The 57671-nt window shown below is 65.2% G+C and carries 48 protein-coding genes (1 of these 48 cut by a window edge); 21 read left to right on the forward strand and 27 right to left on the reverse strand.

Annotated features, from left to right (window positions below; translation table 11 throughout):
- The 4 genes in view from NX780_RS14005 to crtB are tightly spaced (each overlapping or abutting the next) and all read left to right on the forward strand, a layout consistent with a single transcriptional unit that may run on beyond the window.
- A protein-coding gene (locus NX780_RS14005; RefSeq protein WP_258828486.1) for a glycosyltransferase crosses the window boundary here: on the forward strand, nt 1-703 show its 3' portion. Its footprint begins 599 nt before the window's first position; the window shows 703 of its 1302 coding nt (coding positions 600-1302); its start codon lies beyond the left edge, outside the window; it ends in the stop codon at nt 701-703.
- A complete protein-coding gene (gene crtY, locus NX780_RS14010; protein ID WP_258828487.1) occupies nt 696-1874 on the forward strand; it encodes a lycopene beta-cyclase CrtY in 1179 nt (392 codons plus the stop codon). The genes NX780_RS14005 and crtY overlap by 8 nt, the downstream gene beginning before the upstream one ends.
- Nucleotides 1871-3385: a phytoene desaturase gene (locus tag NX780_RS14015; protein WP_258828488.1), complete on the forward strand. Its 1515-nt coding sequence runs from the start codon at nt 1871-1873 to the stop codon at nt 3383-3385. Before crtY ends, NX780_RS14015 begins: the two co-directional genes overlap by 4 nt.
- Nucleotides 3382-4353 carry a 15-cis-phytoene synthase CrtB gene (gene crtB / locus NX780_RS14020; protein WP_258828489.1) on the forward strand — a complete coding sequence of 324 codons (972 nt, stop codon included), beginning with the start codon at nt 3382-3384 and terminating at the stop codon, nt 4351-4353. The genes NX780_RS14015 and crtB overlap by 4 nt, the downstream gene beginning before the upstream one ends.
- Here crtB and NX780_RS14025 read toward each other — a convergent pair.
- The gene (locus NX780_RS14025) at nt 4244-4783 is read right to left on the reverse strand and encodes a sterol desaturase family protein (protein ID WP_258828490.1); all 540 of its coding nucleotides are present in this window, start codon (nt 4781-4783) and stop codon (nt 4244-4246) included. The two genes, crtB and NX780_RS14025, sit on opposite strands and share 110 nt — an antisense overlap.
- A 106-nt stretch (nt 4784-4889) precedes the next feature.
- Between NX780_RS14025 and NX780_RS14030 the strand changes: the two genes are divergently transcribed.
- From NX780_RS14030 to nhaA, 3 genes are all read left to right on the forward strand, one after another.
- Nucleotides 4890-5306, forward strand: coding sequence for a DUF2141 domain-containing protein (locus tag NX780_RS14030; protein WP_258828491.1), 417 nt, complete (start codon nt 4890-4892; stop codon nt 5304-5306).
- Between the two features lie 204 nt (nt 5307-5510).
- Nucleotides 5511-7001 (forward strand): alanine/glycine:cation symporter family protein, encoded by a 1491-nt coding sequence (locus NX780_RS14035; RefSeq protein ID WP_258828492.1) that lies wholly within the window; start codon nt 5511-5513, stop codon nt 6999-7001.
- An 87-nt stretch (nt 7002-7088) separates the two neighbouring features.
- Nucleotides 7089-8336: a Na+/H+ antiporter NhaA gene (gene nhaA / locus NX780_RS14040; protein ID WP_258828493.1), complete on the forward strand. Its 1248-nt coding sequence runs from the start codon at nt 7089-7091 to the stop codon at nt 8334-8336.
- Nucleotide 8337: 1 nt separating this feature from the next.
- On the opposite strand, the gene NX780_RS14045 is transcribed toward nhaA, so the two are convergent.
- The gene (locus tag NX780_RS14045) at nt 8338-9549 is read right to left on the reverse strand and encodes a hypothetical protein (protein WP_258828494.1); all 1212 of its coding nucleotides are present in this window, start codon (nt 9547-9549) and stop codon (nt 8338-8340) included.
- Nucleotides 9550-9773: 224 nt separating this feature from the next.
- On the opposite strand from NX780_RS14045, the gene NX780_RS14050 reads away from it, so the two are divergent.
- On the forward strand, nt 9774-10355 hold the full coding sequence (locus NX780_RS14050) for a hypothetical protein (protein ID WP_258828495.1): 582 nt from the start codon (nt 9774-9776) through the stop codon (nt 10353-10355).
- 102 nt (nt 10356-10457) lie between these two features.
- Here the strand turns inward: NX780_RS14050 and NX780_RS14055 are convergent, their stop codons facing one another.
- Together NX780_RS14055 and NX780_RS14060 are read right to left on the reverse strand one after the other, a co-directional pair.
- Complete coding sequence (locus tag NX780_RS14055; protein WP_258828496.1) at nt 10458-11129, reverse strand: class I SAM-dependent methyltransferase; 672 nt, start codon at nt 11127-11129, stop codon at nt 10458-10460.
- Nucleotides 11130-11141: 12 nt separating this feature from the next.
- Nucleotides 11142-12080 carry a CysB family HTH-type transcriptional regulator gene (locus NX780_RS14060; RefSeq protein WP_258828497.1) on the reverse strand — a complete coding sequence of 313 codons (939 nt, stop codon included), beginning with the start codon at nt 12078-12080 and terminating at the stop codon, nt 11142-11144.
- 192 nt (nt 12081-12272) lie between these two features.
- Here NX780_RS14060 and NX780_RS14065 point away from each other — a divergent pair, with 192 nt between their 5' ends.
- From NX780_RS14065 to cobA, 6 genes are read left to right on the forward strand one after another with little or no spacing between them, the layout of a single operon-like run.
- On the forward strand, nt 12273-13961 hold the full coding sequence (locus NX780_RS14065; RefSeq protein WP_258828634.1) for a nitrite/sulfite reductase: 1689 nt from the start codon (nt 12273-12275) through the stop codon (nt 13959-13961).
- Nucleotides 13954-14517 carry a DUF934 domain-containing protein gene (locus NX780_RS14070; protein WP_258828498.1) on the forward strand — a complete coding sequence of 188 codons (564 nt, stop codon included), beginning with the start codon at nt 13954-13956 and terminating at the stop codon, nt 14515-14517. The genes NX780_RS14065 and NX780_RS14070 overlap by 8 nt, the downstream gene beginning before the upstream one ends.
- Before the next feature lie 10 nt (nt 14518-14527).
- A complete protein-coding gene (locus tag NX780_RS14075) occupies nt 14528-15244 on the forward strand; it encodes a phosphoadenylyl-sulfate reductase (RefSeq protein ID WP_258828499.1) in 717 nt (238 codons plus the stop codon).
- Between the two features lie 24 nt (nt 15245-15268).
- Nucleotides 15269-16207, forward strand: coding sequence for a sulfate adenylyltransferase subunit CysD (gene cysD, locus NX780_RS14080; protein WP_258828500.1), 939 nt, complete (start codon nt 15269-15271; stop codon nt 16205-16207).
- The gene (locus NX780_RS14085; protein WP_258828501.1) at nt 16207-17529 is read left to right on the forward strand and encodes a sulfate adenylyltransferase subunit 1; all 1323 of its coding nucleotides are present in this window, start codon (nt 16207-16209) and stop codon (nt 17527-17529) included. Before cysD ends, NX780_RS14085 begins: the two co-directional genes overlap by 1 nt.
- Nucleotides 17530-17542: 13 nt before the next feature.
- Complete coding sequence (cobA, locus tag NX780_RS14090) at nt 17543-18259, forward strand: uroporphyrinogen-III C-methyltransferase (RefSeq protein WP_258828502.1); 717 nt, start codon at nt 17543-17545, stop codon at nt 18257-18259.
- A 14-nt stretch (nt 18260-18273) separates the two neighbouring features.
- Here the strand turns inward: cobA and NX780_RS14095 are convergent, their stop codons facing one another.
- The 4 genes from NX780_RS14095 to lptF all read right to left on the reverse strand — a co-directional run bounded on the left by NX780_RS14095 (nt 18274) and on the right by lptF (nt 23436).
- Complete coding sequence (locus NX780_RS14095) at nt 18274-20508, reverse strand: DUF4214 domain-containing protein (protein WP_258828503.1); 2235 nt, start codon at nt 20506-20508, stop codon at nt 18274-18276.
- A gap of 218 nt (nt 20509-20726) precedes the next feature.
- Entirely contained in the window at nt 20727-21101 is a 375-nt protein-coding gene (locus tag NX780_RS14100; protein WP_258828504.1) for a sirohydrochlorin chelatase, read from the reverse strand.
- Nucleotides 21101-22285, reverse strand: coding sequence for an LPS export ABC transporter permease LptG (lptG, locus tag NX780_RS14105; RefSeq protein WP_258828505.1), 1185 nt, complete (start codon nt 22283-22285; stop codon nt 21101-21103). The genes NX780_RS14100 and lptG overlap by 1 nt, the downstream gene beginning before the upstream one ends.
- A complete protein-coding gene (gene lptF / locus NX780_RS14110) occupies nt 22282-23436 on the reverse strand; it encodes an LPS export ABC transporter permease LptF (RefSeq protein WP_258828506.1) in 1155 nt (384 codons plus the stop codon). The genes lptG and lptF overlap by 4 nt, the downstream gene beginning before the upstream one ends.
- A gap of 84 nt (nt 23437-23520) precedes the next feature.
- On the opposite strand from lptF, the gene NX780_RS14115 reads away from it, so the two are divergent.
- Nucleotides 23521-25023 (forward strand): leucyl aminopeptidase, encoded by a 1503-nt coding sequence (locus NX780_RS14115; RefSeq protein WP_258828507.1) that lies wholly within the window; start codon nt 23521-23523, stop codon nt 25021-25023.
- Nucleotides 25024-25114: 91 nt separating this feature from the next.
- Here the strand turns inward: NX780_RS14115 and NX780_RS14120 are convergent, their stop codons facing one another.
- The 3 genes from NX780_RS14120 to NX780_RS14130 form a co-directional block, all read right to left on the reverse strand.
- Nucleotides 25115-25561: a hypothetical protein gene (locus NX780_RS14120; protein ID WP_258828508.1), complete on the reverse strand. Its 447-nt coding sequence runs from the start codon at nt 25559-25561 to the stop codon at nt 25115-25117.
- Between the two features lie 61 nt (nt 25562-25622).
- The gene (locus NX780_RS14125) at nt 25623-25829 is read right to left on the reverse strand and encodes a DUF1653 domain-containing protein (protein ID WP_258828509.1); all 207 of its coding nucleotides are present in this window, start codon (nt 25827-25829) and stop codon (nt 25623-25625) included.
- Between the two features lies 1 nt (nt 25830).
- A complete protein-coding gene (locus NX780_RS14130) occupies nt 25831-26178 on the reverse strand; it encodes a phiTE_015 family protein (protein ID WP_258828510.1) in 348 nt (115 codons plus the stop codon).
- Between the two features lie 507 nt (nt 26179-26685).
- Here NX780_RS14130 and xth point away from each other — a divergent pair.
- Nucleotides 26686-27453, forward strand: a complete 768-nt coding sequence (gene xth, locus NX780_RS14135) for an exodeoxyribonuclease III (protein WP_258828511.1) — start codon at nt 26686-26688, stop codon at nt 27451-27453.
- Nucleotides 27454-27482: 29 nt separating this feature from the next.
- On the opposite strand, the gene NX780_RS14140 is transcribed toward xth, so the two are convergent.
- From NX780_RS14140 to NX780_RS14170, 7 genes are all read right to left on the reverse strand, one after another.
- Nucleotides 27483-30101 carry a sensor domain-containing protein gene (locus tag NX780_RS14140; protein ID WP_258828512.1) on the reverse strand — a complete coding sequence of 873 codons (2619 nt, stop codon included), beginning with the start codon at nt 30099-30101 and terminating at the stop codon, nt 27483-27485.
- 116 nt (nt 30102-30217) lie between these two features.
- Nucleotides 30218-31417 (reverse strand): 2-methylaconitate cis-trans isomerase PrpF, encoded by a 1200-nt coding sequence (prpF, locus tag NX780_RS14145; protein ID WP_258828513.1) that lies wholly within the window; start codon nt 31415-31417, stop codon nt 30218-30220.
- Nucleotides 31418-31541: 124 nt separating this feature from the next.
- Nucleotides 31542-34148 (reverse strand): Fe/S-dependent 2-methylisocitrate dehydratase AcnD, encoded by a 2607-nt coding sequence (gene acnD, locus NX780_RS14150; protein WP_258828514.1) that lies wholly within the window; start codon nt 34146-34148, stop codon nt 31542-31544.
- A 63-nt stretch (nt 34149-34211) separates the two neighbouring features.
- Nucleotides 34212-35372, reverse strand: a complete 1161-nt coding sequence (prpC, locus tag NX780_RS14155; RefSeq protein WP_258828515.1) for a bifunctional 2-methylcitrate synthase/citrate synthase — start codon at nt 35370-35372, stop codon at nt 34212-34214.
- Between the two features lie 12 nt (nt 35373-35384).
- On the reverse strand, nt 35385-36275 hold the full coding sequence (gene prpB, locus NX780_RS14160; protein ID WP_258828516.1) for a methylisocitrate lyase: 891 nt from the start codon (nt 36273-36275) through the stop codon (nt 35385-35387).
- A 204-nt stretch (nt 36276-36479) separates the two neighbouring features.
- Entirely contained in the window at nt 36480-38135 is a 1656-nt protein-coding gene (locus tag NX780_RS14165) for a cation acetate symporter (RefSeq protein ID WP_258828517.1), read from the reverse strand.
- Nucleotides 38132-38458 carry a DUF485 domain-containing protein gene (locus NX780_RS14170; RefSeq protein WP_258828518.1) on the reverse strand — a complete coding sequence of 109 codons (327 nt, stop codon included), beginning with the start codon at nt 38456-38458 and terminating at the stop codon, nt 38132-38134. The genes NX780_RS14165 and NX780_RS14170 overlap by 4 nt, the downstream gene beginning before the upstream one ends.
- Nucleotides 38459-38624: 166 nt before the next feature.
- On the opposite strand from NX780_RS14170, the gene prpR reads away from it, so the two are divergent.
- From prpR to NX780_RS14195, 5 genes are all read left to right on the forward strand, one after another.
- Nucleotides 38625-40247: a propionate catabolism operon regulatory protein PrpR gene (gene prpR / locus NX780_RS14175; RefSeq protein ID WP_258828519.1), complete on the forward strand. Its 1623-nt coding sequence runs from the start codon at nt 38625-38627 to the stop codon at nt 40245-40247.
- Between the two features lie 141 nt (nt 40248-40388).
- Nucleotides 40389-41768, forward strand: a complete 1380-nt coding sequence (locus tag NX780_RS14180) for a pyridoxal-phosphate dependent enzyme (RefSeq protein ID WP_258828520.1) — start codon at nt 40389-40391, stop codon at nt 41766-41768.
- A complete protein-coding gene (locus NX780_RS14185; RefSeq protein WP_258828521.1) occupies nt 41765-42937 on the forward strand; it encodes a trans-sulfuration enzyme family protein in 1173 nt (390 codons plus the stop codon). Before NX780_RS14180 ends, NX780_RS14185 begins: the two co-directional genes overlap by 4 nt.
- 13 nt (nt 42938-42950) lie before the next feature.
- Entirely contained in the window at nt 42951-43349 is a 399-nt protein-coding gene (locus NX780_RS14190) for a GFA family protein (protein WP_258828522.1), read from the forward strand.
- A 64-nt stretch (nt 43350-43413) separates the two neighbouring features.
- Complete coding sequence (locus tag NX780_RS14195; RefSeq protein ID WP_258828523.1) at nt 43414-43767, forward strand: nuclear transport factor 2 family protein; 354 nt, start codon at nt 43414-43416, stop codon at nt 43765-43767.
- On the opposite strand, the gene NX780_RS14200 is transcribed toward NX780_RS14195, so the two are convergent.
- From NX780_RS14200 to clpS, 9 genes are all read right to left on the reverse strand, one after another.
- The gene (locus NX780_RS14200; protein WP_258828524.1) at nt 43760-45334 is read right to left on the reverse strand and encodes a methyl-accepting chemotaxis protein; all 1575 of its coding nucleotides are present in this window, start codon (nt 45332-45334) and stop codon (nt 43760-43762) included. The two genes, NX780_RS14195 and NX780_RS14200, sit on opposite strands and share 8 nt — an antisense overlap.
- Before the next feature lie 115 nt (nt 45335-45449).
- Nucleotides 45450-48830, reverse strand: a complete 3381-nt coding sequence (locus NX780_RS14205) for a S41 family peptidase (RefSeq protein ID WP_258828525.1) — start codon at nt 48828-48830, stop codon at nt 45450-45452.
- Nucleotides 48831-49054: 224 nt separating this feature from the next.
- Nucleotides 49055-49318, reverse strand: coding sequence for a PAAR domain-containing protein (locus NX780_RS14210; protein ID WP_258828526.1), 264 nt, complete (start codon nt 49316-49318; stop codon nt 49055-49057).
- A 95-nt stretch (nt 49319-49413) separates the two neighbouring features.
- Nucleotides 49414-50379: a hypothetical protein gene (locus NX780_RS14215; RefSeq protein WP_258828527.1), complete on the reverse strand. Its 966-nt coding sequence runs from the start codon at nt 50377-50379 to the stop codon at nt 49414-49416.
- Between the two features lie 31 nt (nt 50380-50410).
- Entirely contained in the window at nt 50411-51619 is a 1209-nt protein-coding gene (locus NX780_RS14220; protein ID WP_258828528.1) for a hypothetical protein, read from the reverse strand.
- 5 nt (nt 51620-51624) lie between these two features.
- Nucleotides 51625-51930, reverse strand: a complete 306-nt coding sequence (locus NX780_RS14225; RefSeq protein WP_258828529.1) for a hypothetical protein — start codon at nt 51928-51930, stop codon at nt 51625-51627.
- The gene (locus NX780_RS14230) at nt 51930-54785 is read right to left on the reverse strand and encodes a type VI secretion system Vgr family protein (protein ID WP_258828530.1); all 2856 of its coding nucleotides are present in this window, start codon (nt 54783-54785) and stop codon (nt 51930-51932) included. Before NX780_RS14230 ends, NX780_RS14225 begins: the two co-directional genes overlap by 1 nt.
- A gap of 158 nt (nt 54786-54943) precedes the next feature.
- A complete protein-coding gene (clpA, locus tag NX780_RS14235) occupies nt 54944-57244 on the reverse strand; it encodes an ATP-dependent Clp protease ATP-binding subunit ClpA (RefSeq protein ID WP_258828531.1) in 2301 nt (766 codons plus the stop codon).
- Entirely contained in the window at nt 57241-57543 is a 303-nt protein-coding gene (gene clpS, locus NX780_RS14240; RefSeq protein ID WP_027864722.1) for an ATP-dependent Clp protease adapter ClpS, read from the reverse strand. The genes clpA and clpS overlap by 4 nt, the downstream gene beginning before the upstream one ends.
- Between the last annotated feature and the right edge of the window lie 128 nt (nt 57544-57671).

Consider the following 57671-nt stretch of genomic DNA (forward strand, 5'->3'; position numbering starts at 1 on the left):
CCTGTCGCCGCTCGCGCAAGTCAGCCAGACAGTCGAAGATTTCGACTTCCCGCGCCGCGCGCTGCCGGCGCACTTCCACCACGTGGGGCCCCTGCGACCGCCCGGCATCCAGCACCTGCCCGAACAGTCGCGCATGCCGGCGATCGCGGCCGGCCGGCCCTTCGTATTCGCCTCGCTCGGCACCCTGCAGGGCCAGCGCTTCGGCCTCTTCCGCCGCATCGCCCACGCCTGCCGCGAACTCGACGTGCAGCTCCTGGTCGCCCATTGCGGCGGCCTGGACGCCGCCCAGGAACGCGCGCTGGAACAGGCCGGCGCCACCTGGGTGTGCGCCTTCGCGCCGCAGCAGGCGGTGCTGGCGCGCGCCGATGCGGTGGTCTCGCACGCGGGCTCGAACACCGTGATGGACGCGATCGCCGCGCGCACGCCGATCCTGGCGCTGCCGATCGCCTTCGACCAGCCGGGCACGGCCAGCCGCGTCGTCCACGCGGGCATCGGCCTGAAGGCGTCGCCGCAATTCGCGTCGAGCGGGCACATGGCGAAGCTGTTGAAGCGCCTGCTGGAGGAATCGACGTTCGCCGACAAGCTGGAAGGCCTGTCCGCCAGCGTGGCCGCAAGCGGCGGCGCGCCGCGGGCGGCCGACATCATCGAAGCGGCGCTGCAACTGCGCGGCGTCCCGCGGGAAGAAGTGGCCAGCCTTGACTAAACCCTACGACCTGATCCTGGCCGGAGGCGGGCTTGCCAACGGCCTGATCGCCTGGCGCCTGCGCCAGCGGCGACCAGGCCTGCGCATCCTGCTGCTGGACGGCGGGCAGCGCATCGGCGGCAACCACACCTGGTCCTTCCACGACAGCGACCTGACGGCGCAAGAGTGGGCGTGGGTTGCGCCGCTCGTGGCGCAGCGCTGGCCGCGCTACCAGGTCCGCTTCCCGCAACTGGAGCGCACCCTGGACGGCGGCTACGCCAGCATCGCCTCGGAGGACTTCGCCCGCATCGTCTCGGCGGACCTCGGCGCCTGCCTGCGAACCGGCACGCGCATCACCGGCCTGAGCCCGACCAGCGTCACGCTGGCCAGCGGCGAGGTGCTCGCGGCGCGCGCCGTGATCGACGGACGCGGCATGCGCGCGACCAGGCAGATGTCGCTCGGCTACCAGACCTTCCTCGGCCAGGAACTGCTTCTGGCCGCCCCGCACGGCCTGCGGGCGCCCGTCATCATGGACGCCGGCGTCGAACAGCAGGGCGGCTACCGCTTCGTCTACCTGCTGCCCTTCGGGCCGGACCGCATCCTCGTCGAGGACACCCATTACGTCGACAGCGCCGCCTGGGAGCCGGAGCGCCTGCGCGCCAACATCGCCGCCTACGTCGCCGCGCGCGGCTGGCAGGTGGCAGGCATGCTGCGCGAGGAACACGGTTCGCTTCCCATCGTCCTCGCCGGCGACTTCGACGCCTATTGGGACGAGATGAAGGGCCAGCCCTGCTCGGGCCTGCGCGCCGCCCTCTTCCACCCGACCACCGGCTATTCGCTGCCGCATGCGGTACGCCTGGCCGACCACATCGCCGGCCTGCCGGCCGAGGCACTGGACGCGCCGCGTCTGTTCGCCGCCATCCGCGAGGAGGCGCGGCGCGCCTGGGAAAGCCAGCGCTTCTTCCGCCTGCTCAACCGCATGCTCTTCCTTGCGGGCCGGCCGGATGCGCGCTGGCGCGTGATGCAGCGCTTCTACCGCCTGCCCGCTCCCCTGATCGCGCGCTTCTACGCCGGTCGCCTGCACTTGGGCGACAAGGCGCGCCTGCTTTCCGGCAAGCCGCCGGTGCCCGTGGGCGAAGCCTTTGCCGCAGCCATCAAGATCCATCCCGACCAGATCAGGAAACCAGCATGATCGATCAGAAAAAAGCAGTCGTCATCGGCGCCGGCTTCGGCGGACTGGCGCTCGCCATCCGCCTGCAGGCCGCCGGCATGCAGGTCACGCTGCTGGAAAAGCGCGACAAACCGGGCGGCCGCGCCTACGTCTACGAGGACCAGGGCTTCGTCTTCGACGCCGGCCCGACCGTGATCACCGACCCGTCCTGCATCGAGGAGCTGTTCACGGCTGCCGGCAGGCGGCTAGCCGACTACGTCGAGCTGCTGCCGGTGACGCCCTTCTACCGCCTGTGCTGGGAAGACGGCAGCCACTTCGACTACGCCAACGACCAGGAGGCGCTGGACCGCCAGATCCACGCGCTCAACCCGCGCGACGTCGACGGCTACCAGCGCTTCCTGGCGTACTCAAAAGCCGTGTTCGAGGAGGGCTACCTGAAGCTGGGCGCCGTGCCTTTCCTGTCCTTCCGCGACATGATCTCGGCCGGCCCGCAGCTGGCGCGCCTGCAGGCCTGGCGCAGCGTCTACAGCCTGGTCTCGAAATTCATCGAGGACGAGCACCTGCGCCAGGCCTTCTCCTTCCACTCCTTGCTGGTGGGCGGCAATCCCTTCGCGACCAGCTCGATCTACACCCTGATCCACGCGCTCGAGCGCCAGTGGGGCGTGTGGTTCCCGCGCGGCGGCACCGGCGCCCTGGTGCGCGGCATGGTGAAGCTGTTCGAGGACATCGGCGGTCGCATCGAAGTCAATGCGCCGGTGGCGGAGATCGAGGCGAGCGGAAAACGCGTCACGGGCGTGCGGCTGGAGGACGGCCGCCGCTTTGCGGCCGACGCCGTGGCCTCGAACGCCGACGTGGTCCACACCTACGACAAGCTGCTCGGCAAGCACCCGCGCGGCCGGGCCGAGTCCGAGGCGCTGCGCAAGAAGCGCTTCAGCAACTCGCTGTTCGTGCTCTACTTCGGCCTGGACCACCACCACGAGCAGCTCCAGCACCACACGGTCTGCTTCGGCCCGCGCTACCAGGGCCTGATCAAGGACATCTTCGGCGGCAGCGAGCTGGCCGAGGACTTCTCGCTCTACCTGCACGCGCCCTGCGTCACCGATCCTTCGCTCGCTCCGCCCGGCTGCGGCAGCCACTACGTGCTGGCCCCGGTGCCGCACCTGGGCAATGCGCCGATCGACTGGGAGGTCGAGGGCCCGCGCTACCGCGACCGCATCTTCGACTACCTGGAAGCGCGCTACATGCCGGGACTGCGCAGCCAGCTCGTCACAAGCCGCATCTTCACGCCTTTCGACTTCCGCGACCAGCTCAATGCCCACCACGGCTCGGCCTTCTCGCTCGAACCCATCCTGACCCAGAGCGCCTGGTTCCGCCCGCACAACCGCGACAGCGAGCTGGCGAACCTCTACCTGGTCGGCGCCGGCACCCATCCGGGCGCGGGCGTGCCCGGCGTGATCGGCTCCGCCAAGGCCACGGCCGGCCTGATGCTGGAAGAAGTGCGTGCAGCGCGCCGCGAGGAGGTGACGGCATGAGCGAAGCCCTGATGGAGCACGCGACGCGCACCATCGAAGTCGGCTCGAAGAGCTTCGCGGCCGCCGCGAAACTGTTCGACCCGGCGACGCGGCGCAGCGTGCTGATGCTCTATGCCTGGTGCCGCCACTGCGATGACGTGGTCGACGGCCAGGAACTGGGTTTCAATGTCGCGAATGCCGACCACGACGCGGCCGGCGCGCTGGCGCAGCTGGAAGACCAGACCCGCCGCGCCTATGCGGGCGAGCCGATGCGCGACCCCGCCTTCGCCGCCTTCCAGGAAGTGGCCCTGCGCCACCGCATCGCGCCGCGCTACGCCTTCGACCACCTGGCCGGCTTCGGCATGGACGTCGCCGACGCGCGCTACGAGACCTTCGACGACACGCTGCGTTACTGCTACCACGTGGCCGGCGTGGTCGGCCTGATGATGGCCTCGATCATGGGCGCGGTGGACGAGGATATATTGGACCGCGCCTGCGACCTGGGCCTGGCGTTCCAGCTCACGAACATCGCGCGCGACATCGTCGAGGATGCACGCATGGGCCGCTGCTACCTGCCGGCCCAGTGGCTAAGGGAGGCCGGCATCGCGCGCGAGGAACTGGCCGAGCCGCGCCACCGCGCCGCCCTGGCGGTGCTGGCTGCGCGCCTGGTCGACCATGCCGAGCCCTATTACGATTCGGCGGCCGAGGGCGTGAAAGCCCTGCCCCTGCGCTCGGCCTGGGCGATCGCCAGCGCACGCAATGTCTACCGCCAGATCGGCATCGAAGTGAAGCGCCGCGGCGCCCACGCCTGGGACGAGCGCGCAGGAACCAGCAAGGCGGCGAAGCTATGGCTGCTGATAAAAGGCGGCGCGAGTGCGCTCAGTTCGCGTGGTCGGGGCTTGCGGCCACGTCCTGCGGCCCTGTGGCGTCGTCCGGGCGCGGCTGACGCTGCAAGCGTCCCCCATGCAGCGCATGCAAGTCCCGCTTGAGCCTGGCCACCGGCGGGGCGTACAGGAAGCCGAAGGAGACCGCGCCCTCGCGTCCCTCGACCGCGTGGTGCATGCGGTGGGCCTGGTAGAGGCGCTTCAGGTAGCCGCTCTTCGGCGTGTAAGTGAACGGCCAGCGGCGGTGCACCAGGCCGTCGTGGGCGACGAAATAGAGCGCGCCGTAGGCCGTCATGCCGGCGCCGATCCACTGCAGCGGGTAGAAGCCGCGCGTGCCGAACCAGATCAGGGCGATGGCCACGCCGGCGAACACGACGGCGTAGAGGTCGTTCTTCTCGAACCAGCCGGTACGGGGCTCGTGGTGCGACTTGTGCCAGCCCCAGCCGAAACCATGCATCACGTACTTGTGCGCGACGATGGAAAACACTTCCATCAGCACGATGGTGACGATGACGATGAGGGCGTTGATCAGCATGGCGCAAGCCTACCACAGCGCCCGCGCCGCACCATTGCCGAAGACACCAGCCGGCGGTTCATCGACGGTACAGATTTCGCTTTGACACTATCTAGAAAGGATCACCATGCGCAGCGTTTCCACCGTCCTCCTCGCCTTCGGCCTTGTTCTCTCTAGCTGCCAGGCATTGGCAGCCATCACGGTCGAAGTCCGTGTCTCCGGCGTGACGGCCAAGGGCACGGTCAACGTCGCCGTCTGCGACCGCGAACGCTTCCTCAAGCAATGCGCCTACAGCGCCACGGCGCCGGCCCAGGCGGGCGAGACCGTCGTCACCCTGAAGGACATCCCCGCAGGCACCTGGGCCGTGCTGGCCTACCAGGACGAGAACGGGAACAAGGAACTGGACCGCAACTTCATCGGCATCCCGAAGGAGAACTACGGCTTCAGCCGCAACCCGGTCAGCCGATTCGGTCCGCCCTCCTTCGAGGATGCCGCGATCGCGCTGCGCGAGGGCGCCAACGCGGTCGCGATCAAGCTCCATTGACGCTACCGCGCACCGAAACCGTGCCGCCGTGCGCTAATTGATGGCGCGCGCCGCAGCCATCCGCATCGCCTTGGCGCACGCGGCAGTGCAGCAAAAAATAACAATAGGAATTAGATAATTCTTCGGGTATCGTTGCTCTCCATAACAGGCCGGGCAGCGTTTCCGGCCGTCTATCGATGACATTTGTTGCTATGGGGAAGATGTATGAATGAGTTGGTGAACCTCATTAACGGCTGGGTCTGGAGCCCCGCCCTGATCGCGCTGTGCCTGGGCGCGGGCCTGTATTTCTCGATCCGCTCGCGCTTCCTGCAGCTGCGCCACGTGCGCGAAATGACCCGTCTCATGATGGACGGCAAGAGCTCCGACCAGGGCGTGTCCTCCTTCCAGGCCCTGACCATGACCCTGGCCGGCCGCGTCGGCACCGGCAACATCGCCGGCGTCGCCACCGCCATCACCTTCGGCGGTCCGGGCGCCGTGTTCTGGATGTGGGCCGTCGCCTTCCTCGGCGCCAGCTCGGCCTTCGTCGAGTCGACCCTCGGCCAGGTGTACAAGGAATCCATCGACAAGCAGTTCCGCGGCGGCCCGGCCTTCTATATCGAGAAGGGCCTGGGCATCAAGTGGTATGCGGTGCTGTTCGCCCTGGTCACCATCCTCGCCACCGGCGTGCTGCTGCCGGGCGTGCAGGCCAACTCGATCGCCGAAAGCCTCAAGACCGCGGCGGGCGTCGACACCACCGTCACCGGCGCCGTCCTCGCGATCGCACTGGCCTTCATCATCTTCGGCGGCGTCAAGCGCATCGCCACCTTCGCGGAATACGTGGTGCCCTTCATGGCGCTGGGCTATATCGTCGTGGCCTGCATCATCGTCGCCATGCACATCGACCAGCTGCCGGCCGTACTCTCGCTGATCTTCACCTCGGCCTTCGGCGCCGACGCCGCCTTCGGCGCGATCATCGGCATGGCGATCCAGTGGGGCGTCAAGCGCGGCGTCTACTCGAACGAAGCCGGCCAGGGCACCGGCCCGCACGCTTCCTCGGCGGCGGAAGTGAGCCACCCGGCCAAGCAGGGCCTGGTGCAGGGCTTTTCGGTCTACGTCGACACCCTGTTCGTGTGCTCGGCCACCGCCTTCATGCTGCTCATCACCGGCCAGTACAATGTGCAGGCGCCGGACGGCACGCCGATGTTCACCGGCGTGCAGGGCGTTGCCGCCGGCCCGGGCTATGTGCAGACGGCACTGGAAAACATCATGCCCGGCTTCGGATCGCTGTTCGTCGCCATCGCCCTGCTGTTCTTCGCCTTCACGACGATCGTGGCCTACTACTACATCGCCGAAACCAATATCGCCTACCTGAACCGCACGACCGGCCGTCCCTGGATGGCATTCCTGCTGAAAGTGGCCATCATCGGCGCCACCTTCTACGGCACCATCAAGACCGCCGATGCCGCCTGGGCGCTGGGCGACCTGGGCGTGGGCCTGATGGCCTGGCTGAACATCGCCGCCATCCTCCTGCTGCGCAACGTCGCCTTCAAGTGCCTGCGCGACTACGAGGCGCAGAAGGCGCAAGGCAAGGATCCGGTCTTCGATCCGGTGGCGCTCGGCATCGAGAACGCCGACTACTGGGTCAAGCGCGCAGGGAGCGCCCAGCCCGATCCGCTGGCCGGCAGCACCGCGCCGGCGCCGACCACCGGACGCTGAGGCTCCACACTATTTCCGGCCCGAAAGGGCCGGATTTCATTTATACTAACGATGGGTGTTCGTACCGCCGGTACGACAGGATGCGCGATGGTCGGGCCGCCACGCGGCTTTATTGCGACCATCATGCCCTTCTTCACCTCCGTTCGCCTCTCCTCCACCTTCAAGTCCTTCTTCGCGTCGAGCAAATCCGGCGGCATCGTGCTGATCCTCTGCACCCTGCTCTCGCTGGCCCTCGCCAATTCACCCTTTGGTCCGTCCTGGCTCGGTTTCTGGCAGCAGTACGTCGCCGGCCTGAGCATCGAACACTGGGTCAACGATGCGCTGATGGCGATCTTCTTCCTGATGATCGGCCTCGAGCTGGAGCGCGAACTGTACAACGGCGAACTGTCCGACCTGCGCAACGCCCTGCTGCCGATCCTCGCCGCGATCGGCGGCATCGTGGTGCCGGCGTCGATCCATTTCGCCTTCAACAACGGCAGCCCGACCCAGGCCGGGGTCGGCATCCCGATGGCGACCGACATCGCCTTTGCGCTCGGCGTCCTGGCCCTGCTGGGCAGCCGCGTGCCGGCCTCGCTGAAGATCTTCCTGACAGCGCTGGCGGTGATGGACGACCTGGGCGCCATCATCGTGATCGCCCTGTTCTATTCCACCGGCCTGTCGGTCGCCTACCTGGCGGGCGCGCTGGCGGTATTCGCCCTGCTCGTCCTGATGAACCGCGTGCTGCGGGTGATGGCCCTGCTGCCCTACCTCGTGGGCGGCGCGCTGATGTGGTTCCTGATGCTCAAATCCGGCGTGCACGCGACCATCGCCGGGGTGCTGCTGGCCTTCGCGATTCCCTATTCGGCGCGCCAGGACGACGAGAAGTCGCCCTCGCACCGCCTGGAACACCTGCTGCACAAGCCGGTCGCCTTCCTGATCCTGCCGATCTTTGCGCTGGCCAACACCGGCATCGTGGTCGGCGCCGGCTGGGCGGAAGAGCTGTTGTCGCCGAACAGCCTGGGCATCATGCTCGGCCTGGTGGCGGGCAAGCCGGTCGGCATCGTCCTGTTCAGCTTCGCCGCGGTCGCCCTTGGCCTGTGCCGCCTACCGCTGGACCTGGCCTGGCGCCACGTGATCGGCGCGGGCCTGCTGGGCGGGATCGGCTTCACCATGTCGATCTTCATCACGAACCTGGCGTTCACGGGCGCGCCGGATGCCATCAATGCCTCGAAAATGGCGATCCTGCTGGCCTCGCTGACGGCGGGCGTGGCCGGCTTCGTGTGGCTCAAGATGCGAGGCGCGCCGACTCCGGTCGACGACGATCCGGACACGCTCGACTTCGACGCGGCGCGCTGAGCTAGTCGGCGGCGCCGTCCAACAGCGCGAGCAGCGCCGCCTTGTGGCCTTCCGCCGGCCAGCCGCTGAGCTGCTTCACGACCTTGCCGTCCTTCAGCAAGAAAAAGCGCGGCACGTTGGGGACGTCGACTGCTTGCCATTCCCCGACACTGTAGGGAACGCGGATCGGGAGCGTGGGGTTGGAGGTGTTCCACGCTCCGATGAAACCGGCGGGGAAAGCCGCGCGTGGCGGCGTGATCAGCACGAGGCCGGCTTTCAGCAAGCGGGCACGCATCGCGGCATCGTCGCGCAGCGCCGCCAGCGCATCGGCGGAGAAATGGCAACCCGCATCGACGACCATCACGAGTTCGGTGCCACGCGGAAGTGGCACGGCTTCACGAACCAGGGTGTTGCTGGCGGCATCGTAGCGGTAGGCGCTGCGCCCCTCGAAGCGTGGACCGAGGCGATCGCGCACCGTGGGGATGGCCCGCCCGGCCAGATGCAGCTTATCGGCCGCGAATGCCCGTGCCTGTCCGAACTCGCGCGCCTCGAGCATCCGCTTGAGCACGATCGCGTCGAAGGACCGGCGGGTATCGATGCCCCTTCCCTGCATTTCCTCGTACACCGCCATCAGGAACCGTGTCGCGACCGAGTCCATCCCGCCTTGCGCCGCGCGTGCGGCGGCGTCGAAGTACAACGGCAGGTCGCCCACCGGAAGCCCCTGCAGCGTAAACCGGGATGGGCGCTGGCCGAAGACGGCGACGAAACGGCGCTCCAGCCGCGTGTCGTCCGTCATCGTCACCGCACCTGCCGTGTCGTCGCGATGCTCTTCCTCCGTGAACCGCAAGATCTGCGCCAGGCGCGCTTCGGCGTCCGCTGATGGCGCCGGCAGCCGCAGCGGCGCGCCGGCAAGGTCGTTCACCACCATGGGCAGGTAGGCGCTGGCATCGATGAAGGCCAGCACGTCGGCGATCTGCCGGGGCTCGAGTTCGCGTTCCAGGAGGGCGGTACTGAAGCTGCTCACTCCACGCTCGTTCCAGCGCAGCGACTGCAGGAAGCGCCGCTTGCCATAGGGCGTGAAGGCGTCGAGTGGGCTCGGCTGGCTGGAGGCCAGGACGGATTCGAGCTGCGCCGCGCTGCGCACGACGGGCGCCGGGGTTTCCCGAGCCTGTACGGCCAGGGTCCAGTAAGCGAGCGATACCAGAATGGTTCTGCGAACGAAGCGGCCAGGCATGGGTTCTCCCAAGTGATGTGCTCGTCCGAGTATATCGGCGGCGTCCTTGAAAGAGGGGGCCGGCCTTCACTTTATGTTTGGCGGGTATGGCGGGTGCAGGACGGCGACGCGTATGCAATTTCAAGACAAGCCTATCCGAAGCAGCAACATTTCCTTACAGCTGAGTAACCGCACTTTACGTTCAGGCAACAGACAATGGACTCCCCACATCTAGAACCTGTTCCATGAAACGTCTCCCCCTCGCAGTTGCCACTGCCCTGCTCTTTTGCCTCGCGCCCGTCCGCGCGATTCCCATCACCGACTGGCGCGCCGAAGACCTCCTGATACAGGCCCCGGAAATCCGAAAGGAACTGGCTCTGAACGAGAACCAGCGCCTGCTGTGGGAGCAGAGCGAACGCAAGACCCGCACCATCCTGCGCACACGCAAGGAGCGGCGCGAGGCACTTGACGCGGCGGCCAGGACATTGGCAGGCGACCCGGCCGCCGAACTGCGCACGCTCGCCGCCCCGCTCGACGCAGACGCAGCGGCCACCCAGGCCGAGGACCTGGCCGTGCGGGAAACCTGGTTATTAATGAACGACGCACTCGACGACGCGCAGCGCGCCAAGCTGATGGCGCATGTGCGAAGCATGCTTGAGCGCCAGCCCGGAGACCCCGGCGGCGAAGGAAGGCAGGAGCGGGGCAAACGGCCGGAAGGCGGCGGCCGCGGCCGTGGCGGACCGGGCGGCGCCGGCGGCATGCCGGGCGGCGGGAGCCCGTCCGGCAGCGGCAGCATCAATATCGGCGGCAGCCGCGGCGGATTCTAACTCTACACCGGGGTGTCAGGTCTGACATTCAGACACGAGCTCGAGCGTAACTTACGCTGAATGTTGAGCCCGTGTCCATTTGTCAGACCTGACACCCAGGTGTTATTTCAGCCGGCAGGTCAGCGCCCAGCAGGAATCCCAGCGGCCGATCTTGATCTCGCGGACCGCCGTGCCGAGGCGCTTGCGCAGGGCGCTGTCGGTGGGGTAGTTCTTCGGCAGCTCGTGGCGATTGCCGTCGGCGTCGACGAACTGGGCCCAGGTATTGCCCTGGGCATCGGTGCGCGCGACCGTCGGGCTGGCGCCCTCGACGTATTCGTCGTCGATCAGCACCAGCAGCGCATCCTTGCCGATGCGTGAACGCAGGCCGGCCAGGAAGGCGTCCTGCTGTTCCTTGCGCAGGTGCGACCACAGGAAGCCGGCGAATACGGCCGTGATCTTGCCGCCCTCGGCGATATCCGGCGGAATGTCGAGCGCGTCCACCACGCGGTAGCGCACGTTCTCCAGGCCCTCGCCATGCTCGCGCGCCACGTTCAGCATCGCTTCGCTGGCGTCGGTGGCGATGACCCGGGCCGCCGTCTCGGCGATCACATCGGTCCAGTAGCCGGTGCCGCAGCCCAGTTCCAGCACGGTGTGGCCGCGCATCAGTTCCGCGACCTGCTCGGCGACGTCGTCGAGGTCGTCCTGGCGGTCTTCGTCGCTCTCGTCGTGGAACTGGGCGTCGTAGTGATCGGCGATCTTCGTGAAGAAATCGACGACCGGATTCATAGTGCTCATGATATGTCCTCGTTAAAGCTCGTAGTTCTCGCCGCCGCGCATCGCCGACTCGACCATCTTGCGGTTCAGGGTCGGCGCCAGCAGTTCGATGAAGGTGTAGATGTAGCTGCGCAGGTAGGCGCCCTGCTTCACCGCCACCCTCGAGATGTTCATGCCGAACAGCTGGCCGACGGGAATGGCGCGCAGGTTGCGGTCGCGTTCCGGGTCGAAGGCCATGCCGGCGATGATGCCCACGCCCATGCCCAGCTCGACATAGGTCTTGATGACGTCCGCGTCGATGGCCTCCAGCAGCACGTCCGGTTTGAGGTTGCGCAGGCCGAAGGCGTGGTCGATCTTGCTGCGGCCGGCAAAGGCGGCGTCGTAGGTGATCACCGGGTAGGAGGCGATCTCTTCCAGCGAGACGGCTTTCGAACGCGTCAGCGGGTGCTCGGGCGGCACCACCAGCACGTGTTCCCACTGGTAGCACGGCAGGGTGATCAGCCCTTCCACCGCCGCGATCGACTCGGTGGCGATGGCCAGGTCGGCCTGGTCGTTCTTGACCATGTCGGCGATCTGCTTCGGGTTGCCTTGCAATAAAGACAACCGCACCTTGGGGAACTTCTGCATGAAGGCCTGCACCACCTTGGGCAGCATGTAGCGCGCCTGGGTGTGGGTGGTGGCGATGGTGAAGCTGCCGCTGTCGTGGGCCGCGTATTCCTTGCCGATGCGTTTCAGGCTGTCGATTTCCTGCATGATCAGCTCGACCGACTGCAGCACCAGGCGGCCGGGCTCGGTCAGCCCGCGGATACGCTTGCCGTGGCGGGTGAAGATGTCGACCCCGAGCTCTTCCTCGAGCTCGATGATGGCTTTCGAGACCCCGGGCTGGGAGGTGAACAGCGCCTTGGCGGCGTCGGTCAGGTTGTAGTTCTGGCGGACGGCTTCGCGCACGAAGCGCAGCTGGTGAAGGTTCATGAAGAGTGAAAAAGGTAATCGAGCGTTGTAAAGGGTTCTTGTCAATGCGGCAGCAGATGACATTTTAAGATGCTTATTCGAGTTACGCATATAAGCAAATGAAATCTCCGTAGTTTGGAATATATAGCCAGGTCCGTACACTTGACCAAACATTTAACGGGTGGACAATGTTTGCCCCCATTGGACGAGACCATGTACCGCTACGACCACTACGACCATCTCATCGTGCGCGAACGCATCGCACAGTACCGCAGCCAGGTGGAACGCCGCCTGTCCGGTGAGCTGCTGGAAGAAGAATTCCTGCCCCTGCGACTGCAAAATGGCCTGTACATGCAGCGCCATGCCTACATGCTGCGTGTCGCCGTGCCCTACGGCCTGCTGGCCTCGAAGCAGATGCGCATGTTCGCCCATATCGCGCGCAAATATGACCGTGGCTATGGCCACTTCACCACCCGCCAGAACATCCAGTACAACTGGATCGAGCTGGAGCACACGCCGCAGATCCTGGAAGACCTGGCCTCGGTCGAGATGCACGCCATCCAGACCTCGGGCAATTGCATTCGCAACATCACCACCGACGAGTTCGCCGGCGTCGCGGCCGACGAGATCATCGATCCGCGCCCCTTCGCCGAGATCCTGCGCCAGTGGAGCACCTTCCACCCCGAGTTCATCGCCCTGCCGCGTAAATTCAAGGTGGCGATCAACGGCGCCGTCGAGGACCGCGCCGCGATCGCCATCCACGACATCGGCCTGACCCTGGTGCGTAACGATGCGGGCGAAGTCGGCTTCAAGTTCATGGCCGGCGGCGGCATGGGCCGTACCCCGATCCTGGGTTCGGTCATCCGCGATTTCCTGCCCTGGCAGCACCTGCTGACCTATACCGAAGCCGTGATGCGCGTGTACAACCAGCACGGCCGCCGCGACAACAAGTACAAGGCCCGCATCAAGATCCTGCTCAAAGCCCTGGGCGTCGAGGAATTCACCCGCCAGGTCGAGGAAGAATGGGCCGACCTGAAGGATGGTCCGGAAACCCTGACCCAGGAAGAATTCGACCGCGTGGCCCAGTGGTTCCAGCCGCACGGCTATGCCGAACTGAGCGACATCGATCCGACCGCCCAGCATGCCGACAACCGCGCCTTTGCCAACTGGGTGAACCGCAACGTCAAGCCGCACAAGGTGCCGGGCTACGCCGCCGTGGTGCTGTCGCTGAAGAAAACCGGCGTGCCGCCGGGCGACGCGACCGCCGAGCAGATGGACTTCGTGGCCGACCTCGCCGACAAGTACAGCTTCGGCGAACTGCGCGTGACCCACGAGCAGAACCTGGTGCTGGCCGACGTCGAGCAGAGCAAACTGTTCGAACTGTGGCAGCTGGTCAAGGCCAAGGGCCTGGCGACGCCGAACATCGGCCTCCTGACCGACATCATTTCCTGCCCGGGCGGCGATTTCTGCTCGCTGGCGAATGCCAAGTCGATCCCGATCGCGGCCGCCATCGCGGAACGTTTCGACGACCTCGACTTCCAGCACGACATCGGCGACATCGAACTGAACATCTCGGGCTGCATCAACGCCTGCGGCCACCACCACGTGGGCGCCATCGGCATCCTCGGCGTCGACAAGGACGGCAGCGAATGGTACCAGGTGTCGATCGGCGGCTCGCAGGGAAATAACTCGGCCATCGGCAAGATCATCGGCCCGTCCTTCTCGGCCGTGCAGATGCCGGAAGTGGTCGGGCGCCTGCTCGAAGTCTATGTGCGCGAGCGCTTCGAAGGCGAGCGTTTTGTCGACACCGTGCAGCGCCTCGGCATCGCGCCGTTCAAGGAACACGTCTATGCCACGCCGATCGCGGCGGGCGAACTGGTTGGGGAAGACCACTATGCCTAATTTTGTCGTTCACAAGCAAATCATCAAGCATCGCGAGGTGGTCGACGACGACTGGAGCGTGCTGCGCCTGGTCGAAGGTGAAACGCCCGAAACCGTCGAAGTCCCGGAAGGCAAGTTCATCGTGCCCTTGACCGTGTGGCAGGCCCAGCGCGAGACGCTGTCGCAGCGCGCCGCCATCGGCGTCTGGCTGGCGCCGGACGAGCCGGCAGCCGCCATCAAGGACGACCTGCAACGCTTTGGCGTCATCGCCGTCGATTTCCCGAAGTTCTCGGACGGCCGCGGCTACTCGACCGCCTTCAACCTGCGCAAGCGCCTCGCCTATACCGGCGAGCTGCGCGCCATCGGCGACGTGCTGCGTGACCAGCTGTGGCCGCTGTCGCGCGTGGGCTTCGATGCCTTCGCCACCCGCCAGGACCGCAGCATCATTGATGCCCTCAAGGGCCTGACCGTGTTTTCGGAAACCTACCAGGCATCGGTCGACCAGCCGCTGCCGCTGTTCCGCCGTGCCCCGCGCGGCACGCCGCCGGAACTGACGGACGTCGGCGCGGGTATCTAGAGGACGCACCATGAGCGACTTGCACCACCGCGTCGAAGAAACGCAGGCCATCCTGGCGCGCATCGCCCGCGATTTTTCGCCCGCCGTGTTCGCCTCGAGCCTGGCGGCCGAGGACATGGTCCTGACCGACCTGATCCTGAAAGCGAAACTGCCGATCGGGATCTTTTCGCTCGAAACCGGCCGCCTGCATGCCGAGACCCTGGACATGCTGAACCGTGTGCGCGACACCTACGGCATTGACATCGCCCTGTTCAAGCCGCAGCCGGAAGCTGTCGATGCCTATGTGGCGCAGAACGGCCTGAACGCCTTCTATGACAGCGTCGAGATGCGCAAGGAATGCTGCCGCATCCGCAAGGTCGAGCCCCTGGGCCGTGCCCTGGCCGGCAAGCAGGCCTGGATCACCGGCCAGCGCCGCGCCCAGTCGACCACCCGCGCCGAGCTGGCCGTACAGGAAGACGATGCCGCCCATGGCATGCAGAAGTTCAATCCCCTGGCTGATTGGTCTGAGGAAGATGTCTGGGAGTACCTGCGCACGAACAATGTGCCCTACAATGCCCTGCATGACCGTGGCTACCCCTCGATCGGCTGCGAACCCTGCACCCGCGCGATCCAGCCGGGCGAGGACGTGCGCGCCGGACGCTGGTGGTGGGAAAACCCCGGCTCCAAGGAATGCGGCCTGCACGTGGTCGACGGCAAACTTATTCGCATTAAATCCGTAGCGGCCTGAGCCGCTGCAAACAGGCAAAACAAGATGACGACCCTACTCGACAATCCGGCCGTGCTGACCGACATGAATGCACGCCACCTCGACGCCCTGGAATCCGAGGCCATCCACATCCTGCGCGAAGTGGCGGCCGAATGCAGCAATCCCGCCCTGCTGTTCTCGGGCGGCAAGGACTCGGTCGTGCTGCTGCGCCTGGCCGAGAAGGCCTTCCGTCCGGGTAAATTCCCATTCCCCCTGGTGCACATCGACACCGGCCACAACTTCGACGAGGTGATCGCCTTCCGCGATGCCAGAGTCGCCGAACTCGGCGAGCGCCTGATCGTCGGCTCGGTCGAGGATTCGATCAAGCGCGGCACCGTGCGCCTGCGTAACCCGCAGACCGACTCGCGCAACGCGGCCCAGGCCGTGACCCTGCTGGAAACCATCGCCGAACACGGTTTCGACGCCTGCATCGGCGGCGCCCGCCGCGACGAAGAGAAGGCGCGCGCCAAAGAGCGCATCTTCTCCTTCCGCGACGAATTCGGCCAGTGGGACCCGAAGGCCCAGCGCCCGGAACTGTGGGACCTGTATAACACCCGTGTCCACCCCGGCGAGAACATGCGCGTCTTCCCGATCTCGAACTGGACCGAACTCGACGTGTGGCAGTACATCGCCCGCGAAAAGCTGGCCCTGCCTTCGATCTACTTTGCGCACGAGCGCCAGGTGATCCCGCGCAACGGCCTGCTGGTGCCGCTGACCCCGCTGACCCCGGCGCGCGAAGGCGAATCGGTCGAGACCCGCACCGTGCGCTTCCGTACCGTCGGCGACATCTCCTGCACCTGCCCGGTCGCTTCCACCGCAAGCACGGTCGAGAACATCATCGCCGAAACCGCCGTCACCGAAGTGACCGAGCGCGGCGCGACCCGCATGGACGACCAGACCTCGGAAGCGTCGATGGAAAAACGCAAGAAGCAAGGATATTTCTGATGAACGCCATGACCGATAACCTGAACCAGAGCCGGTCCGCCGATGCGGGCCTGCTGCGCTTCATCACCGCCGGTTCGGTGGATGATGGCAAAAGCACCCTGATCGGCCGCCTGCTGTTCGACAGCAAGGGCATCTTCGCCGACCAGCTGGCCGCCGTCTCGCGCTCCAAGCACAAGCGCACCGTGGGCGACACCATCGACCTGTCCCTGCTCACCGACGGCCTGGAAGCCGAGCGCGAACAGGGCATCACGATCGACGTGGCCTACCGCTACTTCGCCACGCCGAAGCGCAAGTTCATCATCGCCGACACCCCGGGCCACGAGCAGTACACCCGCAATATGGTGACCGGCGCCTCGACCGCGGACGCCGTGATCATCCTGGTGGACGTCTCGAAGGTGAAACTCGGTGACGATGGCTCGGTGACCCTGCTGACCCAGACCAAGCGCCACTCGACCATCGCCAAGCTGCTGCAGATCGAGCACGTGATCGTGGCCGTCAACAAGATGGACCTGGTGAACTACGACCGCACCGTCTACGAGCGCATCGTCGCGGCCTACCGCGAGTTTGCGAACTCGCTGGGCCTGAAGGACGTGACGGCGATCCCGCTGTCGGCCCTGGCCGGCGACAACGTTGTCGAGCCGTCGGAAAAAATGCCGTGGTACGAAGGCCCGACCCTGATCGAGCTGCTGGAGTCGCTGTCCGTCTACGATGAATCGCACGCCGCGCCCTTCCGCTTCCCGGTGCAGCTGGTGGCGCGCCACAACGGTCATGAAGCGAACGACTTCCGCGGCTACATGGGCCGCATCGAGTCCGGCAAGGTCTCGGTCGGCGACAAGCTGGTCGTGCAACCGTCCGGCCAGACGGCCACCGTGAAGGACATCGTGACCTTCGACGGTTCCCTGCAATCGGCCACGGCCGGCCAGTCGGTGACCCTGCTGCTGAACGAATACCTGGACATCTCGCGCGGCGACCTGCTGGCGGGGGCCGAAGCGCCGGCGACCCTGCTCAAGCAGGTGGTGGCCGACGTGTGCTGGATGTCGGACGAGCCGCTCGATGCGCGCCGCAAGTACTGGATCAAGCACGGCACCCGCCAGACCGCCGCCAAGATCAAGCAGGTCGACAGCATCCTGGACGTCAACACCCAGCAGAGGCACGCGGCGGAAGGACTGAAGCTGAACGACATCGCCACCGTGCAGCTCACCGTGCAGCAGCCGCTGGCCGCCGACGCCTATTGCGACAACCGCGCGACGGGCGCCTTCATCCTGATCGATGAAGTCACCCACCAGACCGTCGCTGCGGGTATGATCCGGCTGGATCAATAAGCGAAGGAGAGGTATGGCGGAACTGGGCAAAGTCTATCTGGTAGGCGCCGGACCCGGCGCCGCCGACCTCATCACCGTGCGCGGCGCGCGCCTGCTGGCGCAGGCCGACGTCGTCCTCTACGACGCCCTCGTCACCCCCGAGATGCTGGATTTGTGCCGCCAGGCGGAGCTGATCTCCGTCGGCAAGCGCTCGGGCCAGCGCTCCACCGCACAAACCCTCATCAACCAGCAGCTGGTCGACTGCGCCGGCAAGTACCGGCACATCGTGCGCCTGAAAGGCGGCGACCCGATGCTGTTCGGACGCGCCGACGAGGAACTGCGCGCGCTGGAAGCGGCCGGCATCGAGGTCGAGATCGTCCCCGGCATCACCACGGCGGTCGCCGCCGCGGCGGCCACCAAGCAGCCCCTCACCAAGCGCGGCGTGGCGCGCAGCGTCGCCTTCTTCACCTCGAGCACGGCGCCCGACCAGCCCGACCATCCGGCGCTACCGGAAACCGACACCCTGGTGCAGTACATGGGAGGCCGCGAAGCCGCGGCTACCGCCGAGCGCCTGCTGGCCGAGGGCCGGCGCGCCGGACTACCGGTCGTGATCATCGAGAACTGCAGCCGGGCCGACGAACGCATCGAGCGCATGAGCCTGGCGGACCTGGCGCGCGGCCTGGAACCCGGCCACGGCCCGGTGCTGGTGATGCTGGGCGAGGCCATGGCCCGGCGCGAACACCAGGGCTAGCCACCGCCTCCCGATCAACCGTAGGGCGTGAACTCGATGCCGTGCTGGATCGAGCCGATCACCTGCGCCTGGTTTTCCGCGCTTTCGCTGAAGTAGGCCAGCAGGTCGCTGCGCGAATAGCCCTTGTCCAGGGCAGCCATCCAGAAGTCGAAGCCTTCCGCGTCCGGCGTGCGGTGCAGCGCGTTGCTGTACAGCAGGCCAACGAAATCTGCGTTGCTGTTGTCGACGCCATAGAGCTGGTCGAACTCCGCGCTGTCGGTGAAGCCAGGGGCGATCTCCTGCAGCGTCAGGCCCTTGTCGAGCATCTTGATCCAGAAGCCGAGGCCGCCCCGGTCCGGGGTGCGATCGAAGGCCGCCTGGTAGAGCCGGTAGGCCTGGCCGGCGTTGCCGTCGATGTCCAGCGCGACCGAGACGTCACCAAAGGACAGGCGCTCGACATTGACCAGGGTGTCGCTGCCGCCGGTCCCGGTACGGTCCTTCACGGTCACCGAGGATGCGCCGATCATGATGTCGAACTGCTTCTTCAGACCGCCGAACACCACGGTGTCGATCCCGCCCATTCCGTCGATCTTCTGGCTCCCGGCCGAGGCCTTGAGCTGGTCGGCGCCATTGTTGCCGGTCAGGCCGGGTGCGGTCGACGAGCCGCCGCCATTGGTGTTGCCGCTGCCCGAGCCGGTCGGGGTGGTGGGCGTAGGAGTTGGGGTAGGAGTTGGCTTTGGCGTTGGAGTCGGTGCGGGCGGCGGCACCGGCACCGGCGCCACGGAGACCAGCTCAGGCACATTCACCGGCACCTCGCCCGCCAGCACGCGCGCCTCGATAGTCGACGAACCGTCGGCCTGGGTGTCGACCCAGGCGCTGGCGAAGCCGCCGCTGGACAGGGCGGTGACGGCCACGTGCGACTGGTCGCCCTGGCGATACTCGTTGATCGCGAACTCGCGCGCATCGCGGGCCGCGCCGTCGGCGCCGAAGCGGCGGCCGAACACGCCGTTGCCGTCGAAGTCGCCGGACTGCGATTCCCAGGTCACGACGAAGCCGCCGTCGGACAGCGCGGTGACGTGGGCGTCGAAACGGCCGCTGCCGCCATCGACGTTCGCCTGGGTCATGCCGCCGATGCGGTTGCCGGCCGCGTCGAACATCTGGAAGAAGATGTCGCTGGCGGCATAGCCCCAGGGCGAGTTGGCATAGCTGTCCCAGGCCACGACGAAGCCGCCGCCGGCGAGCGTCGTGATCGACGGCAGCGGGGCTGCGGTCGCCAGGGTGGCGGCCAGGCCGTCGCCGCTGGCGAGGAAAGGTGCGCCGCCGTTCAGGGCCGCGTAGACGTTGCCGTCGCCGATCTCGCCCCAGCTCACCACATAGCTGCCGCCGACTGCCGCCAGGCTCGGGCTGAAGGCGGTGCCGAGCTTGCCGTAGACCTGTTCGCCGGCGAGCAGGTTGCCGGCCGCGTCAAGGGTGCGCACGTGGATCTGTCCCCCGACGCGCCAGGCGATGGCGGCGCCGCCGTCGGCAAGCGCGACCACGTCCGGCATGCCGGTGTCGCCGCCGGCGCCGACCACGACTTCCTGGCCGAGATTCCCCCAGGAGTCCGTGATGCGGTAGCTCACGCGCGGCGTGCCCCAGGCCATGCTGGTGTAGGCGACGACGGCGCGGCCGTCCGAAAGCGCTGCCACGGCCGGAGCACTTTCCGTCACGCCGTCGTTCGCGGCGGTGATGGCGAACACGCCGGTCGCCGCGCCGCCCGCGGCGTCGCGCACCTGGGCGTTGATCGCGCCGTCACGCGATTCCCATACTGCCAGGAACTGGCCGGTCGACAGGGTGGCCAGTTCCGGGCTGGCGCCGCTGCTGGCCAGGCCCAGGCCCAGGTCGCTGCCGAAGCCGTCGAGTTCGCGGGTGCTGCCCGCTTCCACGTTGTAGATCAGGGTTTGGGTAAAACCGGTGCCGGCGCGCGGGTTGCCCCAGGCGTCGAGCTGGTTCTTGTCGTAGTAGTGCACGGTCACCGTGGTCGCGGCGCCGACCTCGGGCAGGAGGGCCGCATTGTTCAGCACCAGGCGCGCCGTCTCGTCGACGGCCGGATTGTAGGCAATCGAAAACAGGCCCGGGTTCGACTGGGCGTCGATGACCCAGCGTCCGCCGGTCAGGGGACCGGTGTCGACGGCGGTGAGCGTGGCGGCAACGGCGCCGCTTTGCAGGGAAGTCAACAGGGTGTCACGATCGTCGACGATGCCGACGGGCGCGTAGTCGATAATGCTCATGGGGGATTTTCCTGGAAAGCTGGCAGCGCAGAACGCGCTGGCCTGAACAGGTCCCAATAATGCCGTACGGCAAGCCGACTTGAAATGGAGAAATTACATTCCGCGTGGAAATATCGCGCGAATATAACGGAACATTGTCGCGTATGCCAGGGGTGTTAGCCCCTTGTCAGCAGCGGACTGGACAGGGTGTCAAAAATCTGTCAGGACGTCATTACAGCCTAGACATTGCCGAGGCTGCGCACGCAATAGTCGCGCATCGCGGCCTGCACGCCGGGGTCTTCGCCGATCGCGCCGGCGAGCTGCAGGCGCAGGCCCGGATGGGCCGCACGGATCTGCTCGGCCAAGGCCGGCAGGTCGCGCAGCAGGTGGCCGCCCTGCCCCAGGAAGACCGGCACCACGGTGATGTCGTCGACACCGTCCGCCACCTGCGCCGTCACCGCCTCCGGTAGCCGAGGCTCCATCAGTTCGAGGAAGGCCAGGGTGACCGGCGTGCCGGGCAGTTGCTCGCGCAAGCCGTCACGCAGGCGTTCGAAGGGCGCGGCCCAGCTGGCGGCGCGGGCGCCGTGGGCGAACAGGACCAGGGCGCGTTTCATCAGTGTCTCTCCACCCACCACAGGGCCCCGATGGCCAGCAGCGAGAACAGGATGCTGGGCGCCGCCGCCGTGAAGAAGGCCGGCAGGGCCGTCAGCACGCCCAGGTGCGAGAACAGGGCATTGAGCAGCAGGAAGCTCACGCCGATCATGATGCCGACAAAGATCTTCAGGCTCACGCCGCCGCTGCGGGTGTGCAGGTAGGCGAAAGGCAGGGCCAGCGCCATCAGGACCAGGATCGACAGCGGGTCGATGATCTTCTTCCAGAAGGCGACCTTGAAGCGGTCGGTTTCCTGGCGGTTCTCGGCCAGGTGGCGCGTGTAGACGGCGAGTTCGTTGGCCGACATGCGTTCGGGGTCGGAACGCGAGACCGACAGGATCTTCGGCGTGATCTCCGAGGCCAGTTCGAGCGACTCGAGCTTGCGCGTGCTGACGGCCAGGGTCTCCTGGCCGAAGGCGGCCTGCAGGCTCTGGCCCTCGGGGCGCGGCGTGCCCGGTGCGGGCAGCTCGCGGCTGTTGCTGAACAGGGTTTCGCTGACCCCGGTCAGGCGCCAGGTGTTGTTGCCCTGGTAGCGCCCGCCGGTGGCGGTGATCAGGGCGCGCATGCGCATGTTCGGGTCGAATTCGTAGAGGCGCACGTCGACCAGCTGGCCGTCCGGACGGATCTGGCGCACGTTGAAGAAGCGCGTGCCGATCACGGGGCCCTTCACGCCCTCGGTGTGGATGCTGTCCTTGGTCCACATGCCGGAACGGAATTCGGCGGACAGCGTGGAACCCTTGGCGGCCAGGCGCACGCGCTCGGCCAGCGGCGCGGTGCGCGGCGTGATCAGCTCGCCGAACACGAAGGCGACCAGCACGAACAGGATGCCGACCTTGAACACCATGGCGGCCGCCGTGCGCGTCGACATCGAGGAGGCGCGCATGATGGTGAATTCCGAGCTCGAGGCGAACTGCGCCATCGTGTAGATGGTGCCGATCAGGGCGGCCACTGGCATCACCTGGTAGACATTGCCCGGCATCTGGAGCAGCACGTACATCAGCGCGTTCTGGAAATCGTAGCCGCCCTTGCCCACCGAAGGCAGCTCGCCGCTCAGGTCCATGAAGGAGATCAGGCCGAGAAAGGCGACCGCCACGAAGGACACGGCCTGGATGATGCTGACCGCGAAATAGCGTTGCAGGATGGTCATTGGGCCTCCACCTTGGCCGGCGCCTGTGCAGGCGGATGCACGATGCGCCTGCGCTTCCAGGCATTGATCAGGACCAGCGGGTGCCAGCGGTGGTTGACGTTCAGGCGCCAGGCGAACAGGGCCAGCACGGCCAGGGCCGCCAGCAGGTGCAGCGGCCACCAGGCCATCGCGAAGTCCAGCTTGCCGCGCTGGACGCTCTTTTCCAGCAGCTTGGTCAGGTTGTTATAGGTGAAGAAGATCAATAGCGCCAGGATCATGTTGGCCGAGCTGCCCGCGCGCGGATTGACGAAGCCGAGCGGGATCGCCAGCAGCATCAGCACCAGGCAGACGATCGGGGCCGAGATGCGCGAGAGCAGTTCGGCGCGGGTGTACTGGTTCTCGACCTGCAGCAGCGCGGACGTCGGCAGCGCGTTGATCGGCGTGTCGGCGCCCAGCACCGGCATCTTGGTCGCGACCCGCATGCTGTAGCGCTCGAATTCCATCGACTGGAAATCGGCCTGGCCCGGCGTGCCCTGGTAGCGGCGGCCATTGGTCAGCACCAGGTACTGGCCGCCCTTGGCGTCGGTCTCGATCACGCCCTCTTTCGCAACCACGACGGAATTGCGCTTGCCGTCATTGGAGTTGACGAAGACGTTCTGCACCACGGTGGCGCCGGCGGTGGAACGCTCCACGAAGAAGACGCGGTCGGAGGACGAGGATTCGCGGAACTGGCCGGGGGCCACCCTTTTCAGGTCTTCGCGCTTCTGGAAGCGCTCGACGAATTCGGTACGCTTCATGGCCGCCCAGGGCGTCACGACCAGGGCCAGCACGGCCACCAGGGCCATGATGGGCAGGCCGAAGGTCAGCACCGGCCCGATCCAGCGGCGCAGCGACATGCCCGATGCGAACCAGACGACCATCTCGGAATCGCGGTAGCTGCGCGTGACCGCGGCCAGCACCGCGATGAAGGTGGTGAGGGTGAGGATGACCGGGAGGTAGCTGAGGATGGCGAAACCGATCAGGGCCAGCACGTCGCCTGAAGCGACCTTGCCGCCGGCGGCGCTGCCAAGCACGCGGATCAGGGTCCAGGTGACCAGGACGGTGAACAGCACCGTAAAGGTGGCGCCGGCCGAACTGGCCAATTCACGTTGCAGGGCGCGTCGAAATATCATTCAATAAATAGCTATAATTGCTGGTTAAGAGCGACATGCCCACAAGGCGATGTGCCGCAAAATCACCGAACCGGAGAACCAAAAATGGACTTTAGCATAAAAGCATTCGACACCAAGAACACCCTCGCCGCAGCGAAAGCGGGCGTCGTGGCGGTCGCGGTGTTCGAGAACAAGAAGCTGTCGCAAGCCGCCCAGGCCCTCGACGCCGGCGGCGACATCACCGCGGCGCTCAAGTCCGGCGACATCAGCGGCAAGGCCGGTTCGACCCTGCTGCTGCGCGGGCTGAAGGGCGTTAGCGCGGCGCGCGTGCTGCTGGTCGGCATGGGCGCTGACACCCAGATCGCCGAAAAGACCTTCACCACCGCGGTCGGCGCGGCGCTGAAAGTGTTCGGTACCCTGGGCAGCCAGGATGCCATTATCGCATTCCCGCTCGTGGATGTGAAAGACCGCGACGTCAACTGGGCGGTGCGCGCACTTGTGATCGCCGCCAATGAGACCGAACACCGCACTGATACGCAAAAGAGCAAGAAGGACCCGGCGCTTGCCGGCGTGCGCAAGATCGTCATCGCGGCCGACGCCGCCAATGCCGCCACCGCCCTCAAGCCGGTGCTGGCCCAGGCCATCGCCATCTCGAACGGCATGCAGCTGACCAAGGAACTGGGCAACCTGTCGCCGAACGTCTGCACCCCGACCTACCTCGCCAATACCGCGCGCCAGCTGGCCGACGAGTACGGCTTCGACATCGAAGTGCTCGAGCGCAAGCAGCTGGAAGCGCTGAAGATGGGCAGCTTCCTGTCGGTGGCCAAGGGCAGCGACGAGGCGCCGAAGTTCATCGTCCTGAAACACATGGGCGGCAACAAGAAGGATGCGCCGGTGGTCCTGGTCGGCAAGGGCATCACCTTCGACACCGGCGGCATCTCGATCAAGCCGGGCCCGAACATGGACGAGATGAAGTACGACATGTGCGGCGCCGGCTCGGTGCTGGGCACCTTCCGCGCCATCGGCGAGATGGGCCTGAAGCTGAACGTCATCGGCATCGTCGCCGCCTGCGAGAACATGCCTTCGGGCCGCGCTTCCAAGCCGGGCGACATCGTGACCTCGATGAACGGCCTCACCATCGAGATCCTGAACACCGACGCCGAAGGCCGCCTGATCCTGTGCGACGCCCTCACCTACGCCGAGCGCTTCAAGCCGGCCGCCGTGGTCGACATCGCCACCCTGACCGGCGCCTGCATCATCGCCCTGGGCCACCACACCAGCGGCCTGTTCACCCGCCACGACGAGGCGCACGACGCCCTGGCCCAGGAACTGCTGGACGCCGGCAAGCAGGCCGGCGACGTGGCATGGCGCTTCCCGCTGGGCGAGAACTACAACGAGCAGCTGAAGTCGAACTTCGCCGACCTGGCCAATATCGGCACCCCGGGCGCCGCTTCGATCACCGCGGCCTGCTTCCTGGAGAACTTCACCCGCAAGTACACCTGGGCCCACCTGGACATCGCCGGCACCGCCTGGAAATCGGGCGCGGCCAAGGGCGCGACCGGCCGTCCGGTGCCGCTCTTGACCACCTTCCTGCTGAACCGCGTGTGAAATAAAATTTCATCCGTGCACACTTGGTGAAATATTCTTTCACCAAGAGAAACAGCCCCGCTTGCGGGGCTGTTTCTTTATGTGGACACGCTCAGAACACCGGACTGTTCACCCGCTGCTCGTAGGCCAAGGCATCCGGCGATGTCACCGGCTGCAGCAGCACCGTGTAATTCGCCGGATAGGAATAGCCCGCGCCCGAATGACGGTCGACCAGTGCCCCGAGGCCCGCGCTGATGACCACATTGCCCATCAGGCTGGCCGTGTCCGCCCGCGAACCGAGGCTCTCGCGCGCCACCGCCAGGCCATCCTTCTTGCAGCTGACGGTGAGCGGCCTGGTGCTGCGGGTGACCGTGACCCGGTTCGGCAGGACCACGAACCAGCGCCCCATGTCATTGCTCAGCACGCAACCCACGCCGCCGACTTCCTGGTGGTCGAGCACGGCATGCAGTTCGAGCTGCTGCTGGGGAGAATCGGACAGCGTGGCGCAGCCGCTGAGCAACAGCGGCGCGGCCAGCAAGAGGGAGAGATAACGCGACATGGAACCCGCCAGAAAACACTTCATGCCCCATTTACGGCAGGCATGCGGAAAGTCTGAAGGGTCAGTCGCTTTCGAGGAGTGCAAAGCGTGGCATGGCCACGCCGTCATGGACGACGGTTTCGAAGAAGGCCGCCTTCGGGCGCACCCAGACGGCGCCGTCCTGGCCGCGGTAGACCATCACGGGCGTGTGGTCCGCTTCCAGTACGGCTTCGCAGACCAGCTCATAGAGTCCGCCCTTGTAGTGGCGGTAGCGGGTGGGCCCGGCCAAATCAGGCCTTGGCTTCGGCCACGTCCTTCTGCTTCTTCTTCAGGCCCTGGATGACCTTGAGCACGCCTTCCATGCCGGCGGCTTCGTCCAGTTCGCTGAAGGCGTCCAGCACTTCGTTGAGCACGCGGTTGCGGACCGCGGCTTCGTCCTGGGTGACGGCGGCCGCCTGCGGCTCCTTGGCGAACTTCGACGGGGCTTCGGCGGCTGCCTTGGCGCCGTGCGTCAGGGCGGCCTGCCAGATCACCCAGCGGCGCTGGGTTTCATAGACGAGATACTCCTCCGGCTTGTCTTCGCGGCGGCGGGTGATGTGGCCTTCGCGCTGGGCCCACGCTTCAAATGCAGTGCGCATTTCAGTCCTTTGTAAATCGGCGTCCGGTTTCATCATCTGCTATTGAAAGAACAATATTTCGAAATATAGCATTTCAGGCTTCCCTACCCGTCCGCACGATTGCGCGGACATTCAAGAAAATCCGAACTGAGGTCAGTCTGCAAATAGTACAACCTTAGTTGCATCAACGCAATAACTCTATTCCCATGTAGAAACAGTGTTACATGCTTTGGCGCTAGTTTAATGCTTTTACGAATGGTTTTACAGCCCCGTTTGCATAAAACTGTCACATACTTTTAGTATTCTATTAAGTGATTCTAACATAGCAAATTGCTCCGCACGCAATATTGTGGGCATCTCAACAACAATTGCCCTGATTCAGGCATCAATACAACTGTCACATCGGCGTATTTTTATCCAGCATACATGTTTGCTTTGCGATCAATGCGCAAATACCCCGCTCCCGGCCGGGCTTGCAAACGGTTATGATGCCGCTTTGTTTATTTGCCTATATTCGCTTCGCCGACCATGAAGATCGCCACCTGGAACGTCAATTCGCTGAAAGTCCGCCTCGCCCACCTGCTGAACTGGCTGGAAGCCAATCCCGTGGACGTGCTCTGCATCCAGGAAACCAAGCTCACCGACGACAAGTTTCCGGTCGCCGAGCTCGGGCAAGCCGGCTACCAGGTCGCCTTCACCGGCCAGAAGACCTATAACGGCGTCGCCATTCTCTCCAGGCACCCGATCGAAGACGTACAAAAGAACAACCCGCGTTTCGAGGACGAGCAGCAGCGCATCCTCGCCGCCACCATCGGGGGCATGCGCATCGTCTGCGCCTACATGCCGAACGGCCAGGAGATCGGCAGCGACAAGTTCGCCTACAAGATGGCCTGGCTGGCCGCGCTGAAGGAGTGGATCGCGCAAGAGATGGCGGCGCACCCGCGCCTGGCCCTGCTGGGCGACTACAACATCGCGCCGGAAGCGCGCGACGTGCACGATCCGGCGGAATGGGAAAACCACATCCACTTCACGCCGCCCGAGCGCGAAGCGATGCAGGGCCTGATGGACATGGGCCTGCAGGATGCCTTCCGCCTTTTCGAGCAGCCGGAGAAGCAGTACAGCTGGTGGGACTACCGCCAGATGGCCTTCCGCCGCAACCGAGGCCTGCGCATCGACCACATCCTGTTGACAAAAGAACTCGCCGAACGCTGCAGCGCCTGCCACATCGACCGCGAGACGCGCAAGTGGGAGCAGCCTTCGGATCACGCGCCGGTGGTCGCGACGCTGGCCGACTAAACGTCAAAGGCCGCCGGCCAGGCTGCGAATCAAGCAGTCGCTGGGAGCACGTCCGTGGCGCAATCCCGCTTGAGCAGCCGCGCCGCCTGGCCGGCCGGCAGCGGCCGCGCGAACAGGTAGCCCTGGGCATACTGGCAGCCGTGGCCGTGCAGCAGGCCCGCCTGCCCTTCGGTCTCGACACCTTCGGCCACCACCGACAGCCCCAGGCTGTTCGCCAGCGCCATCACCGCCGCGACGATGGCGCGGTCCTCCGCGCTGGCCTCGAGCTCGCGCACGAAGGCGCGGTCGATCTTGATTTTCCGAACCGGGAAGCGCTTCAGGTAGGCCAGGCTCGAGTAGCCCGTGCCGAAGTCGTCGATCGACAGGCGCATGCCCATGCCGTTCATCTGGCGCAGGATCTCGAGCGTCTGCCCGCCGTGCTGCATCAGCGCGGTCTCGGTGATCTCGAATTCCACCAGCGAAGGGTCGATGCCAGTCTCGCCGACGATGCGGCGAATCGAATCGACGAGGCCGTCGTGCATGAACTGGCGCGCCGACAGGTTGATTGCCAGCGGCACGGCGGCCAGGCCCTGGGCCTGCCAGGCCATGCTCTGTTCGCAGGCGGTCCGGATGACCCACTCGCCGACCGCCACGATCATGCCGTTCTCTTCGAGGATCGGAATGAACTCGTCCGGCCCGACCAGCGTCTCGCCGTCGCGCCGCCAGCGCAGCAGCACCTCGAGCGCGTGCAGGCGGTGCGATGCCGTGTCGACGATGGGCTGGAAATGCAGCTCGAACTCGCCGCGCTGCAGGGCGCCGCGCAGGCTCGATTCCAGCTCGAAGCGGCGCGCCGCCGCCTGGTTCATGCGCTGGTCGAAGAACTGGTAGTTGTTCCGGCCCGAGGCCTTGGCGTGGTACATCGCGGCGTCGGCGTGGCGCATCAGGGTGTCGACGTCGCCGCCGTCGTCCGGGCACAGGCAGATGCCGATCGAGGGCGAGATGTGCAGGCTGTGGCCCTCGAAGGGGATGGGCGTGGCCAGGGCCTCGATGATCTTGTCGGCGACCTGGCCGCATTCCTGGGCGCCGCCGACGTCCGGCAGCAGCACCACGAATTCGTCGCCGCCCAGGCGCGCCACGGTGTCGCTGTGGCGCACGGCCAGGCACAGGCGCCTGGCGACCTCGCGCAGCAGGTGGTCGCCCGTGGCGTGGCCGAGCGAATCGTTGATGTTCTTGAAGCGGTCCAGGTCGATGAACATGACGGCAAGCCTGCGGCCGTTGCGCTGGCTCGATCGCAGGGCGCAGTCGAGCCGGTCGGACAGCAGCGCGCGGTTCGGCAGGCCCGTGAGGCTGTCGTGGTAGGCCATGTGGTGCACCCGCGCCTCGGCCTGGCGCCGCTCGACGATCTCTTCGCGCAGCAGCTTGTTGGCGCCGGCCAGCTCCGCGGTGCGCGCGGCCACCCGCAGTTCCAGCTCGTCGCGCGCGCGCCGCACGGCCTCGGCGGCTTCGCGCCGCGCCGTGATGTCGTCCAGCAGCCAGACGCTGCGCCCGCGCTGGTCGGCGACGTCGAACAGGCGCCCCGACAGGCGCGCCCAGAAGCGCCGGCCGTCGCGCCGCCGCAGTTCGACTTCGGCCGTGTGCACCTGCCCCGCCGCGAAGCTCGCCGCCGTCTCGGCGCGGGCGGCGACGAAGGCGGCCTCGTTCGGGTAGAGCGCGCGCACGGGCGTGCCGTCCATGCCGCCGGCCTCGCTGCCGAACAGCTCTTCCATCTTGCTGTTGCAATGCAGGGTCATGCCGTCCTCGACCACCGCGATGCCCAGCACCGCATTGTCGAGGATGGCGCGGTTCTCCATCAGCGCATTGCGCAGCTGGATCTCGTCGGCGCGCTCGCGGGTGCGGTCCTCCATCATCCAGATCGAACCCTGCTCCGGATCCTCGGCGTTGAACAGGTAACCGTTCATCTGCACCCAGATGCGCCCGCCGTCGCTGCGCACCATCTCGGTCTCGGCGCGGTAGGCGTGGCCGCGCGCGAGTTGCGAGTAGGCGGCGTCGCCCATGGCGGCAAAACTCTCCTGGTCCCGGTACAGGATGCGGGTCGAGCGGCCCAGCGCCTCGCCGTCGCGGTAGCCGAACATGGCGCCGAAGGCCGGGTTGTAGCGCTGGATGACGCGATTGCGCGCGAACATGATGCCGATCGAGGCATTCGTCATGATCGCCTGCACCTCGATCATGGCCTGGCGCGTCTCGGTGACGTCCTCGACGATCCAGATGGTACCGGCCTCCTTCACCGCCGGATCGACGGCGCGGGCGCGCAGCCGCGCCCACATCATCGAACCGTCGCGGCGCCGGAAGGGATGCTCGCCCTTTTCGAACAGGCTGCCGCTGGCCAGTACCGGATAGGCTTCGTCGGTCAGCGCCTGGTAGGCGGCAGGCGAGCCGAAGACCTCGGCCGGATGCATGCGCGCGAGCTGGGCATAGGAATAGCCGAGCATCTCGCAGACGCGCGGATTGCAGGACTTGAACTGCCCGGGAAGCGTGAAAACGATGCCGACCGGCGCGTTTTCGAGGATGGCGTGCTGCTCGCGCAAGGCGACGCGCAGCATCGCGTGCTCGACCTCGCGGTCGGCGCTGCTTTCGTCCGCGAAGGGCAACTCGCTGGCGTATCGGTCCATGGTCTCGTGATTGTCGTCCGGCTAACTTGCCTTTTGGCAATCATAAACCACAAACCGCTGTGTCTCCAAAACTAACAAGCACAAAAAATGGGCCGCGTTGTTGCGGCCCATCATAGTTACGTCGTTTGGAAGCAGTCGCCGGGCACGCGCACCCAGCCTTCCATCAGCACGCGGGCGCTGCGGCTCATGATCGCCTTCGCCACCTGCCACTCGCCGTCCACCTGCACCGCCTCGGCGCCCACGCGCAGGGTGCCGGAAGGGTGGCCGAAGCGCACCGCGCTGCGTTCGCCGCCGCCGGCCGCCAGGTTCACCAGGGTGCCGGGGATGGCGGCAGCGGTGCCGATCGCCACGGCCGCCGTGCCCATCATCGCGTGGTGCAGCTTGCCCATCGAGAGCGCGCGCACCAGCAGGTCAACGTCGGAGGCAGCCACCTGCTTGCCGCTGGAGGCGACATAGCTGGCCGGCTTGGCCACGAAAGCCACCTTCGGCGTGTGCTGGCGCTTGGCCGCCTCCTCGACGCTCTTGATGAGGCCCATGCGCACGGCGCCATGGGCGCGGATCGTCTCGAACATGGCCAGCGCGCGCGGGTCGCCGTTGATGGCCTCCTGCAGCTCGGTGCCCTTGTAGCCGATCGCTTCGGCATTGACGAAGATGGTCGGGATGCCGGCGTTGATCATGGTCGCCTGCAAAGTGCCGACGCCGGGCACCTCGAGCTCGTCGACCAGGTTCCCGGTCGGGAACATCGATCCGCCGGCGCCCTCTTCCTCGGCCGCCGGGTCGAGGAATTCGAGCTGCACCTCGGCCGCCGGGAAGGTCACGCCGTCGAGTTCGAAGTCGCCGGTTTCCTGGACTTCGCCCTTCGTCATCGGGACGTGGGCGATGATGGTCTTGCCGATGTTCGCCTGCCAGATGCGCACCAATGCCATCCCGTCCTGCGGCACGCGTTCGGGGTCGACCAGGCCGCTCGCGATGGCAAAGGAGCCGACCGCCGAGGACAGGTTGCCGCAGTTGCCGCTCCAGTCCACGAAAGGCTTGTCGATCGAGACCTGGCCGAACAGGTAGTCGACGTCGTGGTCCTTGCGCTCGCTTTTCGCGACGATGACGGTCTTGCTGGTGCTCGAGGTGGCGCCGCCCATGCCGTCGATCTGCTTGGCATAGGGGTCGGGGCTGCCGATCACGCGCAGCAGGAGCGCGTCACGCGCCGCACCCGGCACGCGCGCAGCTTCCGGGAGGTCTTGCAGGCGGAAGAAGACGCCCTTGCTGGTGCCGCCACGCATATAGGTGGCGGGGATCTTGATTTGGGGGGTATGTGCCATGTGAATCCTTATGGGCGATTCGAACGCTGCTTGACCGCGTGGGCAGGAGACCTGCCCACCCTACGAACATCGATCACCGTAGGGTGGGCGATCCCTCGCCCACGCGTTCACATCACGTTTGCGATTACGCGGCGGCCTTCGGGGCCGACGACTCGAGGAAGTCCTGCGCGAAGCGCTGCAGCACGCCGCCCGCTTCGTAGATCGCCACTTCCTCGGCGGTATCGAGACGGCAGGTCACCAGGACTTCGACCCGCTCCCCGTTCTTGCGATGGATGACCAGGGTCAGGTCGGTGCGCGGCGTACGCTCGCCGATCACGTCGAAGGTCTCGGTGCCGTCGATGCCCAGGGTCAGGCGGTTCATGCCCGGCTTGAACTCCAGCGGCAGCACGCCCATGCCGACCAGGTTGGTGCGGTGGATGCGCTCGAAGCCTTCGGCCACGATGGCTTCCACACCCGCCAGGCGCACGCCCTTGGCCGCCCAGTCGCGCGAGGAGCCCTGGCCGTAGTCGGCGCCGGCGATCACGATCAGGGGCTGCTTGCGCTCCATATAGGTCTCGATCGCTTCCCACATGCGGGTGACAAGGCCTTCCGGCTCGATGCGCGCCAGCGAGCCGGCTTTCACATTGCCCATCGCGTCGACCACCATCTCGTTCTTGAGCGTCGGGTTCGCAAAGGTCGCGCGCTGCGCGGTCAGGTGGTCGCCCCGGTGGGTCGCGTAGGAGTTGAAGTCCTCTTCCGGCAGGCCCATCTTCGCCAGGTATTCGCCGGCGGCGGAATCCGGCAGGATCGCATTCGACGGCGACAGGTGGTCGGTGGTGATGTTGTCGCCCAGGACCGCCAGCGGACGCATGCCGGCCAGGGTACGCTCGCCGGCCAGCGCGCCTTCCCAGTAGGGAGGACGGCGGATGTAGGTGCTCGTCGGACGCCAGTCGTACAGCGGGCTCACGCTGGCTCCGTCGTCGACCACGCGCGCGAACATCGGCGTATAGACCTTGCGGAACTGTTCCGGCTTGACGCTGCTCGCCACCACCGCATCGATTTCTTCGTCCGACGGCCACAGGTCGGCCAGGCGGATTTCCTTGCCGGAGGCGTCAAGGCCCAGCACGTCCTTCTCGATGTCGAAGCGGATGGTGCCGGCGATCGCATAGGCCACCACCAGCGCGGGCGACGCCAGGAAGGCCTGCTTGGCATAGGGGTGGATGCGGCCGTCGAAGTTGCGGTTGCCCGACAGGACGGCCGTCGCGTACAGGTCGCGCTCGATGATCTCCTGCTGGATCGTCGGGTCGAGCGCGCCGCTCATGCCGTTGCAGGTGGTGCAGGCAAAGGCGACCACGCCGAAGCCCAGCTTTTCCAGTTCCGGCATCAGGCCGGCTTCTTCCAGGTACAGGGCGACAGCCTTCGATCCGGGCGCGAGCGAGCTCTTGACCCAGGGCTTGCGCAGCAGGCCAGCACGGTTCGCGTTACGCGCAATCAGGCCGGCCGCGATCATGTTGCGCGGGTTGTTGGTGTTGGTGCAGCTGGTGATGGCCGCGATGATGACGGCGCCGTCCGGCATCAGGCCGGCTTCGTTTTCGACCTTGCCGGCAATGCCACGCTCCGCCAGTTCCGAGGTCGGCACGCGCTTGTGCGGGTTCGATGGGCCGGCGATATTGCGCACGACGGTCGACAAGTCGAAGGACAGCACGCGCTCGTACTGGGCGGTCGCCAAGCTGTCCGCCCACAGGCCCGCTTCCTTGGCATAGGCCTCGACCAGCTGGACGGTCTCTTCCTCGCGGCCGGTCAGGCGCAGGTATTTGATGGTCTGCTCGTCGATGTAGAACATCGCGGCGGTGGCGCCGAATTCCGGGGCCATGTTCGAGATCGTGGCGCGGTCACCCAGGGTCAGGCTCGATGCGCCTTCGCCGTAGAACTCCAGATAGGCGGAGACGACCTTCGACTTGCGCAGGAACTCGGTCAGCGCCAGCACGATGTCGGTGGCGGTGATGCCGGGTTGCGGCTTGCCCGTCAGCTCGACGCCGACGATGTCCGGCAGGCGCATGTACGAGGCGCGGCCCAGCATGACGCTCTCGGCTTCCAGGCCGCCCACGCCGATCGCGATCACGCCCAGGGCGTCGACCATCGGGGTATGGGAGTCGGTGCCGACCAGGGTATCGGGGTAAGCGACGCCCTTCTCGCTCTGGATTACCGGCGACATGCGCTCGAGGTTGATCTGGTGCAGGATGCCGTTCCCCGGCGGGATTACGTCGACGTTCTGGAAGGCCTTCTTGGTCCACTCGATGAAGTGGAAGCGGTCTTCGTTGCGGCGATCCTCGATGGCGCGGTTCTTCTCGAACGCGTCCGGGTCGAAGCCGCCGCACTCGACGGCCAGCGAGTGGTCGACCACCAGCTGGGTCGGGACCACCGGATTGACCAGCGCCGGGTCGCCGCCCTGTGCGGCGATGGCGTCGCGCAGGCCGGCCAGGTCGACCAGGGCGGTCTGGCCCAGGATGTCGTGGCAGACCACGCGCGCCGGGAACCAGGGGAAGTCCAGCTCGCGCTTGCGTTCGATGATCTGCTTGAGCGCATCGGTCATGCTGGCCGGGTCGCAGCGGCGGACCAGGTTCTCGGCCAGCACGCGCGAGGTATAGGGCAGCGTGTCATAGGCGCCCGGCTGGATGGCCTCGACCGCGGCGCGCGTGTCGAAGTAGTCCAGCGAAGTGCCGGGGAGGGGTTTGCGGTGATTGGTGTTCATGGCGATACTCATGTGATTGGCCGGCGCGGGATCGCATCCCGGCCGGCCCTATCCTGTCGAAGCTTACTTGCGATCGGCGATCGGCACGAACTGCAGGTCTTCCGGACCCACGTAGTTCGCGCTCGGGCGGATGATCTTGTTGTCGATGCGCTGCTCGATGATGTGCGCGGCCCAGCCCGAGGTGCGCGAGATCACGAACAGCGGGGTGAACATGGCGGTCGGCACGCCCATCATGTGGTACGAGACAGCCGAGAACCAGTCCAGGTTCGGGAACATCTTCTTGACTTCCCACATCACCGATTCCAGGCGTTCGGCGATGTCGAACATCTTCATCGAGCCCGCTTCCTGCGACAGCGAACGCGCCACTTCCTTGATCACCACGTTGCGCGGGTCGCTGATGGTGTAGACCGGGTGGCCGAAGCCGATCACGACTTCCTTGTTGGCCACGCGGTTGCGGATGTCGGCTTCGGCTTCGTCGGCATTCTCGTAGCGCTTCTGGATGTCGAGCGCCACTTCGTTGGCGCCGCCGTGCTTCGGACCGCGCAGCGCGCCAATCGCGCCGGTGACGGCCGAGTGGAGGTCGGAACCGGTGCCGGCGATCACGCGGGAGGTGAAGGTCGAGGCATTGAACTCGTGTTCCGCGTACAGGATCAGCGAGGTGTGCATCGCGCGCACCCAGGATTCGCGCGGCTTTTCGCCGTGCAGCAGGTGCAGGAAGTGGCCGCCGATCGAATCGTCGTCGGTTTCGACCTCGATGCGCTTGCCGTTATGGCTGAAGTGGTACCAGTACAGCAGCATCGAGCCGAAGGAGGCCATCAGGCGGTCGGCGATGTCGCGCGCGCCGGCCAGGTTGTGGTCGTCCTTCTCCGGCAGCACGCAGCCGAGCACCGACACGCCGGTGCGCATCACGTCCATCGGGTGGGCGCCGGCCGGCAGCGCTTCCAGCGCGCTTTTCACGGCCTGCGGCAGGCCGCGCAGCGATTTCAGCTTGGCTTTATAACCCTTCAGTTCGGCCACGGTGGGCAGCTTGCCGTGCACCAGCAGGTAGGCGATTTCCTCGAATTCGCAGGTGGTCGCCACGTCCAGGATGTCGTAGCCGCGGTAGTGCAGGTCATTGCCCGATTTGCCCACCGAACAGAGGGCGGTATTGCCGGCGGCGACGCCGGACAGGGCCACCGATTTCTTCGGCTTGAAGGCGGGGGTTTCGATGTTCTGGGTGCTCATGTGCGTGGCTCCTTATTTGGTTTTCTTCTGGGCGAACAGCGCGTCGAGCTTCTGTTCGTAGCTGTGGTAGTCGATGCGGTCGTACAGTTCGGCGCGGGTCTGCATCGTGTCCAGCACGTTCTTCTGGGTGCCGTCGCGGCGGATCGCGTTGTACACGTTCTCGGCCGCCTTGTTCATGGCGCGGAAGGCCGACAGCGGATACAGGGCGATGCTCACGTTCGCGCTCTTCAGTTCGTCCAGGGTGAACAGCGGGGTCGAGCCGAACTCGGTGATATTGGCCAGCACCGGCACCTTCACGGCGTCGGCAAACTGTTTATACATCTCCAGGCTCGTCATGGCTTCGGGGAAGATCATGTCGGCGCCGGCTTCCACGCAGGCGACAGCGCGCTCGATCGCGGCGTCCAGGCCTTCCACCGCCAGCGCGTCGGTGCGCGCCATGATCACGAAGTCTTCGTCCGTGCGCGCGTCGGCGGCGGCCTTCACACGGTCGACCATCTCGTCCTTGGCGACGATTTCCTTGCCCGGACGGTGGCCGCAGCGCTTGGCGCCGACCTGGTCTTCGATATGGCAGGCGGCGGCGCCGGCCTTGATCAGGGAGCGCACGGTGCGCGCCACGTTGAAGGCGGAGGCGCCGAAACCGGTGTCGATGTCGACCAGCAGCGGCAGGTCGCACACGTCGGTGATGCGGCGCACGTCGATCAGCACGTCTTCCAGGCCGGAGATGCCCAGGTCGGGCAGGCCCAGCGAACCGGCGGCGACACCGCCGCCCGACAGGTAGATGGCGCGGTAGCCGGCGCGCTTGGCCAGCAGCGCGTGATTCGCGTTGATGGCGCCGATGACCTGTAGCGGGGATTCTTCCTGGACGGCCTTGCGGAAGGCGGCGCCGGCGGATTGGTAAGTCATACTGAACCTTTCAATGAAGCGTTGCTCGAATACGCTTGGGTAATGCAAGCGCCGTGCCAGTGCTGTTCCACACGAAAAATCAATAACTTGGGGTGAAATTGCCACGCATCGATGTTTCAATGAAACACACCGCGAAACGCAGAGTGAAACATTGTAGCAACAAAAAAACCCCGCCGCAGCGGGGTTTCGGCTGAAACGGAATGCTCAGTGTGCCGATGCTGCGGCGGCGCCGATGCCGGTTTCCGAACGCACTTCCTGTGCTTCGAAGCCGGCCTTGTCGATCGCGGCGCGCGGGCTCTTGTCGGTGACCGAGAAGAACCAGATGCCGATGAAGCCCACCGCCATCGAGAAGATCGCCGGCGAGGTGTAGGGGAAGATCGGCGCGGCGTTGCCGAGCACGTCGACCCATACCGACTTCGACACCAGGGTCAGGATGACCGCGGTGGCCAGGCCCAGGAAGCCGCCCACGGTGGCGCCGCGGGTGGTGCACTTGCTCCACAGGACAGACATGAACAGCACCGGGAAGTTGGCCGAGGCCGCGATCGCAAAGGCCAGCGACACCATGAAGGCGACGTTCTGCTTCTCGAACGCGATCCCCAGCAGCACGGCGATGACGCCGAGCGCGATGGTGGTGATCTTCGAGACCTTCAGTTCGTCGACGCTGCTCGCCTTGCCCTTCTTGAACACGGTGGCGTACAGGTCGTGCGAGACCGCCGAGGCGCCCGACAGGGTCAGGCCGGCCACCACCGCCAGGATGGTGGCGAAGGCCACTGCCGAGATGAAGCCCAGGAAGATGTCGCCGCCCACGGCCTTGGCCAGGTGGACCGCCGCCATGTTGTTGCCGCCCAGGAGCTTGCCGGCCGCATCCTTGAAGTCCGGATTGGTCCCGACCAGGACGATGGCGCCGAAACCGATGATGAAGATCAGCAGGTAGAAATAACCGATCCAGGTGGTGGCCCACAGCACCGATTTGCGTGCTTCCTTCGCGCTCGGGACCGTGAAGAAGCGCATCAGGATGTGCGGCAGGCCGGCGGTGCCGAACATCAGCGCCATGCCGAAGGAGATCGCCGAGATCGGGTCTTTCAGGAAGGTGCCCGGACCCATGATCGAGTCGCCCTTGGCGTGCACCTCGGTCGCGGTGGCGAACAGCTGTTCGGGGCTGAAGTTGTACTGCGCCAGCACCGAGAAGGCCATGAAGGAGGCACCCGCCAGCAGCATGACGGCCTTGATGATCTGCACCCAGGTGGTCGCGGTCATGCCGCCGAACAGCACGTAGACCATCATCAGGATGCCGACGATGACGACGGCGATCCAGTATTCGAGGCCGAACAGCAGCTTGATCAGCTGGCCGGCGCCGACCATCTGCGCGATCAGGTAGAAGGCCACCACCACCAGGGTGCCCGAGGCCGCGAACACGCGGATCGGCTTCTGGTGGAAGCGGTAGGCGGCGACGTCGGCGAAGGTGTAGCGGCCCAGGTTGCGCAGGCGCTCGGCCATCAGGAAGGTGATGACGGGCCAGCCGACCAGGAAACCGATCGCGTAGATCAGGCCGTCGAAGCCGTCCAGGAAGACGGCCGCCGAAATGCCCAGGAAGGAGGCGGCGGACATGAAGTCGCCCGCGATCGCGAGACCGTTCTGGAAGCCGGTGATGCCGCCGCCGGCGGTGTAGAAGTCGGAGGCCGAACGGGTCTTGGCCGCGGCCCACTTGGTGATGAACAGGGTCAGGACGACGAAGATCGCGAACATGCTGATCGCGGTCCAGTTGGTGGCCTGCTGGGTGGCCTGGCCGAGGTCCGGCGCGGCGAGCGCGGCGGCGCTCGACAGCAGCAAGCCGGGTGCGAGGAGGTGGCGGGCGTTCATGCGGCCACCTTCGTCTTCGCGAGTGCGCGGGCCTTGATGGCCTCGGTCAGCTCGTCGTATTCGCTGTTGGCGCGGCGCACGTAGATGGCGGTGACCACGATCGTGAACAGGATCACGAAGATGCCCGCGGGGATGGCCCAGGTCATGACGCCCGAGCCGATGCGGGCGCCCATGAGTTCCTTGTCGAAGGCGCAGAGAAGCGTGAAGCCGTAATACACGACCATCATGCTCCAGGTGAGAATCCAGCCGAAGCGCGAACGCTTGGCGACCAGCTTGCGGTAATCGGGGTCGGACTTGACCCGCTGTACGACGTCTTGTTCCACTTGTGTCTCCTGATATTTATGATGCCTTTTGCTGCAGGCTGAGACCCATGCTACGGGCCTGCCCTTACCTCAGTCTTACGCCCTTCTTACGTGAAACTGACAGGCCGAAGTGTCAATATGCGGCTCAACATGGAAGGCCATACCCGGATCGGCTACACTTGCCGCCATGCCCTACTCCACCAGCAGTCCGCAAGGCGGCGCACACGACGGCGGCGACAAACCGGTCATCTGGACCGTGTCGGTATCGCGCCTGTCCGACCTGTTCCGCGACATCACGCTCGAATACGACCACCTGGCCGCGATCGAGCCGCTGCAGCTCGGTTTCGAGGAAGCGGCGCGCGTGCTGCGCGAGCGCCTCGCCCATGAACCTTGCGACGTGGTGATCGCGGCCGGCTCCAACGCGGCCTATCTGCGCGGCCGCATCCCGGTGCCGGTGGTGGTGGCCAAGGCCAGCGGCTTCGACGTCATGCAGGCCCTGGCGCGGGCGCGCCGCGTGTCGCCGCGCATCGGCGTGATCACCTACCAGGAACCCTTGCGCGAACTGGCCGACTTCGCCAGCACCTTCGGCATCGACATCGCCCAGCGCAGCTACGCCACCAAGGAAGACGCGCGCGCCGGCATCAACGAAATGAAAGCGGCGGGCATCGAGGTTATCGTCGGTGCGGGTTTGATTACCGACCTGGCCGAGGAGGCCGGCCTGACCGGGGTCTTCCTGTACTCGGCGGCCTCGATCCGCCAGGCCTTCGACGACGCGCTCGAGATGGCGCGCCTGACGCGGCTGGAAGCCAAGCGCGGGCGCCAGGTACGCAACGACGACACCCGCCGCGCGCGCCGCGGCCTGCACGACCTGCGCGGCGAGTCCGCCGCGATGGAGCGGCTGCGCCAGACGGTGCTGCTGTACGCGCGCTCGCCGGCCACGGTCCTGATCCAGGGCGAAACCGGCAGCGGCAAGGAACTGGTGGCCCAGGCCATCCACCGCGAAGGCCTGCGGCGCGCCGCCAACCGGCCTTTCGTGGCGGTGAACTGCGGCGCGATCGCGGAATCGCTGCTGGAATCGGAACTGTTCGGCCACGAGGAAGGCGCCTTCACCGGCGCGCGCCGCGGCGGCCATGCGGGCCTGTTCGAGGCGGCCGACGGCGGCACCCTGTTCCTGGACGAGATCGGCGAGATGCCGCTCGGCCTGCAGACGCGCCTGCTGCGGGTGCTGGAGGAGCGCGAGGTGATGCGGGTGGGCGGCACGCGGCCGGTGCCGATCTCGGTGCGCGTGATCAGCGCCACCCACTGCGACCTCGAAGCGCGGGTGCGCGAGGGGCGCTTCCGCGCCGACCTGTTCTATCGTCTTGCCGTTCTGCGCCTGGCTCTGCCGCCGCTGCGCGCGCGCAGGGAGGACATCGTGCCGCTCGCCGAATGGTCGCTCAAGCATGCGCTGGCGGCCGTCGACGCCAAGCCGCATCCGAACCTGCATGCGGAGATCCGGGCCTGCACGCCGCTGTTGGAAGCCTACGACTGGCCAGGCAATGTGCGCGAGCTGCGCAACCTGATGGAACGCCTGGCCCTGTTCCTGGCCGGCGAACCGCTGCAGGCGCTGACGCCAAGTTTCCTATTATCGATTGCCCCAGAGCTAGGTGCCGGCAAGGACGGCCCTGCCATCCCCCTGGCAGACCCGGCCCGGGAAAACCTGGCCGAGGTGCTGGCGCGCTTCGGCGGCCAGCGCGACGCCGCCGCCCGCCACCTGGGCATCAGCCGCACGACACTGTGGCGTCGCTTGAAATCGGAAAACCTATCCTGATCAACACTACGGCCGCAAAGCGCCGTATCATGACATTTTTGTATTGTGTACGGCACGGCGCCGACCGGCGCCCTCTCTTCGTCCAGCACCGCCCATGAAGCGGCGCGCAGCCCGGGCAGCGCCCGGCCTTCCGGAGGCACTATGCAACATGCGTCGCAAGCTGCACTGTTTTCCCTGATCGGCGACACCCCGCTGATCGAAGTGACCCGCATCGATACCGGCCCCTGCCAGCTGTTCCTGAAGCTCGAATCGCAAAATCCCGGCGGCTCGATCAAGGACCGCATCGGCCGCGCCATGATCGAACAGGCCGAGCACGACGGCCACTTGCAGCCCGGCGGCACCGTGGTCGAGGCCACCGCCGGCAACACCGGCCTGGGGCTGGCCTTGGTGGCGCGCATCAAGGGCTACCGCGTGGTGCTGGTGGTGCCAGACAAAATGGCGGCCGAGAAGATCCTGCACCTCAAGGCCCTCGGCGCCGAAATCCACCTGACCCGCTCCGACGTCGGCAAGGGCCACCCCGAGTATTACCAGGACTACGCCGCGCGCCTGGCAAAAGAGATTCCCGGCGCCTGGTTCGCCGACCAGTTCAACAACCCGGCCAACCCGCGCGCCCACGAGACCACCACCGGGCCCGAGATCTGGGACCAGTGCAACCACAAGCTCGACGCCATCGTGGTCGGCGTCGGTTCTTCCGGCACCCTCACCGGCCTGTCGCGCTACTTCAGGAAGACCCAGCCGAACCTCGAATTCGTGCTGGCCGACCCGCAGGGCTCGATCCTGGCCGACTACGTCAACACCGGCGTGCTGCGCACCGATGCGGGCTCCTGGGCGGTCGAGGGCATCGGCGAAGACTTCATTCCCGGCATCGCCGACCTGTCGCGCGTGAAGAAAGCCTACACCATTCCCGACGAGGAAAGCTTCGGCACCGCGCGCCTGCTGCTGCAGCAGGAAGGCATCCTGGCCGGCTCCTCCACCGGCACCCTGCTGGCGGCCGCCCTGCGCTACTGCCGCGAACAGACCCGCCCCAAGCGCGTCGTCACGTTTGTCTGCGACACCGGCACCCGCTACCTCACCAAGGTTTACAGCGACGGCTGGATGGTCGACCAGGGCCTGATCGAGCGTCCCAAGCTGGGCGACCTGCGCGACCTGATCGGCCGCCGCTACGACGCCGGCGAAGTGGTCACCGTCTCGCCCACCGACACCCTGCTCACCGCTTTCAACCGCATGCGCACCAGCGACCTGCAGCAGCTGCCCGTGATCGACGGCGAGGGGCGCCTGGCCGGCCTGATCGACGAATCGGACCTGCTGCTGCACGTGAGCGCCGAACCCAAGCACTTCAGCGCCCCGGTCTCCACCACCATGACATCCTCGCTGCAGACCCTGCAGCCCACAAGCAGCATGGGCCACCTGCGCGAAATCCTCGACCGTGGCCTGACCGCCGTGATCCATGACGGCGAACGCTTCTACGGCCTGATCACCCGCTACGACCTGCTGAACCACCTGAGAAGGACGCTTTCATGACAGAGCAAAAGAAACACATCGCCACCCGCGTCATCCACGGCGGCCAGGCGCCCGAGCCGGCGACCGGCGCCGTGATGCCGCCGATCTTCGCCACCTCGACCTTCCGCCAGGAGAGCCCGGGCGTGCACAAGGGCCTGGACTACGGCCGTTCGCACAACCCGACCCGCTGGGCGCTGGAGCGCTGCGTGGCCGACATCGAGAGCGGCGGCGCCGCCTTCGCTTTTGCTTCCGGCCTGGCGGCCATCGCGGCGGTGCTCGAACTGCTGCCGGCCGGCTCGCACATCGTGGCCGGCGACGACATGTACGGCGGCACCTTCCGCCTGTTCGAGCGGGTGCGCAAGGCGAGCGCCGGCCATACCTTCAGCTACGTCGACCTGACCGATCCGGATGCCCTGGGCGCAGCCCTGCGGCCGGAGACGAAGCTGGTCTGGGTGGAGACGCCCACTAATCCGATGCTGAAACTGGCCGACCTCTCCAGCATCGCGGCCCAGTGCCGCGCGCGCGGCGTCATCACCGTCTGCGACAACACCTTCGCCAGCCCCATCGTGCAGCGTCCCTTGGAGTGCGGCTTCGACATCGTCGTGCACTCGACCACCAAGTACATGAACGGGCATTCGGACGTGATCGGCGGCGTGGCCGTGGTCGGCCCTGATGCGCGCCACAAGGAGCTCGGCGAGCGCCTCGGTTTCATCCAGAACGCCGTCGGCGCCATTCAGGGCCCTTTTGATAGCTTCCTGGTGCTGCGCGGGATCAAGACCCTGGCGCTGCGCGTCGAGCGCAGCAGCGCCAACGCCCTGGCCCTGGCCCAGTGGCTGGAACGCGAGCCCAAGGTCCGCAAGGTCTTCTATCCGGGCCTGGAATCGCACCCCCAGCACGCGCTGGCGCGGCGCCAGATGAACGGCTTCGGCGGCATCGTCTCGATCGACCTGGCCACCGACCTGGCCGGCAGCAGGCGTTTTCTCGAAGCCTGCGAGGTGTTCACCCTGGCCGAGAGCCTGGGCGGCGTCGAGAGCCTGATCGAGCACCCGGCCCTGATGACCCACGCCACCATCCCGGCGGAGCAGCGCGCCCAGCTGGGCATCGGCGACGGCCTGATCCGCCTGTCGGTCGGCATCGAGCACCTCGAAGACCAGCGCGAAGACCTGCGCCGGGCGCTGGCGGCGATCTAGGATGGCGGCCTCGATGAAAGCACAGCGGCTCGCCGCCTGCGGCTGCGGCCAGCTCATGGCGCGGGTCGAGGGCGAGCCGGTGCGGGTCTCGATCTGCCATTGCCTGGCCTGCCAGCGGCGCAGCGGCAGCGTCTTCGCCACGCAGGCGCGCTTCTCGCGCGAGGCCGTGCACGTCGAGGGCCGGTCCAGCACCTGGTCGCGCGTGGGCGACGCCGGTTCGCGCGCCACCTTCCATTTCTGCCCGCAATGCGGCACGACGGTCTGGTACGCGGCCGAAGGACTGGAGGACTGGATCACGATCCCGGTCGGGACTTTCGCCGATCCGGCGTTTCCCGCGCCAGGCGTCTCGGTTTACGAAGAGCGCATGCACGGCTGGGTCGTCCCGCCGCCGGGGGCGGAACACCACTTCTGAGCCGCCCGCGGCGCGCTTCGGCTATCCTTGTCGCATCACTTGTCATGGATGCAAAGGAGAAACCATGCCTGATTCAAACAAGGATGTGCTGCAACAGGCGAACGCGGCGGTACGAACCGGCGACAACGAAGGCTTCCTGGCCTGCTGCACCGACGACGTCGTGTGGTCGACTGTCGGCGGCGAAACGCTGGTCGGCAAGGAGGCGGTACGCGCCTGGATGGCCGAGGAATACGTCCAGCCGCCCGAGTTCACCGTGAACACCCTGATCGCGGAGGGCGACCTGGTGGCGGCCCAGGGCGAGATCATCAGCTACGACGACGGCGGCCGCCCGATCCGCAACGCCTATTGCGACGTCTGGCGCCTGCGCGAGGGCAAGCTGGCCGAGCTGAAGGCCTACGTCGTCCCGCTGGTCAAGTAAGCGCCAGCGGCGACTGCGCCTGCCCGCGCAGCCTGAAGGTCGCGACCAGCGCCGACAGCTCGGCCGCCTGGCGGCGCATCGACTCGGCCGCGGCCGCCGCCTCCTCGACCATGGCGGCATTCTGCTGGGTCGACTCGTCCATCTCGGCGATGGCCCGGCCCACCCGTGCCACGCCGCTGGCCTGATCGCCGCTGGCGGCGTGGATCGTGTCGAGGATGCCTGCCACCTCGTGCACATGCCGCAGCACCGCGCGCATGGTCTCGCCCGCCGTGCCGGCAATGTCGGAACCGGCGGCGATCTGCTCGCTCGACTCATGGATCAGCTTCTTGATTTCCTTCGCCGCCGTGGCCGAGTGCTGGGCCAGGTTGCGCACCTCGGCCGCCACCACCGCGAAGCCGCGCCCTTCGCTGCCGGCGCGCGCCGCCTCGACCGCCGCGTTCAGCGCCAGGATATTGGTCTGGAAGGCGATGCTGTCGATCATGCCGGTGATGTCCGTGATCTTGTCAGCCGCGGCCTTGATCGCGCCCATGCGCGCGGCCACCTGCTCGACCGCCTGGGCGCCCGCCGTGGCGACGGTCGATGCCGACTGGGCCAGGGCGTTGGCGGAGCGGGCGCTGGCATTGTTGCGGGCGATCGCTTCGCTCAGTTCTTCCATGGCGCCGACGGTCTGGCTGAGCGCCGCGGCCTGGCGCTCGGTGCGGCGCGACAGGTCCTGGTTGCCGTCGGCGATCTCGTTGGATGCCGAGTCGATCGCCTGGGCGCCCTGCAATACCTGGGCCACCGTGGCGGCCACGCCGCCGGTCATGCCGTTCAGGGCGTCGAACAGGCGGCCGATCTCGTCCCGGCGCTGGTGGCGGATCCGCGGGCGCAGGTCGCCGTGCGCCACCTGCTCGGCCAGCAGCGCCGCCTGCCGGAGCGGGCCGACGATGCTGCGGGTGAGGAGCCACGCCAGCAGCGCGCCGACGCCGAGCGCCGCCAGCCCGAGGGCCAGCACCAGCGACTTGCCGAACATCGAGGCCGCCGCCGACTCCTCGGCCAGGCGGTGGGCTTCTTCTCCCTCGTGCGCGAGGAGCAGCGCCAGGGCGCCGGTATAGGCCTTGTAGTGCCGTTCCCAGTCACCGCCGACCAGCTGCTCGACGGTCTGGGTCTGGCCGAACTCCTTGGCCTGGAACAGCGCCGTCTCGACCTTCGCCAGCGCCGCCTTGTGCCTGCCCGCCTCGGCTACGAACTGCGCCTCGCGCGCCGAACGCGGCAGCTTGCCCAGCTTCGCCTCGATCGCGGCCACGTTCTTCCTGCCCTCGGCCAGCTGGGCGTTGAAGTAGTCGGCCAGCTCCAGGCTGTCGCTGCGGGCGATCGCGACCGTACGCGAACCGTTCAGGCGCTCGGCCCCGAGCAGGTCGGAACTGAGCTGCTGCTTGGCCAGCTTGTCGTAGACGAGGTCGGTAGTGAGGGCGTCATTGGCCTGCATGCGCCACAGCGCGACACCGGAAAGAAGCAAGAGAAGGAGGAAGACGATACCGAAGGCGCCGAGTATCCTGGTGCCCGTCTGGAACGTGGCGAGTCGCATTGCAAGTACCTTGAAGGGATGATACTTGCACTATAGAAATGGATTATGACAGCGTGATGAATCGCATCACGCGCGGCGGACAGGGCGATCAGGCCCTGTCCGCCGCCTCAAGGCATCAGCGCTGGCCGCCCTCGCGCTGGCCGCCGTCGCGCCGCAGCGCCGGGATCGCGGCCGGCTTCCACGGCTTGACCGGCTGCTCCTGCATCTTCTTCTGCAGCAGCTCGATCGCCACTTCGAGCTGGCGGTCGCGGCCCGCGAAGGTCTCGTTCGGCAGGTTGTCGACCTCGACGTCCGGCGTCACGCCCACGCCTTCGATCAGCCACTCGCCGTCCGCCGCGAACTGGCCGAACTCCGCCACGCGCGCCCTGCCGTTGTCGGCCAGGTTGTTGCCGTCGCTGAGCCAGACGCCGGCGCCGGCGCTGCGCTTGCCGACCAGGGGCCCCAGCTTCAGGGCCTTGATGCCGGCCGCGAAGGTCTCGCCGTCCGAATAGGTCAGCTCGTCCATCAGCACCACCAGGTGGCCACGGAAGGTGTTCTGCATGTTCGACTGCGGCTGGTTGCCGTTCGAGCTCCAGAAGGCCCAGGAACGGCGCAGCAGCTTCTCGATGATCCAGCTGTCGATGTTGCCGCCGTTGTTGCGGCGCACGTCGATGATCAGGCCTTCCTTGTTGATGTTGGCGTAGAAGTCGCGGGCGAAGGCGTTGATGTCGGGCGTGCTCATGGCGCGCAGGTGCAGGTAGCCGATCTTGCCCTTGGAGGCGGCGTCCGCCTGCTGCGCCCTGCCCTGCTCCCAGTCCGCATAGCGCAGGCTGGCGTGGCGGGCCATCGAGACCGGGGTGACAATCACGGCGCGCGGCTTGCCGCCCGGGCTCTTCACGTGCAGCAGCACCTGCTTGTCGGCCTGGTCGAGCAGCAGGTCGGCGATGTCGCGCGCTTCGGTCAGGAGCTTGCCGTTGACGGCGGTGATGATGTCGCCTTCCTTCACGCCGACATCGGGCCGCGCCAGCGGGCCGCGTTCGAGCGGCAGTTCCGGTTCGCTGCGGTAGACGCGGTCGACGCGGAAGCCATCGGCCACGCGCGAGAGCACCGCGCCCAGGCTCGAGGGCACGCCTTCGCCGGTGGCGCGGCGGATGTCGCCCGGGACGATCTGCGAGTGCAGCGCGCCGAGTTCGCCCACCATCATGCCCAGCACGTCGTTCAGTTCCGCGCGGTCGGTCACGCGATCGACCAGCGGCGCGTACTTGGTCCGGACGGCGGCCCAGTCGATGCCGCGCATGTTCGCGTCGTAGAGGAAGTCGCGGTGCATGCGCCAGGCGTCGTTGAACATCTGCTTCCATTCCAGGCGCGGATTGGTGCTGATCGCCCAGTCGTCGACCTTGACCCGCGCCTTGCTGACGTCGGCCGGCGCCTTGGCCCCCGCCGCCACGATCAGCATCTCGCCCGGACCGGTCGCGCTGAAAGTGCGGTAGAAGACGTGCTTGCGGTCGCTGCTCAGGCCAAATTCACGCACATTGGCGGCGAAGGTTTCCGGCTGCGGGCTGCGGCGCGAGATCTCCAGGGTCTTGAGCGTGCCGCTGCGGCCATTGTCGGAGTCGAGGATGTAAAGGCGCTTATCGTCGATGGCCAGGGCGCGGTAGTTGCCCGGAGCGACCGGCACCTGGTAGAGGCGCTCGCGCAGGCCGGCGTAGTCGATCGCCGGCACCGGCGCGGCGGGCCTGGTCTTGTCCTTGGCCGCGCTGACGGCTGCCGCGGCGGCGGCCACGGCGGCGGTCTTGTCCGCCTCTTCCTTGCCCGGCGTCGTCACGGCAAGGCGCGCCGCGCTCTCGGGCGACTGCTCTTCCGGCTTGGTCAGCTCGTCCTCGGGCTTGAAGGGGAAGCGCACACCCGGCTGCAGCGCCAGGGCGTAAACGCCGACACGGCGGTCGAACACCGGTCCCATATTGCGGTCGCCCCAGGGGCCGCCATTGCTGACGTTGAAGTTGCGCGCCGAGAGGAAGTACAGCCACTTGCCGTCCGGCGAAAACACGGGCGAATCGGCCGTGTAGCGGTCGGTGGTGACGAAGGCCATGGTCTTCGACGGCAGGTTGTACATGCCGATCTGGTTGCGCTGCTCGCTGCTGCCGACGCGCACGAAGGCGAGGTTGCGGCTGTCCGGCGACCACACCACCTGGTCCGGGCCGTCGGCGCCGACCTGGCGCGCGTCGTCGATGATCACATTGGTCTTCGCCTGCAGGTCGAGCAGCCAGGTGCGGCCCTTCTTGTCGGTGTGGGCCAGCCACTTCCCGTCCGGCGACGGATAGATGCCGGAGCGGTGGCTGGCGCCGTCGATCGTCAGGCGCTCGCCCTTGCCCGAACCGTCGGCCGCGTAGCGCCAGATCTCGTTCTCGCCGGTGCTGTCGACGAAGGCATAGACCCATTTGTCGTCGTGGCTGAACACGGCGCTGCGTGCGCGCGCGCCTTCCGGCACGGCGATCTCGACGCGGCGGTAGCTGCCGGTGCCGGCGATGGTGACGCGTCCGCGCGCCGTCAGCACGATACGCTCGGCCTTGTTGGCCACGTCGATATTCGTGAGCGTCTCCAAGGGCGAGCGCACGCGGCGGGTGCGCTGCTGGTCGAAGTCGGACACCAGGCTGGCCTTGACGATGCTGTCGCTGCCGCTCGCGATGTCGAACACCCGCAGGTCGGCGCCCAGCTGGTAGGCGATGCGGCCGTCGCCCAGCGAGGCGGTGCGCACGTCCCAGTCGCTGTGGCTGGTGTGGACCTTGCGGTCGCTGCCGTCGGGCAGCGCGGACCAGATATTGTCGGAGCCGCCGGTATCGCTGATGAAGTAGATGCGGCCCTGCCACCACATGGCGCGGCGGTTGTTGGCCGTGTCTCCCTTGAACAGCGGGGTCGCTTCGCCCGGTTTGCCCAGCTCGTAGCGCCACAACTGCGCATGCGCGCCGCCGCGGTAGGCCTTCACGTTATCGTTGGTCATGGACAGTCCCATGCGCGTGAAGAACACGGTGCGGCCGTCGTCGCTCAGCACGGCGTCATTGGCGTCGGCGAGGGGCAGCACGCGGCGCGCCAGCTTGACTGGATCGAGCGCCGCGACCACGCGATGCTTCGAGGGACCGGTCGAATTCTCGGTGCTTACCAAGACCTCGCCCTGCGCGGTCCAGCCCAGCACCGTCACGCCGCCGTTCTCGAAGGTGATGCGCTTGGGCAGTCCGCCCTCGATCGGCATCACATAGGCTTCCTGCGCCCCCTCGTAGAAGGCCACGAAGGCGACCGACTTGCCGTCCGGGGAGATCGCCGCCTGGGTCTCGGCGGAGGGATGCGTGGTCAGGCGCGTGGCCTTGCCGCCGGCCAGCGTGGTGCGCCACAGGTCACCCTCGGCCGTGAAGACGACGGTGTCGCCGCGCACGGCGGGGAAGCGGAAGTACGGGTCTGCGGCGGCAGCCTGGCTGCCGATGAGCGCCAGCGACAGCGCAAGGATGGTGCGGGGCACGTTCATGTTCAATGTGGCAAGGGTTACTGAAGAGGAAGAGTTTGCCACATGGGCACGCGGCTGCGGCGTGCATACATGCAAAAAAGAGTGTGCGAGATGGGTAATTGTACGGCGAACTGATCGCAGACTTGACTAGCATGTGGAACCAGAGGGAATCTCGGGCGATCGTTTCCTCCCTGCTCCTGTGCCATAGCGCTAGTCGTACACGCGCTCTATCGAGCGAACGGCGTTTATATTTTCGCCGACGAGGGAGCGGAAGAGATGAGTGTCGCGCCACATGAAGTTTTATGTCCTTCGAATGCCACAGGAACTCCGGCGATCAGCACAGCGGGGTCGCCTTCCGCGATGACGCATGGTGAATGTCCATTGAGCGGGCACACGCAAGCGTCCCCTTTTCGGGCTACTGCGATGCCATGCAAGAGTGCAGTACCAGAAGCGGCTACGACCTTGCCGCCGTGGCTGGTTGCGTCGCCAAACCGAATGACTCCCTTCATGATATTTCTCTCCTAGAGGTCCTCTGACGCGATTGTCTTTCTATTAAAGTGGGCTCCGGGCTCTTGCATGTTAACTTGATTACTTCAGATAAAGCTCAGCCATCCCTGAGCCAGCGCCATACGGTTAATCCATATGCGGAGCCCAAGTTGGCCATCGCTTCGTTCATCTTAAAGTTCCGTTCTGATGCATTGACATCCTGAGTCTGCCAAATCCCTGCTTTCGGACACAATTGACCAGCTTTTGCGAGCAGTTCGCGGGTTCGTTCCTCCGGTTGAAGAGATGGTATGACTGGATGCCATAGCGTGGCCACCGCGACGGTTTCGGATCTAGGTAGATAAGCACCCTCGGATTTGAGTTCTTCCTTGGTTTTCACAATCCGGAATGCAGGTTGCATCCTCAACCCTTTGATGGCAAATGTCAGGCTGTGTCGTTCCAATCCAGTATCTGGATACCAAACGCCGGTCCACGGCACTTCCTCGCCGGTCATACACGAGGTCGATTTGTCGATAATATATTCTTTAAGTGGTTCAGGCAGTTTCCATGAAAGCATATTGTCAAACCGCTCAATATTCGAGCGAAATGACTTGATAATTTCTTCTCCTGCAAAGCCGTCATCATCGTCCGCTCGCTCCGGGCAGTCCGGATCGCGATCGAAAAAGCATTCGGCCGCGGTCATCGCGTTATTTAGCACACGAGTGATCTGCCTGGCATAACTCATCATTCGGTTAATCTTTACTTCACTGAACTCGCGATACTCAGCCTTAGTCATCCAGCTAAGGAGCGGTTGCTCCATCATCCCGCGAACATCTCCACTGACACAACGCGCCGTGTCCCAGATAAACTCATAATCACCCAACGTCGCCAACTCGGCGCCACGCCGAAAATCACGTGTCCATGTCTTAAACGTATCGAAAATCTGGTTATTCCTGCCGAAATCTGCAACGTGCTTCGATATGGCGAGTTTTCCGAACCACTCCAGCGTTGCCTCGCTTTCTCTAGCTGCCGCTTCGAAAAATTCTCTTGACGCGAACAAATACCAGATCGCGGCTTCCAAGTTCATATTTCTCACACTATTCTCCGTAAAAGACATTCTAGGTTGATGCTGGCGCGGTCAATAGAATCCGCTTCGCCTCTTCAGGCTGATAGTCTGTCGCCCCCCAACCGGTCTCCGTGGGACCCTTTATATGCGGATCCGTGATTCGCGCACGCAATTTGACTGGTGCTGCCTCTCCTGCCAAGTCAATGTACTCGATCCGGCGATCTACACTTCCATCACGATCCTTTAAAAACTCACCGGAATCGCTGTCGACTCGCGGCAGCGCTTCTACTATCTCGTCGCGACTCCCTGGGAAAAATACAATTTGCTCCCCTCCTCCCTCGAGACAATAGCCCGTCCCCTTCAGCTCCTGGCTTGCAGCAGGGCCGCGCCAAACATTTAATGACTCTCCTTTCTTTATCTCATATTCCACCACCCATCCATTCTGATTCCACTCTGGTTTGACGGCGAACTTGCTGCGCCATTCATCGCGGTTTTTGATTGCCTTGTACTCAGCTTCGGTCATCCAAAATATCCCAGCGCCCTCATTGGAGGGATCCACAATTCGATAGAGTTTACCTGGCCCCCTTATGGAATCGGCCTTGATTTTCTTGCCCGTGCTCGCGAACGTTTCAACGAGCCAGCTTTGCAGCGGCGGATGATCTGGATGCTTGCTCATCAAATCTCCGATTTCATTGGCGTCCATTTCCAGCTTCGGATGTTTCAACCTTTTTCTACGTTTGGTCACCCACTTTGGTGGCTTAGCATTGATCAGCCTAGCCGACCCCGACTCTGAAATCGGGGAAATCCATCCTCTATTCGTTCGGTAAGTTTCAACCTTCCATGCCTGATCATCCAGCTTTTTCGCAATCACATTTAAGACCGTTCGTACCGGTTTCGCGTAGGTCTTGACTGCGTCACTGAAGACGCTACGTTTCGTTTCAATGAATTTTGTCAACTCATCGAGACGCTCACGGATGTTGCCAGGTACAACCGCTCGGATCTTCCCCAATAAAGCCTTAAGGTTATCGAATTTCTCATCCAACATCGTTTTAAGCTTAGACGGATTAACTTTGTTCGCGGCCTCTCTGATGGTCTTTGCCATAAACTGGTAAATATTAGGCAATTTACCATCCGTTGCCCATTTGGCCACTTGGTTATGCTGCAAATATTCGGTGATCTTCGGCAGGGCAGCATCGCATGCACGTCCCGCCGCTGTAACCAGCTTGGTAGTGTTGATGATGTCGTCGGCGTGCTTGACCAATGGCTTCAGGTACACCCACACCAGACGCAACGCGCTTTTGACCACTGTGCCGTCGCGATGAAGAACAATGTCACCTTGTTGGTGGGATCCACTCTGTATTGGCGAATATTTGCGCATAGGTCGCGCAAGTCACAAATGGTGTCGACGACGGGAATTAATGACACCACCATGTCGAATCCAATCTGCCCGGTCGTTCGCTCGGCATTAAAGTCGCCCTGAAGCGCACCCCAAATCCATTCGCCGAGCCCGATATCGTCCGGTTTTGCCTGGCCGTGGACTTCATTGAGCGCATCGAGGGTCTGGTCAGCCATCATTGCCTCCTCGGGTCACGCGAGGTATCGATCAGATCCGGCTCCTGGGCCAGGAGTGGTTCGAGACCCGACATCAAGTCTCCGACCGTCGGTCGCGGTTCGTCCTTGGCGCCGGGTGCATTGTGGTAGACGACCTTCGAGACCGTATCGGGCAAGTTGCGCTCTTCGGCCATTCCTGCACTGTCGAGCGTGCCGTCTTTTGTCTGTCCGTTCCCAAAATGAAGGGTGTAGGGCACACCCGCCATTGGCGCACCTTGGTGGCCGTCGAGATCCAGTTTCAGCCAGTTCGTATGCTCGGCGGACGGGAAGAAAGGCAATTGTGCCTCCTGCTGCGCAGGGCCATCCCATTTGTGTGTGCCGGCTTTTACCGTGAAATCGCCGGCGCAACCGTGTTCGATCTTGCCGTCGGCAATCTTGATATACGCTCCTCCGCATAGAAGCGTGAGGCTTTTCTTCGCTGCGATCACGATCTCACCTTGGCTCGCGGTGATTTTCACATCGCGATCTGCTGCGATGGCGATGCTGTCCTGCTGCGCCTGTATATCCACTTTGCCGGTACGCGCAATGTGCTTCATGCCGTCCTGATGTGCGAACAGCGAGATGCCCTTGCCTGCCTGGATGTTCATGCGCTGTCCGGCAAAGGCCTGGAGATGCTGTTGCGCCACGATAGTCTGCTGTCGCCCGCAGTAGTTGACAGACGAGCCGGGCGTGCCACAAACAAAGCCGCCTGCAGCGTATTGAGCAATGAGCGGCGCCCCCGCTCGCCCTGCATCGCTTGGACCGGCATCGTTGGCTTGATCGGCGCGCTGCAAATCCTTGGCCAGCTGCCGATGCGGCGCGAGATCGACAGGCATGGCCTGATGCTGCTCGGCGAATTCCCCCAGTTCCTTGAGCAACCCCTCCGAGCCTTCCAATAACGCCTGCAAGGGCTCGCGCTCGAGCTGCTTGCCCGACGCGCCCAGCATCGCTTGGGTCGTGAGCAGCATGAGGCGCGCCGCGCGCAGAACGACAGCATGGTCACTGCGCAGTTCCGCGCCCTCACCACGCGCTTCGCCCTCCCCTTCCCTTCGTGGATGCGTCAGCCATCCAAGATTGAGCTGACTGTGCCCGTGTTCACTTGCCAGCTGTGCGCTTATCTGTCCAGGCGTATCGTCCAGCCTCAACTGATTGCACCGCATTCCCCGCACTTCTTTGCTCTTGATTCCGGCCAGGAATCGATTCCCGGGCAAGTCGCCTACATTGCTGAATGCTGGCGGAGGAGTCGCGCCTCCATGCACGCGGCCGATAACGATTGGCTTGTCGGGGTCCCCGCCCAAAAAGTCCACCACCACCTCGTCGCCGACCCGAGGCAGGCTGATGGCGCCCCAGCGGTCGCTTGCCCAGTGGCTGGCAACTCGCACCCAAGCAGAGTCCCGGTCGGTATTGCTGGCGCCTGCGCAGTCAGGGTGATCCTCTTCCCGGGTTCCGGGAAACCTCAGCTTGATTCGTCCCAGAGAATCGCAGTGCACTTCTTCGCCAGGCGGTCCGACCACGACGGCTGACTGCAGGCGTACACGCGGCAGGTCGATGTGAGGATCGAAGCTTGGCACGATCGGGACACCGCGTCGGACGCAAACGAAGCGATTGGTGTATCTGACGTCACGCTCGCTGCTGGCGTCGCCAAGTGCATCAATCGCGGGCAGCTGTTCCCAGGCGTTTGCCGAGAACAGGCGTTGCGCCCGCTCATCGACCTCCTTTGGTAGATTGTTTTCGGCGACCATCGACAGGTCGGTTAGTATGAACTCGCGTTCGTTCTCCGGGTGCGTGTCGATGTCCGGATGATCGTCCAACCTGAACCACTGTCCGACACACAAGTCGCGTACACCGCTCTCACCATGAAAGCACTTGGCTTCGTATTCATGGCGCTGCATGCGCAATTCACCAAGCCTCTGGAAGTCCAAGCTGTCGTCACCTACATGTGGTGCTTCGACCTGATAGTCATCCAGGCTGAATGCGAATTGGTCGCCAGCCTCGCCTTGTCGCATGGTGGTGGGCGACTGGGTCGACATCATTTGACCTTGGAGATAATCCCAACTTCTCCGGCTGCTGCTACCTGGCCTCAATGAACGGATGGCGCTCCAGTTGAAGACACCATCGCGCACCTCGGTACCGGCATCACGGTGAAAGCGCACCGTGCCGGCAGCATTCTGTTCGAGCGATTGCGGCGCGTCGAACAGCACAAGCGTATGAGAAGCCGTCGTCGCGCTCCCGGATTCCGTGGCCTGACCGGGCCGAATGAACCAGGCGATCCCGCGGCGTTTCCACAGGCGGCGCAAGAATGCAGCGTCGGACTCGTTATGCTGCATCGTGAATTCGCGCGCAGGATAAGCACCCGTGATTCCGGAAGTATCGAGGTCAAAAACTTTTGCCAGGATTGGATTGAAGCCACGCCATTCGCGGATCAGGTCCGCCGAAATGTCGACTTCATTCTGACTGCGGAAAATGCGGGTATTGATACGGCGGTCCATCAAGGCCAGGGCGTCGCGAACCAGCAATTGATAGCTCGCGAGCCCGCCATCGCTCTGCCCTGCCGATGCCTCGGAAACGATGCCACACACCGAACGGAGCTCTCCTCGGTCGGTGACGAACTGCACTTCCGCAGGAAGTGCAATGAACTCCTTGAGTGGCAGTCCGGCTTGCGTTGAAATGCATAACAGCGTGTATTCGATGCCGCCGCATAGCATTTCACGGCCGCAGATGCGCTTGACGAACAAGACGTCATCCAAGGTCGATTGCGGATGCGACAAACGCAGGCGGATCGGGCGATTCGACTGAGTCAGGCCAAAGGACAGACCGGCAACGTTTAGAAAGTTCATGAAGAATTTTCCTGTGAACACTAAACGTCAAAATGCCAGACGAGGCGCTGGCCGACCTTGATAGCCGTCAACGTAGGTTTTCTACAACACCACTCGACGTTACTCCGGGACGAAAAAAAAAACCGCGCCGAGGCGCGGTTCTTTCGAGAGACCGATTTTTACTCGATCTCGACGGTCTCAGCCGGAGCCGGCGGCGGCAGGGCGTCGCCTTCCGGGAACTCGAGGACTACATCGTCCTTCTCGTTCAGGTCCACGGTCACGCGGCCGCCATTGACCAGGCGGCCGAACAGCAGTTCGTCGGCCAGGGCCTTGCGGATCATGTCCTGGATCAGGCGCGACATCGGACGGGCGCCCATCAGCGGGTCGAAGCCTTTCTTGCCGAGGAACTTGCGCAGCTTCTCGGTGAAGACCGCTTCCACCTTCTTCTCGTGCAGCTGCTCTTCCAGCTGCATCAGGAACTTGTCCACGACACGCAGGATGATGTCCTCGTCCAGCGCGCGGAAGCTGATGATCGCATCCAGGCGGTTGCGGAACTCCGGCGTGAACATGCGCTTGATGTCGGCCATCTCGTCGCCTGCCGCCTTCGAATCCACGAAGCCCACCGAGCGCTTGGTCAGGCTCTCGGCGCCCGCATTGGTGGTCATGATGATGATCACGTTGCGGAAGTCGGCCTTGCGTCCGTTGTTGTCGGTCAGCGTGCCATGGTCCATCACCTGCAGCAGGATGTTGAAAATGTCCGGGTGGGCTTTTTCAATCTCGTCCAGCAGCAGCACCGCGTGCGGCTTCTTGGTGATGGCTTCCGTCAGCAGGCCGCCCTGGTCGAAGCCGACGTAGCCCGGCGGCGCACCGATCAGGCGCGACACGGCGTGGCGCTCCATGTACTCGGACATGTCGAAGCGCACCAGCTCGATGCCCAGGATGAAGGCCAGCTGCTTGGCGACCTCGGTCTTGCCGACGCCGGTCGGGCCCGAGAACAGGAAGGAGCCGATCGGCTTGTCGGTCTTGCCCAGGCCGGCACGCGCCATCTTGATGGCCGATGCCAGCGCATCGATGGCAGGATCCTGGCCGAACACCACGTTGCGCAGGTCGCGGTCGATGGTCTGCAGCTTGCTGCGGTCGTCCTGGTTGACGGTCTGCGGAGGGATCCGCGCGATCTTCGCGATGATGTCCTCGATCTCGGTCTTGCCGATGGTCTTCTTCTGCTTCGACTTCGGCAGGATGCGCTGTGCCGCACCGGCTTCGTCGATCACGTCGATGGCCTTGTCGGGCAGGTGGCGGTCGTTGATGAAGCGGGCCGCCAGCTCGGCCGCGGTCGACAGCGCCGACGCCGAGTACTTGACGCCATGGTGCTCTTCGAAGCGCGACTTCAGGCCACGCAGGATTGCCACGGTCTGCTCGACCGACGGTTCGTTCACGTCCACCTTCTGGAAGCGGCGGCTCAGGGCGTGGTCTTTCTCGAACACGCCGCGGAATTCCGTGAACGTGGTCGCGCCGATGCACTTGAGCTGGCCGTTGGCCAGGGCCGGTTTCAGCAGGTTCGATGCGTCGAGCGTGCCGCCCGAAGCCGAGCCCGCGCCGATGATGGTGTGGATCTCGTCGATGAACAGGATGCCGTTCGGGGTGTCCTTCAGTTGCTTGAGGACGGCCTTCAGGCGCTGCTCGAAATCGCCGCGGTACTTGGTGCCGGCCAGCAGCGCGCCCATGTCGAGCGAATACACGACGGCGTTCTGCAGGATCTCGGGCACGTCTTCCTGGACGATGCGCCATGCCAGGCCTTCCGCGATGGCGGTCTTGCCGACACCGGCCTCGCCCACCAGCAGCGGATTGTTCTTGCGGCGGCGGCACAGGATCTGGATCACGCGGTCGACTTCTTCCTCGCGGCCGATCAGCGGATCGATCTTGCCGTCGGCAGCCGACTTGTTCAGGTTCTGGGTGAACTGGTCGAGCGGGCTTTCCTTGGCCTGGCCTTCGACCTGCGCTTCTTCCACGCCTTCGGACGCCTTGGTGGTGTCCATCTGCTGGTCCTTGCGCACGCCGTGCGAGATGAAGTTGACCACGTCGAGGCGGGTCACGCCCTGCTGGTGCAGGTAGTAAACAGCGTGCGAGTCCTTCTCGCCGAAGATCGCCACCAGCACATTGGCGCCGGTAACTTCCTTCTTGCCGTTCGAGGCCGACTGCACGTGCATGATCGCGCGCTGGATCACGCGCTGGAATCCGAGCGTCGGCTGGGTGTCCACCTCGCCCGTGCCGGGCACGGTCGGGGTGTTATCACCGATAAAATTAGTCAAGGTCTTGCGCAGGTCTTCGATATTGACCGCGCACGCACGCAGGACTTCGGCGGCTGATGGATTGTCGAGGAGGGCCAGCAGCAGGTGTTCCACGGTGATGAACTCGTGGCGCGCCTGGCGGGCTTCGACAAAGGCCATGTGTAGGGATACTTCAAGTTCCTGCGCAATCATACTTCCTCCATCACGCACTGCAGGGGGTGCCCTGCCTTACGCGCATGCGTTAAGACAAACTCCACTTTGGTACACGCTATATCTTTGGAAAACACCCCGCACACGCCCTTGCCGTGACGATGCACGGAAAGCATGATCTGGGTCGCTGTCTCGCGATCCTTGTTGAAGTACTCCTGGATGATCGCAACCACAAACTCCATTGGCGTGTAGTCGTCGTTCAGCAACGCCACCTGGTACAGAGGGGGCGGTTTTACGGTCTGCCGTTCCAGCAGCTGTTCAGTGTCATGCTTGGTAGCCATGGGACGTATTCTAATGCTTTCAAAATCAGTGCCAAGCGTAAACATCAGCTCGTTTTCATGTGCTTTCCATCTTACGCGTTTTCCGTTGAATGCGCAGATGGCGATCCAATTGACGAAATCAAGAGCCG

This window comes from Massilia agri, from assembly GCF_024753255.1.
Lineage (GTDB): Bacteria > Pseudomonadota > Gammaproteobacteria > Burkholderiales > Burkholderiaceae_D > Telluria > Telluria agri.

Excerpts from the sequence above, each read along its gene's own strand:
- NX780_RS14015 (WP_258828488.1), top strand. The coding sequence starts at position 1,871 with ATGATCGATCAGAAAAAAGCAGTCGTCATCGGCGCCGGCTTCGGCGGA.
- crtB (WP_258828489.1), top strand. The coding sequence starts at position 3,382 with ATGAGCGAAGCCCTGATGGAGCACGCGACGCGCACCATCGAAGTCGGC.
- NX780_RS14025 (WP_258828490.1), bottom strand. The coding sequence starts at position 4,783 with ATGCTGATCAACGCCCTCATCGTCATCGTCACCATCGTGCTGATGGAA.
- NX780_RS14030 (WP_258828491.1), top strand. The coding sequence starts at position 4,890 with ATGCGCAGCGTTTCCACCGTCCTCCTCGCCTTCGGCCTTGTTCTCTCT.
- NX780_RS14035 (WP_258828492.1), top strand. The coding sequence starts at position 5,511 with ATGAATGAGTTGGTGAACCTCATTAACGGCTGGGTCTGGAGCCCCGCC.
- nhaA (WP_258828493.1), top strand. The coding sequence starts at position 7,089 with ATGGTCGGGCCGCCACGCGGCTTTATTGCGACCATCATGCCCTTCTTC.
- NX780_RS14045 (WP_258828494.1), bottom strand. The coding sequence starts at position 9,549 with ATGCCTGGCCGCTTCGTTCGCAGAACCATTCTGGTATCGCTCGCTTAC.
- NX780_RS14050 (WP_258828495.1), top strand. The coding sequence starts at position 9,774 with ATGAAACGTCTCCCCCTCGCAGTTGCCACTGCCCTGCTCTTTTGCCTC.
- NX780_RS14055 (WP_258828496.1), bottom strand. The coding sequence starts at position 11,129 with ATGAGCACTATGAATCCGGTCGTCGATTTCTTCACGAAGATCGCCGAT.
- NX780_RS14060 (WP_258828497.1), bottom strand. The coding sequence starts at position 12,080 with ATGAACCTTCACCAGCTGCGCTTCGTGCGCGAAGCCGTCCGCCAGAAC.
- NX780_RS14065 (WP_258828634.1), top strand. The coding sequence starts at position 12,273 with ATGTACCGCTACGACCACTACGACCATCTCATCGTGCGCGAACGCATC.
- NX780_RS14070 (WP_258828498.1), top strand. The coding sequence starts at position 13,954 with ATGCCTAATTTTGTCGTTCACAAGCAAATCATCAAGCATCGCGAGGTG.
- NX780_RS14075 (WP_258828499.1), top strand. The coding sequence starts at position 14,528 with ATGAGCGACTTGCACCACCGCGTCGAAGAAACGCAGGCCATCCTGGCG.
- cysD (WP_258828500.1), top strand. The coding sequence starts at position 15,269 with ATGACGACCCTACTCGACAATCCGGCCGTGCTGACCGACATGAATGCA.
- NX780_RS14085 (WP_258828501.1), top strand. The coding sequence starts at position 16,207 with ATGAACGCCATGACCGATAACCTGAACCAGAGCCGGTCCGCCGATGCG.
- cobA (WP_258828502.1), top strand. The coding sequence starts at position 17,543 with ATGGCGGAACTGGGCAAAGTCTATCTGGTAGGCGCCGGACCCGGCGCC.
- NX780_RS14095 (WP_258828503.1), bottom strand. The coding sequence starts at position 20,508 with ATGAGCATTATCGACTACGCGCCCGTCGGCATCGTCGACGATCGTGAC.
- NX780_RS14100 (WP_258828504.1), bottom strand. The coding sequence starts at position 21,101 with ATGAAACGCGCCCTGGTCCTGTTCGCCCACGGCGCCCGCGCCGCCAGC.
- lptG (WP_258828505.1), bottom strand. The coding sequence starts at position 22,285 with ATGACCATCCTGCAACGCTATTTCGCGGTCAGCATCATCCAGGCCGTG.
- lptF (WP_258828506.1), bottom strand. The coding sequence starts at position 23,436 with ATGATATTTCGACGCGCCCTGCAACGTGAATTGGCCAGTTCGGCCGGC.
- NX780_RS14115 (WP_258828507.1), top strand. The coding sequence starts at position 23,521 with ATGGACTTTAGCATAAAAGCATTCGACACCAAGAACACCCTCGCCGCA.
- NX780_RS14120 (WP_258828508.1), bottom strand. The coding sequence starts at position 25,561 with ATGTCGCGTTATCTCTCCCTCTTGCTGGCCGCGCCGCTGTTGCTCAGC.
- NX780_RS14130 (WP_258828510.1), bottom strand. The coding sequence starts at position 26,178 with ATGCGCACTGCATTTGAAGCGTGGGCCCAGCGCGAAGGCCACATCACC.
- xth (WP_258828511.1), top strand. The coding sequence starts at position 26,686 with ATGAAGATCGCCACCTGGAACGTCAATTCGCTGAAAGTCCGCCTCGCC.
- NX780_RS14140 (WP_258828512.1), bottom strand. The coding sequence starts at position 30,101 with ATGGACCGATACGCCAGCGAGTTGCCCTTCGCGGACGAAAGCAGCGCC.
- prpF (WP_258828513.1), bottom strand. The coding sequence starts at position 31,417 with ATGGCACATACCCCCCAAATCAAGATCCCCGCCACCTATATGCGTGGC.
- acnD (WP_258828514.1), bottom strand. The coding sequence starts at position 34,148 with ATGAACACCAATCACCGCAAACCCCTCCCCGGCACTTCGCTGGACTAC.
- prpC (WP_258828515.1), bottom strand. The coding sequence starts at position 35,372 with ATGAGCACCCAGAACATCGAAACCCCCGCCTTCAAGCCGAAGAAATCG.
- prpB (WP_258828516.1), bottom strand. The coding sequence starts at position 36,275 with ATGACTTACCAATCCGCCGGCGCCGCCTTCCGCAAGGCCGTCCAGGAA.
- NX780_RS14165 (WP_258828517.1), bottom strand. The coding sequence starts at position 38,135 with ATGAACGCCCGCCACCTCCTCGCACCCGGCTTGCTGCTGTCGAGCGCC.
- prpR (WP_258828519.1), top strand. The coding sequence starts at position 38,625 with ATGCCCTACTCCACCAGCAGTCCGCAAGGCGGCGCACACGACGGCGGC.
- NX780_RS14180 (WP_258828520.1), top strand. The coding sequence starts at position 40,389 with ATGCAACATGCGTCGCAAGCTGCACTGTTTTCCCTGATCGGCGACACC.
- NX780_RS14185 (WP_258828521.1), top strand. The coding sequence starts at position 41,765 with ATGACAGAGCAAAAGAAACACATCGCCACCCGCGTCATCCACGGCGGC.
- NX780_RS14190 (WP_258828522.1), top strand. The coding sequence starts at position 42,951 with ATGAAAGCACAGCGGCTCGCCGCCTGCGGCTGCGGCCAGCTCATGGCG.
- NX780_RS14195 (WP_258828523.1), top strand. The coding sequence starts at position 43,414 with ATGCCTGATTCAAACAAGGATGTGCTGCAACAGGCGAACGCGGCGGTA.
- NX780_RS14200 (WP_258828524.1), bottom strand. The coding sequence starts at position 45,334 with ATGCGACTCGCCACGTTCCAGACGGGCACCAGGATACTCGGCGCCTTC.
- NX780_RS14205 (WP_258828525.1), bottom strand. The coding sequence starts at position 48,830 with ATGAACGTGCCCCGCACCATCCTTGCGCTGTCGCTGGCGCTCATCGGC.
- NX780_RS14210 (WP_258828526.1), bottom strand. The coding sequence starts at position 49,318 with ATGAAGGGAGTCATTCGGTTTGGCGACGCAACCAGCCACGGCGGCAAG.
- NX780_RS14215 (WP_258828527.1), bottom strand. The coding sequence starts at position 50,379 with ATGAACTTGGAAGCCGCGATCTGGTATTTGTTCGCGTCAAGAGAATTT.
- NX780_RS14225 (WP_258828529.1), bottom strand. The coding sequence starts at position 51,930 with ATGGCTGACCAGACCCTCGATGCGCTCAATGAAGTCCACGGCCAGGCA.
- NX780_RS14230 (WP_258828530.1), bottom strand. The coding sequence starts at position 54,785 with ATGAACTTTCTAAACGTTGCCGGTCTGTCCTTTGGCCTGACTCAGTCG.
- clpA (WP_258828531.1), bottom strand. The coding sequence starts at position 57,244 with ATGATTGCGCAGGAACTTGAAGTATCCCTACACATGGCCTTTGTCGAA.
- clpS (WP_027864722.1), bottom strand. The coding sequence starts at position 57,543 with ATGGCTACCAAGCATGACACTGAACAGCTGCTGGAACGGCAGACCGTA.